52 protein-coding genes are annotated in these 55306 nt (G+C 70.4%); 30 read left to right on the forward strand and 22 right to left on the reverse strand.

Annotated features, from left to right (window positions below; translation table 11 throughout):
• Positions 1-66 precede the first annotated feature (66 nt).
• Together ACLVWQ_RS16395 and ACLVWQ_RS16400 are read left to right on the forward strand one after the other, a co-directional pair.
• Positions 67-666: a PadR family transcriptional regulator gene (locus ACLVWQ_RS16395; RefSeq protein WP_414109451.1), complete on the forward strand. Its 600-nt coding sequence runs from the start codon at positions 67-69 to the stop codon at positions 664-666.
• Positions 667-752: 86 nt separating this feature from the next.
• Positions 753-1295: a bacterial proteasome activator family protein gene (locus ACLVWQ_RS16400; RefSeq protein ID WP_414109452.1), complete on the forward strand. Its 543-nt coding sequence runs from the start codon at positions 753-755 to the stop codon at positions 1293-1295.
• A gap of 110 nt (positions 1296-1405) precedes the next feature.
• Here the strand turns inward: ACLVWQ_RS16400 and ACLVWQ_RS16405 are convergent, their stop codons facing one another.
• Positions 1406-3058, reverse strand: a complete 1653-nt coding sequence (locus tag ACLVWQ_RS16405; protein ID WP_414109453.1) for a protein kinase domain-containing protein — start codon at positions 3056-3058, stop codon at positions 1406-1408.
• A 353-nt stretch (positions 3059-3411) separates the two neighbouring features.
• Between ACLVWQ_RS16405 and ACLVWQ_RS16410 the strand changes: the two genes are divergently transcribed.
• Positions 3412-4965: a protein kinase domain-containing protein gene (locus ACLVWQ_RS16410; protein WP_414109455.1), complete on the forward strand. Its 1554-nt coding sequence runs from the start codon at positions 3412-3414 to the stop codon at positions 4963-4965.
• 70 nt (positions 4966-5035) lie between these two features.
• Here ACLVWQ_RS16410 and ACLVWQ_RS16415 read toward each other — a convergent pair whose 3' ends face one another.
• The gene (locus ACLVWQ_RS16415) at positions 5036-5446 is read right to left on the reverse strand and encodes a pyridoxamine 5'-phosphate oxidase family protein (RefSeq protein ID WP_414109456.1); all 411 of its coding nucleotides are present in this window, start codon (positions 5444-5446) and stop codon (positions 5036-5038) included.
• Positions 5447-5912: 466 nt separating this feature from the next.
• A complete protein-coding gene (locus ACLVWQ_RS16420) occupies positions 5913-6575 on the reverse strand; it encodes a response regulator (protein WP_414109457.1) in 663 nt (220 codons plus the stop codon).
• Between the two features lie 407 nt (positions 6576-6982).
• On the opposite strand from ACLVWQ_RS16420, the gene pdhA reads away from it, so the two are divergent.
• The 3 genes from pdhA to ACLVWQ_RS16435 are packed head-to-tail and all read left to right on the forward strand — an operon-like array spanning position 6983 to position 10663.
• The gene (gene pdhA, locus ACLVWQ_RS16425; protein ID WP_414109458.1) at positions 6983-8149 is read left to right on the forward strand and encodes a pyruvate dehydrogenase (acetyl-transferring) E1 component subunit alpha; all 1167 of its coding nucleotides are present in this window, start codon (positions 6983-6985) and stop codon (positions 8147-8149) included.
• A 2-nt stretch (positions 8150-8151) separates the two neighbouring features.
• A complete protein-coding gene (locus ACLVWQ_RS16430) occupies positions 8152-9132 on the forward strand; it encodes an alpha-ketoacid dehydrogenase subunit beta (protein WP_414109460.1) in 981 nt (326 codons plus the stop codon).
• Between the two features lie 10 nt (positions 9133-9142).
• Positions 9143-10663 carry a dihydrolipoamide acetyltransferase family protein gene (locus tag ACLVWQ_RS16435; protein ID WP_414109462.1) on the forward strand — a complete coding sequence of 507 codons (1521 nt, stop codon included), beginning with the start codon at positions 9143-9145 and terminating at the stop codon, positions 10661-10663.
• A 130-nt stretch (positions 10664-10793) separates the two neighbouring features.
• Here the strand turns inward: ACLVWQ_RS16435 and ACLVWQ_RS16440 are convergent, their stop codons facing one another.
• A complete protein-coding gene (locus ACLVWQ_RS16440; RefSeq protein ID WP_414109463.1) occupies positions 10794-11690 on the reverse strand; it encodes a D-alanyl-D-alanine carboxypeptidase family protein in 897 nt (298 codons plus the stop codon).
• A gap of 253 nt (positions 11691-11943) precedes the next feature.
• Between ACLVWQ_RS16440 and ACLVWQ_RS16445 the strand changes: the two genes are divergently transcribed.
• Entirely contained in the window at positions 11944-12651 is a 708-nt protein-coding gene (locus ACLVWQ_RS16445) for a GntR family transcriptional regulator (RefSeq protein WP_414109465.1), read from the forward strand.
• On the forward strand, positions 12648-13994 hold the full coding sequence (locus tag ACLVWQ_RS16450; RefSeq protein WP_414109466.1) for an MFS transporter: 1347 nt from the start codon (positions 12648-12650) through the stop codon (positions 13992-13994). The genes ACLVWQ_RS16445 and ACLVWQ_RS16450 overlap by 4 nt, the downstream gene beginning before the upstream one ends.
• Before the next feature lie 171 nt (positions 13995-14165).
• Here ACLVWQ_RS16450 and ACLVWQ_RS16455 read toward each other — a convergent pair whose 3' ends face one another.
• The gene (locus ACLVWQ_RS16455) at positions 14166-14990 is read right to left on the reverse strand and encodes a maleylpyruvate isomerase family mycothiol-dependent enzyme (RefSeq protein WP_414109467.1); all 825 of its coding nucleotides are present in this window, start codon (positions 14988-14990) and stop codon (positions 14166-14168) included.
• 154 nt (positions 14991-15144) lie between these two features.
• Between ACLVWQ_RS16455 and ACLVWQ_RS16460 the strand changes: the two genes are divergently transcribed.
• Positions 15145-15939, forward strand: coding sequence for a carbon-nitrogen family hydrolase (locus ACLVWQ_RS16460; protein WP_414109469.1), 795 nt, complete (start codon positions 15145-15147; stop codon positions 15937-15939).
• 181 nt (positions 15940-16120) lie between these two features.
• On the opposite strand, the gene ACLVWQ_RS16465 is transcribed toward ACLVWQ_RS16460, so the two are convergent.
• Together ACLVWQ_RS16465 and ACLVWQ_RS16470 are read right to left on the reverse strand one after the other, a co-directional pair.
• Complete coding sequence (locus ACLVWQ_RS16465; RefSeq protein WP_414109470.1) at positions 16121-16615, reverse strand: LURP-one-related/scramblase family protein; 495 nt, start codon at positions 16613-16615, stop codon at positions 16121-16123.
• A complete protein-coding gene (locus ACLVWQ_RS16470) occupies positions 16612-17601 on the reverse strand; it encodes a helix-turn-helix domain-containing protein (RefSeq protein WP_414109471.1) in 990 nt (329 codons plus the stop codon). The genes ACLVWQ_RS16465 and ACLVWQ_RS16470 overlap by 4 nt, the downstream gene beginning before the upstream one ends.
• A 53-nt stretch (positions 17602-17654) precedes the next feature.
• On the opposite strand from ACLVWQ_RS16470, the gene ACLVWQ_RS16475 reads away from it, so the two are divergent.
• On the forward strand, positions 17655-18065 hold the full coding sequence (locus tag ACLVWQ_RS16475) for a cupin domain-containing protein (RefSeq protein ID WP_414109473.1): 411 nt from the start codon (positions 17655-17657) through the stop codon (positions 18063-18065).
• 4 nt (positions 18066-18069) lie between these two features.
• Here ACLVWQ_RS16475 and ACLVWQ_RS16480 read toward each other — a convergent pair whose 3' ends face one another.
• From ACLVWQ_RS16480 to ACLVWQ_RS16490, 3 genes are all read right to left on the reverse strand, one after another.
• A complete protein-coding gene (locus tag ACLVWQ_RS16480) occupies positions 18070-18255 on the reverse strand; it encodes a DUF397 domain-containing protein (RefSeq protein WP_414109474.1) in 186 nt (61 codons plus the stop codon).
• Between the two features lie 121 nt (positions 18256-18376).
• A complete protein-coding gene (locus ACLVWQ_RS16485; RefSeq protein ID WP_414109475.1) occupies positions 18377-18577 on the reverse strand; it encodes a DUF397 domain-containing protein in 201 nt (66 codons plus the stop codon).
• A gap of 10 nt (positions 18578-18587) precedes the next feature.
• Positions 18588-19433, reverse strand: coding sequence for a helix-turn-helix domain-containing protein (locus tag ACLVWQ_RS16490; RefSeq protein WP_414109476.1), 846 nt, complete (start codon positions 19431-19433; stop codon positions 18588-18590).
• A 237-nt stretch (positions 19434-19670) separates the two neighbouring features.
• On the opposite strand from ACLVWQ_RS16490, the gene ACLVWQ_RS16495 reads away from it, so the two are divergent.
• Positions 19671-20099: an ATP-binding protein gene (locus ACLVWQ_RS16495; RefSeq protein ID WP_414109477.1), complete on the forward strand. Its 429-nt coding sequence runs from the start codon at positions 19671-19673 to the stop codon at positions 20097-20099.
• Positions 20100-20126: 27 nt separating this feature from the next.
• Here ACLVWQ_RS16495 and ACLVWQ_RS16500 read toward each other — a convergent pair whose 3' ends face one another.
• The 3 genes from ACLVWQ_RS16500 to ACLVWQ_RS16510 all read right to left on the reverse strand — a co-directional run bounded on the left by ACLVWQ_RS16500 (position 20127) and on the right by ACLVWQ_RS16510 (position 24013).
• A complete protein-coding gene (locus ACLVWQ_RS16500) occupies positions 20127-20375 on the reverse strand; it encodes a DUF6458 family protein (RefSeq protein ID WP_414109478.1) in 249 nt (82 codons plus the stop codon).
• Between the two features lie 114 nt (positions 20376-20489).
• A complete protein-coding gene (locus tag ACLVWQ_RS16505; protein ID WP_414109479.1) occupies positions 20490-21788 on the reverse strand; it encodes a M18 family aminopeptidase in 1299 nt (432 codons plus the stop codon).
• A gap of 383 nt (positions 21789-22171) precedes the next feature.
• On the reverse strand, positions 22172-24013 hold the full coding sequence (locus tag ACLVWQ_RS16510; RefSeq protein WP_414109481.1) for an acyl-CoA dehydrogenase: 1842 nt from the start codon (positions 24011-24013) through the stop codon (positions 22172-22174).
• 307 nt (positions 24014-24320) lie between these two features.
• On the opposite strand from ACLVWQ_RS16510, the gene ACLVWQ_RS16515 reads away from it, so the two are divergent.
• Positions 24321-24809, forward strand: coding sequence for an SseB family protein (locus tag ACLVWQ_RS16515; RefSeq protein ID WP_414109482.1), 489 nt, complete (start codon positions 24321-24323; stop codon positions 24807-24809).
• Between the two features lie 370 nt (positions 24810-25179).
• Positions 25180-26151 (forward strand): pirin family protein, encoded by a 972-nt coding sequence (locus ACLVWQ_RS16520; RefSeq protein WP_414109484.1) that lies wholly within the window; start codon positions 25180-25182, stop codon positions 26149-26151.
• A gap of 65 nt (positions 26152-26216) precedes the next feature.
• Here the strand turns inward: ACLVWQ_RS16520 and ACLVWQ_RS16525 are convergent, their stop codons facing one another.
• Entirely contained in the window at positions 26217-28403 is a 2187-nt protein-coding gene (locus ACLVWQ_RS16525; protein WP_414109486.1) for a SpoIIE family protein phosphatase, read from the reverse strand.
• Positions 28404-28582: 179 nt separating this feature from the next.
• On the opposite strand from ACLVWQ_RS16525, the gene aspS reads away from it, so the two are divergent.
• On the forward strand, positions 28583-30352 hold the full coding sequence (gene aspS / locus ACLVWQ_RS16530; protein WP_414109487.1) for an aspartate--tRNA ligase: 1770 nt from the start codon (positions 28583-28585) through the stop codon (positions 30350-30352).
• A 113-nt stretch (positions 30353-30465) separates the two neighbouring features.
• Here aspS and ACLVWQ_RS16535 read toward each other — a convergent pair whose 3' ends face one another.
• Entirely contained in the window at positions 30466-30810 is a 345-nt protein-coding gene (locus ACLVWQ_RS16535) for a hypothetical protein (RefSeq protein WP_414109489.1), read from the reverse strand.
• A 370-nt stretch (positions 30811-31180) separates the two neighbouring features.
• On the opposite strand from ACLVWQ_RS16535, the gene ACLVWQ_RS16540 reads away from it, so the two are divergent.
• The 9 genes from ACLVWQ_RS16540 (at position 31181) to ACLVWQ_RS16580 (ending at position 40157) form a co-directional block, all read left to right on the forward strand.
• On the forward strand, positions 31181-31351 hold the full coding sequence (locus ACLVWQ_RS16540) for a hypothetical protein (protein WP_414109490.1): 171 nt from the start codon (positions 31181-31183) through the stop codon (positions 31349-31351).
• 76 nt (positions 31352-31427) lie between these two features.
• A complete protein-coding gene (locus ACLVWQ_RS16545) occupies positions 31428-31754 on the forward strand; it encodes a hypothetical protein (RefSeq protein WP_414109492.1) in 327 nt (108 codons plus the stop codon).
• A gap of 1 nt (position 31755) precedes the next feature.
• A complete protein-coding gene (locus ACLVWQ_RS16550) occupies positions 31756-33441 on the forward strand; it encodes a B12-binding domain-containing radical SAM protein (RefSeq protein WP_414109493.1) in 1686 nt (561 codons plus the stop codon).
• Between the two features lie 111 nt (positions 33442-33552).
• The gene (locus ACLVWQ_RS16555; RefSeq protein ID WP_414109495.1) at positions 33553-34446 is read left to right on the forward strand and encodes a DUF692 family multinuclear iron-containing protein; all 894 of its coding nucleotides are present in this window, start codon (positions 33553-33555) and stop codon (positions 34444-34446) included.
• On the forward strand, positions 34443-35264 hold the full coding sequence (locus ACLVWQ_RS16560) for a hypothetical protein (RefSeq protein ID WP_414109496.1): 822 nt from the start codon (positions 34443-34445) through the stop codon (positions 35262-35264). Before ACLVWQ_RS16555 ends, ACLVWQ_RS16560 begins: the two co-directional genes overlap by 4 nt.
• Positions 35261-36610 carry an MFS transporter gene (locus ACLVWQ_RS16565; RefSeq protein ID WP_414109498.1) on the forward strand — a complete coding sequence of 450 codons (1350 nt, stop codon included), beginning with the start codon at positions 35261-35263 and terminating at the stop codon, positions 36608-36610. The genes ACLVWQ_RS16560 and ACLVWQ_RS16565 overlap by 4 nt, the downstream gene beginning before the upstream one ends.
• On the forward strand, positions 36607-38019 hold the full coding sequence (locus tag ACLVWQ_RS16570) for a hypothetical protein (RefSeq protein WP_414109499.1): 1413 nt from the start codon (positions 36607-36609) through the stop codon (positions 38017-38019). Before ACLVWQ_RS16565 ends, ACLVWQ_RS16570 begins: the two co-directional genes overlap by 4 nt.
• 28 nt (positions 38020-38047) lie before the next feature.
• A complete protein-coding gene (locus tag ACLVWQ_RS16575) occupies positions 38048-38983 on the forward strand; it encodes a JmjC domain-containing protein (RefSeq protein WP_414109500.1) in 936 nt (311 codons plus the stop codon).
• A gap of 112 nt (positions 38984-39095) precedes the next feature.
• Complete coding sequence (locus ACLVWQ_RS16580) at positions 39096-40157, forward strand: dioxygenase (protein ID WP_414109501.1); 1062 nt, start codon at positions 39096-39098, stop codon at positions 40155-40157.
• Between the two features lie 41 nt (positions 40158-40198).
• Here ACLVWQ_RS16580 and ACLVWQ_RS16585 read toward each other — a convergent pair whose 3' ends face one another.
• Positions 40199-40675: a hypothetical protein gene (locus tag ACLVWQ_RS16585; protein WP_414109502.1), complete on the reverse strand. Its 477-nt coding sequence runs from the start codon at positions 40673-40675 to the stop codon at positions 40199-40201.
• Between the two features lie 218 nt (positions 40676-40893).
• Between ACLVWQ_RS16585 and ACLVWQ_RS16590 the strand changes: the two genes are divergently transcribed.
• The 4 genes from ACLVWQ_RS16590 (at position 40894) to ACLVWQ_RS16605 (ending at position 44293) form a co-directional block, all read left to right on the forward strand.
• Positions 40894-41805 carry a DUF3152 domain-containing protein gene (locus ACLVWQ_RS16590; RefSeq protein WP_414109503.1) on the forward strand — a complete coding sequence of 304 codons (912 nt, stop codon included), beginning with the start codon at positions 40894-40896 and terminating at the stop codon, positions 41803-41805.
• A 263-nt stretch (positions 41806-42068) separates the two neighbouring features.
• Positions 42069-43082, forward strand: coding sequence for an NADPH:quinone reductase (locus ACLVWQ_RS16595; protein ID WP_414109504.1), 1014 nt, complete (start codon positions 42069-42071; stop codon positions 43080-43082).
• Between the two features lie 96 nt (positions 43083-43178).
• Positions 43179-43655, forward strand: coding sequence for a hypothetical protein (locus tag ACLVWQ_RS16600; RefSeq protein ID WP_414109506.1), 477 nt, complete (start codon positions 43179-43181; stop codon positions 43653-43655).
• Positions 43656-43714: 59 nt separating this feature from the next.
• Positions 43715-44293 (forward strand): DUF4126 family protein, encoded by a 579-nt coding sequence (locus ACLVWQ_RS16605; RefSeq protein WP_414109507.1) that lies wholly within the window; start codon positions 43715-43717, stop codon positions 44291-44293.
• Here the strand turns inward: ACLVWQ_RS16605 and ACLVWQ_RS16610 are convergent.
• Positions 44230-44646, reverse strand: coding sequence for a VOC family protein (locus ACLVWQ_RS16610; RefSeq protein WP_414109508.1), 417 nt, complete (start codon positions 44644-44646; stop codon positions 44230-44232). The two genes, ACLVWQ_RS16605 and ACLVWQ_RS16610, sit on opposite strands and share 64 nt — an antisense overlap.
• A 161-nt stretch (positions 44647-44807) precedes the next feature.
• On the opposite strand from ACLVWQ_RS16610, the gene ACLVWQ_RS16615 reads away from it, so the two are divergent.
• Positions 44808-45089 carry an NUDIX domain-containing protein gene (locus tag ACLVWQ_RS16615; RefSeq protein ID WP_414109509.1) on the forward strand — a complete coding sequence of 94 codons (282 nt, stop codon included), beginning with the start codon at positions 44808-44810 and terminating at the stop codon, positions 45087-45089.
• 88 nt (positions 45090-45177) lie between these two features.
• Here ACLVWQ_RS16615 and metG read toward each other — a convergent pair whose 3' ends face one another.
• Together metG and ACLVWQ_RS16625 are read right to left on the reverse strand one after the other, a co-directional pair.
• Positions 45178-46908 carry a methionine--tRNA ligase gene (gene metG / locus ACLVWQ_RS16620; protein ID WP_414109511.1) on the reverse strand — a complete coding sequence of 577 codons (1731 nt, stop codon included), beginning with the start codon at positions 46906-46908 and terminating at the stop codon, positions 45178-45180.
• Between the two features lie 174 nt (positions 46909-47082).
• The gene (locus ACLVWQ_RS16625; protein ID WP_414109512.1) at positions 47083-48681 is read right to left on the reverse strand and encodes a VWA domain-containing protein; all 1599 of its coding nucleotides are present in this window, start codon (positions 48679-48681) and stop codon (positions 47083-47085) included.
• A 237-nt stretch (positions 48682-48918) separates the two neighbouring features.
• Here ACLVWQ_RS16625 and ACLVWQ_RS16630 point away from each other — a divergent pair, with 237 nt between their 5' ends.
• Positions 48919-51024, forward strand: a complete 2106-nt coding sequence (locus ACLVWQ_RS16630) for a PhoX family protein (RefSeq protein WP_414109513.1) — start codon at positions 48919-48921, stop codon at positions 51022-51024.
• 67 nt (positions 51025-51091) lie between these two features.
• On the opposite strand, the gene ACLVWQ_RS16635 is transcribed toward ACLVWQ_RS16630, so the two are convergent.
• The gene (locus ACLVWQ_RS16635; RefSeq protein WP_414109514.1) at positions 51092-52015 is read right to left on the reverse strand and encodes a LysR family transcriptional regulator; all 924 of its coding nucleotides are present in this window, start codon (positions 52013-52015) and stop codon (positions 51092-51094) included.
• A gap of 186 nt (positions 52016-52201) precedes the next feature.
• Here ACLVWQ_RS16635 and snpA point away from each other — a divergent pair, with 186 nt between their 5' ends.
• Positions 52202-52864 (forward strand): snapalysin, encoded by a 663-nt coding sequence (gene snpA, locus ACLVWQ_RS16640; RefSeq protein WP_414109515.1) that lies wholly within the window; start codon positions 52202-52204, stop codon positions 52862-52864.
• 207 nt (positions 52865-53071) lie between these two features.
• Here snpA and ACLVWQ_RS16645 read toward each other — a convergent pair whose 3' ends face one another.
• Both ACLVWQ_RS16645 and ACLVWQ_RS16650 read right to left on the reverse strand, forming a co-directional pair.
• Positions 53072-54163: an endonuclease/exonuclease/phosphatase family protein gene (locus ACLVWQ_RS16645; RefSeq protein ID WP_414109517.1), complete on the reverse strand. Its 1092-nt coding sequence runs from the start codon at positions 54161-54163 to the stop codon at positions 53072-53074.
• A 326-nt stretch (positions 54164-54489) separates the two neighbouring features.
• The gene (locus ACLVWQ_RS16650; RefSeq protein ID WP_414109518.1) at positions 54490-55266 is read right to left on the reverse strand and encodes an alpha/beta fold hydrolase; all 777 of its coding nucleotides are present in this window, start codon (positions 55264-55266) and stop codon (positions 54490-54492) included.
• Positions 55267-55306 lie beyond the last annotated feature (40 nt).

A 55306-nucleotide genomic window follows, 5' to 3' on the forward strand; every position in this document is an offset into this window, starting at 1 on the left:
AAGGCGTTCCGTCACCCTCCGTGATCTTCCGTGGCGTACACAGGTGCACGGGGTACAGATTCGGCTATGTCGATACGTCATGGTCTGCTGGCGCTTCTGGAGCGCGGCCCTCGCTACGGTTCGCGGCTGCGCACCGAGTTCGAGGCGCGCACCGGCTCGGCCTGGCCGCTGAACATAGGGCAGGTCTACACGACCCTCGCCCGGCTGGAACGGGACGGCCTGGTCGTCCAGCAGGGCACGGACGACGCGGGACACGTGCTGTACGCGCTGACGGACGACGGCAGGACCGAGCTGCGGACCTGGCTGATCCGTCCCGTGGAGCGCTCGAACCCGCCGCGTGACGAACTGGCCATCAAGCTGGCCATGGCGGTCGGGGTGCCAGGGGCCGACGTACGGGCGATCGTGGAGGCGCAGCGGCGGTACCTGGCGGAGGCCGTGCACACGTACACGCGGCTCAGGGCGCGGGCGCTCGCGGCGGGGCCCGCGCATCGGGACGAGGTGGCCCAGCTGCTCGTCCTGGAGCATCTGATCTTCCGTACGGAGGCCGAGATCCGCTGGCTGGACCACTGCGAGGCCCGGCTGCTGCGGCTCGCGCAGGCCGCGGCGACGGAGCCGCCGCCTCCGTCCGTCCCGCCCTCCGCCTCGCCGGGACCGCCGTCCGGCTGACGCCGGGGCCCGGTTCGTACACGGTGGATCACGTTCAGGAGGGGGCACCACGGTGGTGACGTGTGTGAGTGCGAGAGAATGGCGGCATGGAGATGCCGAGGAACGAAAGGTCGCCGGAGAACCCTCAGATCCTGGTCGTAGGCCAGGACGGGATGGCTCTCGGCGGCGGTGGAGACGAGGACTCCCGTGAGGTCCCGGTGACGGAGATGGTGGAACAGCCCGCCAAGGTCATGCGCATCGGGAGCATGATCAAGCAGTTGCTCGAGGAGGTGCGTGCGGCACCCTTGGACGAAGCGAGCCGGGTACGGCTCAAGGAGATCCATGCCAGCTCCGTGAAGGAACTGGAGGACGGGCTCGCAGCCGATCTCGTCGACGAACTGGAGCGGCTCTCCCTGCCGTTCACGGACGACGGTATCCCCTCGGACGCCGAGCTGCGGATCGCGCAGGCTCAGCTCGTCGGGTGGCTGGAGGGTCTCTTCCACGGGATCCAGACCACTCTGTTCGCGCAGCAGATGGCGGCCAGGGCCCAGTTGGAGCAGATGCGACGGGCGTTGCCGCCGGGTGCCGGTGGCGAGGAGGAGCTGGTGGACCCGCGAGCGGGCGGCCGCTCGGGCGGCCCGTACCTGTAGGCACCCGCTTCAGTCATCTGCTGGGGCCCGGCATTCCTGCCGGGCCCCTTCCGTTCGATCAGCTGTGATTCAGCTGTGCTTCAGGTGTTGCCAGACCGGGTCAGACGGGGTCAGGCGGGGTCGCCCGTCGACACATAGAGCTGGATCTTGGGCATGCTGTCGGGGTCGACGTCCGTGTCCGCCTCGGGGATCTGGGTCATCACCGTGCCCTCGCCGTAGGCGTTCTCGTCCACCGTCTTGGACTCGTACTGCCAGCCCGCCGCCTGGAAGCACGCCTTCACGGAGTCGATGTTCTTGAACTTGAAGTTCGGGACCTTGATCTTGTCGGCGTCGTTGTACGACTCGTCGGGCTCCGTGCACTCGGTCTTCTCGATCTTCTTCGTGGTGTCGGGTCCCTTGTGCCCCGACACCTCCTCGGAAGCCGACGCGCGGGCGCTCTCGGCGTCGTACGGCTTCTTGTCGTCGTCCCCACCCAACGTCAGCGCGGCGATCAGCCCGCCGATGACGACGAGCGCGACGACGATCGAGCCGAGGATCACCGGCATGTTGCTCTTGCCGCCGCCGCCCGGGGACCCCGACTGCTGAACGGTCTGCGGCGACATCGTGTACGGCGGCGGGGTCGGCAGGCCCTGCTGCGGCGCGTACGCGGAGCCCTGGTGCGGTGTCGGGTAGCCGCCCTGCTGCGGGTAGCCGTACGAAGGAGCGGGCGTGTGCGCGGGGGTGTGCGCCGGCGTCGGCGGGCCGTAGGGGCCGGGCTGGTACGGCGTCTGTACGTTGCCCTGCGGTGCCTGGGCCGACTGGTCGACCGGCGGGAACACCGCGGAGCCCACACCGGCCCCGCTGGACGTCTGCACGCCCGGCACGATGCTCGGGGGCGCCGCCTGGAAGGACTGGGCCACGCGCAGGCACTCGTCCCGCATCGACTCGGCGCTGACGAAGCGCTCGTTCGGGTTCTTCTTCAGCGCGCGGGTGATCAGCGCGTCCACGGCGGGCGGCAGCGAGCGGTTGATCGAGGAGGCCTGGACGGGCGTCTCCTGGACGTGCGCGTACGCGATCGCCAGCGGCGAGTCCGCCTCGAACGGCAGCCGCCCGGTGACCAGTTGGAACAGCATGATGCCGACGGAGTACAGGTCGGAGCGGGCGTCGACGCCGCGGCCCAGGGCCTGCTCCGGGGAGAGGTACTGCGGGGTGCCGACGACCATGCCGGTCTGGGTCATCGACGTCACACCGGACTGCATGGCGCGGGCGATGCCGAAGTCCATCACCTTGACCACGCCGCGCTTCGTCATCATGACGTTGCCCGGCTTGATGTCGCGGTGGACCAGGCCCATCTCGTGGCTGATCTCCAGTGCGGCCAGCACATCCGCGGTGATCTTGAGCGCCTTGTCGGCGGGCATGGCGCCGAACTGCGTGACGTCCTGGTCGAGGACCGAGCCGAGCGGGCGGCCCTCGACGTACTCCATGACGATGTACGGGGTCGTCACCCCGTCCAGGTCGTCCTCGCCGGTGTCGAAGACCGAGACGATGTTCGTGTGCGTGAGTTTGGCCACCGACTGGGCCTCACGGCGGAAGCGCTCACGGAACGCCTGCTCACGCCCGAGATCGGTGTGCAGTGTCTTGATCGCGACCTGTCGGTCGAGCACCGAGTCGTACGCGAGATGCACCGAGGCCATGCCGCCTTCGCCGAGCAAGTCGCGCAGCTGGTAGCGCCCGCCGGCGACCGCGCGCCCCACATACCGGCCCTGTGCGCCGTCCTGGCTCATCTTTCTGCGTCCCCCATCGGCCATGCGCCGCACGCGGGCGAAAGCTGCTGGTGTGGCTCCCGCGGTCGGTGATCTCTGGTGTTATTCCGGCCAAGTCTGCCGGAGGGCACTGACACGTCAAGCTCGGTGCCCGTTCCGTGACCGTACGCGACAGAAGAGTCGCGGAAGCGTTACAGGTGCCGTACTACCGGTACACACCATGTGCACCCCGCGGACCGGCCGCGGGCTGCGGCGGCCGGGTCCATCACGGACCGGCGGTTCGCGTGGAGGCTGTAGCGTGGCCCGACGGAGACCGTAACAACCACCGCGCGTACTACGTCGACCGGTGTGGACAGAAACGACGGCGAGGACTGATGGCACAGCAGCAGCGCGCTCAGGGCCCGTCCGACCCCGAGGCGACTGGCGGCGGTATGTCAGATGCGCCGGAGTTGTGGGGTAACGGCGGGCTGGTCGGGGACGGTCGGTACCGACTGACCCACAGACTCGGCCGGGGCGGCATGGCCGAGGTGTTCGCGGCGGAGGATGTCCGTCTGGGGCGGACAGTGGCGGTCAAACTGCTCCGTTCCGACCTGGCCGAGGACCCCGTCTCGAAGGCCCGCTTCACCCGCGAGGCCCAGTCGGTGGCCGGTCTCAACCACCATGCGGTGGTGGCGGTTTACGACTCCGGCGAGGACGTCCTCGCCCACCAGACCGTCCCGTACATCGTGATGGAGCTCGTCGAGGGTCACACGATCCGCGAGCTTCTCCTCAGCGCCGAGGCGCCGGGCCCCGAACAGGCGCTCATCATCGTCTCCGGTGTGCTGGAGGCGCTCGCTTATTCACACCAGCACGGCATCGTTCACAGGGACATCAAGCCCGCGAACGTGATCATCACCAACACCGGTGCGGTGAAGGTGATGGACTTCGGCATCGCGCGCGCCCTGCACGGCGCCCAGTCGACGATGACCCAGACCGGCATGGTCATGGGCACGCCCCAGTACCTCTCCCCGGAGCAGGCGCTCGGCAAGGCGGTCGACCACCGCAGCGACCTGTACGCGACGGGCTGTCTGCTCTACGAACTCCTCGCGCTGCGGCCTCCGTTCACCGGCGAGACCCCGCTGTCGGTGGTCTACCAGCACGTCCAGGACATCCCGGTGCCGCCGTCCGAGGTCTCGGACGGGACGCCGCCGGAGCTCGACGGGCTGGTCATGCGGTCGCTCGCGAAGGAGCCCGACGACCGGTTCCAGACCGCGGAGGAGATGCGCGGACTGGTCCAGTACGGGCTGCAGATGCTGTACGACCAGGGCGGTCACACGGGCACCTGGAACACCGGCCCGGTGGACGCGCACGACGGTCCGAACACTCCGGCGATGGGGATGGGCGCGGCGGGGCTGCCGCACCCCGGCGACCAGGGCACCACCCAGATCCCGTCACCGATCCTGCCCCCGGGGCGGGGCGGAGGCGACGACGGCGGTTTCGAGGGCAACGGCAACCGGGGCGGCGGCCGCGGCAAGATGTGGATCCTCGCGGTCTTCGCGGTGATCGCGATCGCGGCGGGAGTGGCGCTGGCGCTGAACGGCGGCGGCGACGGTGGCGGCGGGACCGGCCCGAAGACGTCGCCGACGGCCTCGGAGACCGAGAAGGACGCCACGCCGACCGAGACCGAGAGCGACGAGCCGACGGACGAGGAGACGGAAGAGGACACGAGCTCGGGCGGTTCCTCGGACTACACGCCGGACTACACGCCGACGCCGAGTTACGAGCCCTCGCCCACCGAGAGCGAGCCCTCGGACCGGCCCACGTCCAAGGACCCGGTGACGTCGGAGCCGCCGGACGAGGAGACGACGCCGACGAACGAGGAGCCCCCTCCGCCGGAGTCGCCGGCCGCCAACGGTGGCGCGAACGGGGATCCGGGCACCGAGGACTGACCCGTACGGCAGCTTCTCTCATGAACGTCACGCGCGCGTGGAGCCCGGAAACGGGGTCCACGCGCGCGTGTCATGTGCCGCGGGTACCGGTGCCCATGGGGTGCACGGTCGCCAGACGGGGTGTGATCCCCAGGTAGACGGGTTCGAAGGGGCGGCCGTCCACGCGCAGCGGACCGGGACCGAAGTGTTCGAGCTCGGCGGCGGTCGGTTCGACGCTCTCGCACACCCCGACGATCTGTACGGACCACCGCTCGACGCCCGGGAGGGCGGAGCCGAGGTTGTCCGCGCCGTACGCCACGACCTGTCCCGCGCACGCCTGGTGGTGCCCGTGGCCCCTGTGCATGCGCAGCAGGACGCGGTCGTCCGCGGCGACGATGTGGCGGGCGGGCGCCAGGAAGGGCAGTGCGCGCACGCTGGCCGCCACCCGGCCGTACTCGACGCGGCCGAGCAGGCCGGCGGCGATGTGCTGGTCGGTCGGCATGCCCCCAAATCTGCGGCATCCCGGGGAGCCGGGAACAGGGGCACGGGGCCCCTCGGCACAGGCCGTAGGTCCCGAATAAGTGACCTCTACGTAGTACCGACCGACCTCTGGGTAGCTGCTTCCAGCTCCACGGACCACCGCGCCCGCCGCCCTGCGACTGCACGCCCGCCCGGCTGCCGGCCCACGACTGGCCGCCCGCTGATTGCCCGCTCGGCCGCCCGCCCGTTCGCCCCAGCGCCCCGGCCGCCCGGCTGCCCGCCGGTCCGTCCGGCCGCTCGGGGCTCGACTGCCCCGGCGCCACCGGCACCCGCGCGCCCGGCCGCCCGCGCGTCAGGCCGCCTGCCGGTTCGTCCGCTGTCCGACTGCTCGCGGTTCGACCGTCCCGGCGTCCGACTGGCCGCCCGTCCGCCAGCGCGCCAGACCGCCCACGCCCCCGCCCCCGTCGGCGGGCTCCGCTCCGCTCGGGTCAGTGTTGTTTCTCCGCCTGCATCCGGGCCACATAGGCGGCCGCCTGCGCACGTCGCTCCATGCCCAGTTTGGCCAGCAGGCTGGAGACGTAGTTCTTGATCGTCTTCTCGGCGAGGTGCAGTCGCTCGCCGATCACGCGGTTGGTGAGCCCCTCGCCGATCAGGTCGAGGATCCTGCGCTCCTGGTCGGTGAGCTTCGCCAGCCTGGAGTCGCCCTTGGGGCCGCCCCCGTCGCGCAGCCGCTCCAGGACACGGGCGGTCGCCTCGGGGTCCAGCAGGGACTTGCCGGCCGCGACGTCACGGATCGCCGAGAGCAGTTCGTCGCCCCGGATCGCCTTGAGGGCGTAACCCGAGGCGCCCGCCATGATCGCGTCGAAGAGGGCCTCGTCGTCGGCGTACGAGGTCAGCATGAGGCATTTGATCGACTCGTCCCCGGAGCGGATCTCCCGGCAGACCTCGACGCCGCTGCCGTCCGGCAGGCGTACGTCCAGGACCGCGACATCGGGGTGCGTGGCTGGAATTCGCGCCAGCGCGTCGGCCGCCGTGCCGGCCTCGCCGACCACCTCGATGTCGTCCTCCATCGACAGCAGCTCGTGCACTCCCCGGCGGACCACCTCGTGGTCGTCGAGAAGGAATACGGTGATTTTTCCTTCTTCGGGCACGGGGTCAGTCTCACACACGATCTTTCCGCTCGCGCCAGTGGAACTCTTCCCGTCCCCGGGGTGAGCGGGATAACGTGCCGGTGTTCCGGCCCCCTGCGAGGCTGTGACCAGTGCTGTGACCAGCGACTGTTCCCGACAACTGCGAAGCACCTGGAAGTCCGAGTGGAAAGTACTTGGAAATCCGATCAAAAACGCAGGTCAGGAGGGGTTTCACAGAAATGTGGAGCACTGGGTAACGTGCTTGTTGCAGGGCGCTCGCCGGGCACCTGTCACGCCTGTTCCCGGCCGAGGGCACCCACCCCGTGCACGGGTACGGAGACCAGGCGAGCCGCTCCCCCGGCTCTCGACGAGCAGGGGGAACCCCAGTTCCCGGCAACCCCGGGGGCCGGACCGACGGAGGAGCACACGTGACCGTGGAGAGCACTGCCGCGCGCAAGCCGCGACGCAGCGCCGGCAGCAAGCGCGCCGCTGCGAAGAAGCCGCCGGGCGCCCAGCCCGACCTCGTACAGCTGCTGACCCCCGAGGGGAAGCGCGTCAAGAATGGCGAATATGACGCGTACGTAGCCGACATCACCCCTGAAGATCTCCGCGGCCTGTACCGCGACATGGTGCTCACCCGGCGCTTCGACGCCGAGGCCACCGCTCTGCAGCGCCAGGGCGAGCTGGGCCTGTGGGCCTCGCTGCTCGGCCAGGAGGCGGCCCAGATCGGCTCCGGGCGGGCCACCCGCGAGGACGACTACGTCTTCCCGACCTACCGTGAGCACGGCGTGGCCTGGTGCCGCGGCGTCGACCCGGCCAACCTGCTCGGCATGTTCCGCGGGGTGAACAACGGCGGCTGGGACCCGAACAGCAACAACTTCCACCTGTACACGATCGTCATCGGCTCGCAGACGCTGCACGCCACCGGTTACGCCATGGGCGTGGCCAAGGACGGCGCCGACTCGGCCGTGATCGCGTACTTCGGGGACGGCGCCTCCAGCCAGGGCGACGTCGCCGAATCGTTCACCTTCTCATCGGTCTACAACGCGCCTGTCGTGTTCTTCTGCCAGAACAACCAGTGGGCCATCTCCGAGCCCACCGAGCGCCAGACCCGCGTCCCGCTCTACCAGCGGGCGCAGGGGTACGGCTTCCCGGGCGTCCGCGTCGACGGCAACGACGTCCTCGCCTGCCTCGCCGTCACGAAGTGGGCCCTGGAGCGGGCCCGCCGGGGCGAGGGGCCGACCCTCGTCGAGGCGTACACGTACCGCATGGGCGCCCACACCACCTCCGACGACCCGACCAAGTACCGGGCCGACGAGGAGCGCGAGGCGTGGGAGGCGAAGGATCCGATCCTGCGCCTGCGCGCGCATCTCGAGGCCTCAAACCACGCGGACGAGGGATTCTTCGCGGAACTGGAAGCCGAGAGCGAGACGTTGGGCAAACGAGTACGCGAAGTCGTCCGTTCCATGCCGGACCCGGACCGCTTCGCCATCTTCGAGAACGTGTACGCGGACGGACACGCGCTCGTGGACGAGGAGCGGGCCCAGTTCGCCGCCTACCAGGCGTCGTTCGCCGATGAAGGGGAGGGCAAGTAGCGATGACAGCGGAAAAGATGGCGCTGGCCAAGGCGATCAACGAATCGCTGCGCACCGCCCTCGACTCGGACCCCAAGGTCCTGATCATGGGCGAGGACGTCGGCAAGCTCGGCGGTGTGTTCCGGGTGACGGACGGACTGCAGAAGGACTTCGGCGAGGAGCGGGTCATCGACACCCCGCTCGCCGAGTCGGGCATCGTCGGCACGGCGATCGGGCTCGCGCTGCGCGGCTACCGCCCGGTGGTGGAGATCCAGTTCGACGGTTTCGTCTTCCCGGCGTACGACCAGATCGTCACGCAGCTCGCGAAGATGCACGCGCGAGCGCTCGGCAAGATCAAGCTCCCCGTCGTCATCCGCATTCCGTACGGTGGCGGCATCGGCGCGGTCGAGCACCACTCCGAGTCCCCCGAGGCGCTCTTCGCGCACGTGGCGGGCCTGAAGGTGGTCTCCCCTTCGAACGCGAGCGACGCCTACTGGATGATGCAGCAGGCCATCCACAGCGACGACCCGGTGATCTTCTTCGAGCCGAAGCGCCGCTACTGGGACAAGTCCGAGGTCAACCGCGAGGCGATCCCCGGGCCGCTGCACAAGGCGCGCGTGGTCCGCGAGGGCAGTGATCTGACGCTGGCCGCGTACGGGCCGATGGTGAAGGTCTGCCAGGAGGCCGCGGCGGCCGCCGAGGAGGAGGGCAAGTCCCTCGAAGTGGTGGACCTGCGCTCGATGTCCCCGATCGACTTCGACTCCCTCCAGACCTCGGTCGAGAAGACCCGCCGGCTGGTCGTGGTGCACGAGGCGCCGGTGTTCCTGGGGACGGGCGCGGAGATCGCGGCCCGGATCACGGAGCGGTGCTTCTACCACCTGGAGGCACCGGTGCTGAGGGTCGGCGGCTACCACGCCCCGTATCCGCCGGCCCGCCTGGAGGACGAGTACCTGCCGGGCCTGGACCGGGTGCTCGACGCCGTCGACCGCTCGCTGGCGTACTGAGGAGAAGGTCGTGACGACGATGACTGAAACGGCCTCGGGGCTGCGTGAGTTCAAGATGCCCGACGTGGGCGAGGGACTGACCGAGGCGGAGATCCTCAAGTGGTACGTCAAGGTCGGTGACACGGTCACCGACGGGCAGGTGGTGTGCGAGGTCGAGACCGCCAAGGCCGCCGTCGAGCTGCCGATCCCCTACGACGGGGTGGTGCACGAGCTGCGCTTCCCCGAGGGGACCACGGTGGACGTCGGCCAGGTGATCATCGCGGTGGCCGTGGGCGGCGGAGCCGCTCCGGCCGCCCCGCCCGCGGCACCGGCACCGGACGCGTCGGTGGCGGCTCCGGCCGAGCAGGCGGCGGCTCCTTCCGGGGAGTCCGACGCGGCCCCCGCGGAGCCCGAGCCGGAGGGCCGCAAGCCGGTCCTCGTCGGGTACGGGGTCGCGGTGTCCTCCACGAAGCGCCGCCCGCGCCGGGGTGTCCCGGTCCCGCAGCCGGAGGTGCCGGGGGTGCCGGAGGCGCCGGAAGTGGCCGCGGCGGTCCAGGCGGTCCAGGCCGAGCTGAACGGACACGCGGCACCCGCCGCATCCGCGCTCGCGACACCCGCTCCGGCGGCCCGTCCGCTGGCCAAGCCTCCGGTGCGCAAGCTGGCCAAGGACCTCGGGGTCGACCTGACGGCGGTCACGCCCTCGGGTCCTGACGGCATCATCACCCGCGAGGACGTGCACGCGGCGGTGGCCCCGGCCGCCGTCCAGGAGCCCGTGGCCACCCCGGTCACCGCGGCGCCCTCGGCTCCCGCCGGCGCTCCGGCCGCGGCACAGCTCGCCTCGTACGACGGTGTGCGGGAGACGCGTGTCCCGGTCAAGGGCGTCCGCAGGGCGACGGCGGCGGCGATGGTCGGCTCGGCGTTCACCGCGCCGCACGTCACCGAGTTCGTCACGGTCGACGTGACGCGCACGATGAAGCTGGTCGAGGAGCTCAAGCAGGACAAGGACATGCAGGGGCTGCGGGTGAACCCGCTGCTGCTGATCTCCAAGGCCCTGCTGGTCGCCATCAAGCGCAACCCCGACGTCAACGCCTCATGGGACGAGGCCAACCAGGAGATCGTCCAGAAGCACTATGTGAACCTGGGCATCGCGGCGGCCACGCCTCGCGGTCTGATCGTCCCGAACATCAAGGACGCCCACGCCAAGTCGCTGCCCCAGCTCGCCGAGGCCCTCGGACAGCTGGTCGCCACCGCCCGGGAGGGCCGGACCTCACCGGCGGCCATGCAGGGCGGCACGGTGACGATCACCAACGTCGGCGTGTTCGGCGTCGACACCGGCACGCCGATTCTCAACCCCGGTGAGTCGGCGATCCTCGCCGTCGGATCCATCAAGCTCCAGCCGTGGGTCCACAAGGGCAAGGTCAAGCCCCGGCAGGTCACCACGCTGGCGCTGTCCTTCGACCACCGGCTGGTCGACGGGGAGCTGGGCTCGAAGGTACTGGCGGACGTGGCGGCCGTTCTGGAACGGCCCAAGCGGTTGATCACCTGGGGGTAGGTGGCCCCCAAAAGATTGCGCCGCTCCCCGCGAGCCCCCCAACCGGGGGCGCGGGGAACGGCGCAATCTCTTGCTCGTCGCTCTTGCTCGTCGCTCTTGCTCGTCGCTCTTGCTCGTCGCTTTTGCTCGGCTACTTGGCGAAGCCGTAGTTCATGAGCTTCTTCGCGTCCGACTCGCGGGCGGCGATGGACGTCGAGGCGAGAACCGTCCCGACGACCGTCTTGCCGTTGCGCGTGGCGGCGAAGACCAGGCAGTACTTGGCCTCGGGGCCGGAGCCGGTCTTCACACCGATGGCACCGGAGTAGCTGCTGAGCAGACCGTTGGTGTTGGTCCACGCCGCCATCGTGCGCGTGCTGCCGGTCTTCGTCACGGTCTTCGCCGTGTACTTCTTGGTCTTCACGATCGCGCGGAAGTTGGCGCTCTTCATCGCGCTGCTGGTGATCTTCGTCAGATCGCGCGGCGTCGAGTAGTTCGAGCCCTTGCCGATGCCGTCGAACGAGTCGAACTTCGTGTTCGTGAGGCCGAGGTCCTTGGCCTGCTTGTTCATCTTGCCGATGAACGACTTCACCCGGGCGGCGCGCGTCGAGCCGGAGCCGAACTTGTCGGCGAGCGCGTACGCGGCATCGCAGCCGGACGGCAGCATCAGGCCGTACAGGAGCTGACGGACGGTGACCTTGTCGCCGACGATCAGACGGGCCGACGAGGCGGTGTTGGCGACGATGTAGTCGCTGTACGCCTTCTGGATGGTGACCTTGGTGTCCAGGTTCAGGTTCGGCTGGGCCAGGACGACCTTCGCCGTCATGATCTTCGTCGTGGAGCCGGTGGAGCGGCGGGTGTCCGCCGCCTTGGTGTAGAGCGACGTGCCCGAACCGTTGTTCATCACGAAGCCGCCCTTGGCGGCGATGGTGGGCTTCGTGAGGGCCTGTGCGGGTGCCGTGCTGAGGGCTCCGGTCGCGAGCACGGCTCCGGTGGTGAAGACCACTGCGGCAGCTCTGCGGACTCGCATACCCTTAATGCCGGTTATCAAGTCGATTACCCCGATTACGTTGAAAGCGCCGAAACGGTGCCAAATACCCCAAGGGAGCGGCCACTTGGGAGTGGCGCTTTCTCTTGAGACACGTAAGTAGAACAAAAGGATGTGCGACCGCTGAACCGGGGTTGGTCTATTTCTCCGGTCCGCTTGATCCGTGCGTCGGCCGGTCCGCTCGTCAGGTCCGCCCGTTAGGTCCACATCCTGGACCGTTCCCGGCATGCGTACGTGTTGTATCTATGCTGTGCGCATGCCTTCAGCCCCGTCCCCCGCCGCCGCACCCGACCGCCAGACCGTCCAGCAGACCGAAGGGCGGGCCGTAAAGCAGCCGCCGGCCGCCGAGCGCGTCTACACGCATGTGAAGCAGGCCGTACTGGACCGCCGTTACGAGGGCGGGACGCTGCTCACCGAGGGCGAGTTGGCCGACGCCGTCGGTGTCTCCCGGACACCGGTGCGCGAGGCGCTGCTCAAGCTGGAGGTCGAGGGCCTGATCCGGCTCTACCCGAAGAAGGGCGCCCTCGTGCTGCCCGTCTCCGTGCAGGAGATCGCGGACGTGGTGGAGACCCGGCAGCTCGTCGAGGCCCACGCGATCCGCAAGGCGGTCCCGGCCTCGCCCGCGCTGATCGAGCGCCTCACCGAACTCCTGGCGAAGCAGAAGGAGCAGGCCGCCGCCGGGGACCGGGCCGGAGCCGCCGTCACCGACCGCTGTTTCCACGCCGAGATCGTCCGCAGCGGGGGCAACGAGATCCTCTCCCGCCTCTACGACCAGCTGCGCGACCGGCAGCTGAGGATGGGCGTCGCCGTGATGAACGCCCACCCGGACCGGATCACCAAGACGCTCGCCGAGCACCAGGAGATGCTCGACGCGCTGCGCTCCGGTGACGCCGAGGCGGCGGTCGCCCTGGTCCACCGCCACGTCAGCTGGTTCTCCAACCTGGCCCGCGGTGACGTCCGATGAGCTCACCCTCGTCGTCATCGTCCTCCTCCTCGTCCTCCTCTTCTTCGTCGTCCTCGCTGTCGCTTCCCGGTGATCCGCCCGGTGGCCGCCGCGCCGTCACGGTCTGGTCCGTCGGCGTCTCCGTCTACTTCGTCGCGGTCATCTTCCGTACGTCGCTGGGGGTGGCCGGCCTCGACGCCGCCGACCGCTTCCACGTCAACGCCTCCGCGCTCTCGACCTTCTCGATCCTCCAGCTCCTCGTCTACGCGGGCATGCAGATACCCGTCGGCCTGATGGTCGACCGGCTGGGCACGAAGAAGGTGCTGACCTTCGGCGTCGTCCTGTTCACGATCGGGCAGCTGGGCTTCGCGTTCTCGCCCACGTACGGCACGGCCCTCGCCTCGCGGGCGCTGCTCGGCTGCGGCGACGCGATGACGTTCATCAGCGTGCTGCGCCTGGGCACGCGCTGGTTCCCGGCCCGCCGCGGGCCGATGGTCGCGCAGCTCGCCGGTCTGGTGGGCATGGCCGGCAACCTCGTCTCCACGCTCGTGCTGGCCCGGCTGCTGCACGGCGTCGGCTGGACGGCCGCGTTCGCGGGCAGCTCTCTCGCCGGTGTCGTCGTCCTCGTCCTGATGCTGGTGTTCCTGAAGGACCACCCCGAGGGGCATGAGCCGGAGCCGTTCCCGCACCAGGGAGCCGCGTACGTACGCCGTCAGATCGCGGCGTCCTGGCGGGAGCCCGGGACCCGGCTCGGGCTGTGGGTGCACTTCACGACGCAGTTCCCGGCGATGGTGTTCCTGCTGCTGTGGGGGCTGCCGTTCCTCGTCGAGGCGCAGGGCCTGTCACGGGCGACGGCCGGGGAACTACTCACCCTCGTCGTGCTCTCCAACATGCTGGTGGGCCTGGTGTACGGGCAGATCGTCGCCCGGCACCATGCGGCGCGGCTGCCGTTGGCGCTCGGCACGGTGGTGTCGACGGCCGTCGTGTGGGCGGCCACGCTCGCGTATCCCGCCGACCGGGCGCCCATGTGGATGCTGGTGGTGCTGTGCGTGGTGCTCGGTGCCTGCGGGCCCGCGTCGATGATCGGCTTCGACTTCGCGCGCCCCGCGAATCCGCCCGAGCGGCAGGGGACCGCCTCCGGCATCACCAACATGGGTGGGTTCGTCGCGTCCATGACCACGTTGCTCGCGGTCGGGGTGCTGTTGGACGCCACCGGGGGCAGCTACACCGTCGCGTTCTCCTCGGTGTTCGTGCTGCAGGCGCTTGGGCTCAGTCAGATTCTGCGGTTGCGGAAGCCGGCGGCTCGGCGGGAGCGGGAGCGGTTGGTTGCGAGCCGGGTGGAGACGGTGCATGTGCCGGTGTAGCGGTTCGGGGGGTGGGGCGGGGGTGGGGGCCGGGTTTTTCGCCCCCGCCGCCCCTTCCCGTCCCGTCCCTGGGGGCTGCGCCCCCAGACCCCCGCTGTCGGCCTGAACGGCCTCGTCCTCAAACGCCGGACGGGCTGAAAACCACGACCGCCGGGCGGGCTGAAAGGTCTGCTACTGCGTGACCGTGAAGTTTCTCAGGATCGCCGCTGTCAGTTCCGGGTCGCCCTCTGTCTTCAGGCGGTCCGCGACCGCCTCCGGGGTCACCCGGCCGCAGGCCAGGCGGAAGTACGTCTCCCAGTCGAGGGTGAGCGTGGCGGCCGGGCCGAGGGACGGGGCGCCGTCTATCGAACCGACGCCGTCCGCGTCGACGCGGACCGTGCGCAGGAACTCGACGGGTCCGTGGATGTCGAAGACGATCGCGGAGTTCGGCGGTGCGCCCGCGTCCTTGGCGATGACCTTGGGGAGCCGGCTGAGCAGTACGTCACGGGCGATGTGCGCACCCGGGGAGTCGAGGTCGCCGGGCCGGCCGAGTGAGGTGCGCAGATCCTGCTCGTGCACCCAGAGGTCGAACGCCCGGTAGCGCATGGACTCTTCGAGAGTGACCTCGGTGCCGAGCGGGCCGCGCACCAGCGCGTCGGGCTGCCTCGACTCGTTGCGCAGCTGACGGTTGCGGCGGATGATCGTGTACTCCAGCTCGGAGGTCATCTCCGGAGCGGTGTGGTGCCGGCGGACGTCGACCTGCATCTCCATGTACCGCTGGTGCTCGTTCGTCACGTGGTACAGGTCGCGGGGGAGCGTGTGGATCGGCCGGGGATCGCCCAGCATCTCGCAGTCGAGGCCGATCACATGGGAGACGATGTCGCGTACCGACCAGCCTGGGCAGGGCGTCCGCCGGTTCCATTCTCCCTCCACCAACGGCGACACCAGATCGGATATCGCGTCGATGGAGTGGGTCCAGGCGTCGGCGTAGGACTGAAGGCTGGGATGCAGACTCACGGAACGGGACCCCTCGGGCGGTTGGGCGCGGGCAGTGCACAGGCAGCGGGTGTCTTGGGACGCTAAGTTACGCTGCTGTGAGGCACCCCGGCAGTGCTTTGGTGTGACGATCGTAGGCCCGTATCAACGGCTCGAATGCCAGGACGGTGGTACTGTGCGCGCCTCTCTCCTTCAGATCGCCGTCGACGAGGGCGAATCGGTCGACGTCCGCAGGCAGCGAGTCGCCTCGCTGGTCCGGCGGCAAGCCGGGTCCGACCTGGTGATCCTGCCCGAACTCTGGACGACCGGCGCCTTCGCCTTCGAGTCGTTCGACGCCGAGGCCGAGCCGCTCGAAGGGCCCACGTACGAGGTGATGGCCAAGGCGGCGAGCGACGCGGGCGTGTGGCTGCACGCCGGCTCGATTCCCGAGCGGGTGGATTCCGGGGCTCTCTACAACACCTCTCTCGTCTTCTCTCCTTCCGGCGAACTGGCCGCCACCTATCGCAAGATCCATCGCTTCGGGTTCGACAAGGGGGAGGCCGTGCTGATGGGCGCGGGCTCCGAGCTGGCCACCGTCGAGCTGCCGCAGACCACGCTCGGTCTCGCCACGTGCTACGACCTCCGATTCCCCGAGTTGTTCCGTGGGCTTGTCGACGCCGGGGCCGAGACGGTCGTCGTCCCGGCGGGGTGGCCGGAGCGGCGGCGCTCGCACTGGACGCTGTTGGCGCGGGCGCGGGCTGTCGAGGACCAGGTGTTCGTGCTCGCTTGTGGAACGGCTGGGGGGCATGCGGGGGTTCCGCAGGCGGGTCACTCGATCGTGGTGGATCCGTGGGGGGAGGTTCTCGCGGAGGCGGGGAGCGCGGAGGAGGTCCTCCACGTGGAGTTCGATCCCGGGAAGGTCGGGGTCACGCGGGGGCAGTTTCCGGTGTTGCGGGATCGGGTGCTGGGGGTTGAGCCGCCTCGGCGGTGAGCCGTCCCGGCGGGCCGTTGGCCGCGGGGTGGGGGTGGGGGCCAGGGTTTCGCCCCCGCCGCCCCTACCCTTCCCGTCCCTTCCGGGGGCTGCGGCCCCCAGACCCCCGCTGTCGGCCTGAACGGCCTCGTCCTCAAACGCCGGACGGGCTGGCAGGCCGGGCCGGGCCGCACGAGTGGGTTCAGTCCTCGTCGCGTTCCTTCTCCGCCAGGTGGATGACGCAGACCGCCACCGCGATCAGCAGCGTCGGGTCCGCGTCGTCCCGTACGATCTCGACGCCGTACGTCTCCCTCACCCGCAGCCAGCGGCGCGAGATGTGGGCCAGCAGCTCACCGTCGTACTCGACGACGAACTCCCGGTCGAGGATCTTGCCGCTGACGTCGAGCTCGGTGTCGTCGGCGAGGGCGACGCGGTAGTGGTTGCGCAGCAGCGACAGCCGTTTCCTGCGGATGGTCGCCAGGGGTTCGCCGTCCCGCTCGACGACCATCGTGTCCCGCAGGGCGAGCATCTTCTTGTGGATGTCGATCAGCACACGCCCCTGTGGGTCCTTCAGCTCGAAGGTGTCCCGCAGCCGCATGGCCTTGCCGTCGACGAGGAACGCCTTGCGGCCGTGCTCGTCCTCGATCCAGTAGTCGTCGCCGATACCCAGGAGCCGGTCGCGTACGAGGAATTTCATACCTCTACCGCTTCCCCGGTGACGGGTCCGAAACGCCGCCGGTAGGCCGACGGACTGAGTCCCGTCTCACGCCGCAGCCGTGCGCGCAGGTTGGCGGCGCTGCCCAGACCGCTGCGCCGCGCCACGATGTCGAGCCGTTCCTCACCGCGCTCGATGAGCCGGCAGGCCAGCGCCACCCGCTCGCCCGTCAGCCACGCCAGCGGTGTCGTACCGAGCTGGGCGCGGAAGCGGCGGTGCAGCGTGGCCGGGCTGACCGTCGCCCGCGCCGCGAGGTCCGCGACCGTCAGGGGCTCGGCGACGCGTGCCCCGGCCCAGGCGAGCAGCGGCGCCAGCGACTCGTCGGGTACGTCGGGCACCGGCCGCTCGACGAACTGCCGCTGCCCGCCGTCGCGATGGGCGGCGAAGACGAGCCGCCTGGACACGGAGTTAGCGATCTCGGCGCCGTGGTCGCGCCGCACGATGTACAGGCCGAGGTCGAGGGCGGCCGCGCTGCCCGCCGCGGTCAGCACGTCCCCCTCGTCCACGAAGAGCACGTCCGGCTCCAGGACGACCTTCGGATGCAGCTCCCTGAAGAGGTCGGCCCAGCGCCAGTGGGTGGTGGCCCGGCGCCCGTCGAGCACCCCGGCCTCGGCGAGCGCGAAGCTGCCGGTGCACAGGCTCATGACACGGGCGCCCCGCGCATGGGTGCGCCGGACGGCGTCGAGCACGGCCTCGCCGCGCGGTACGACGTTGTCGGGGCGGCCGGGGACGACGAGGGTGTCCGCGCTGTCCACGGCGTCGAGCCCGGAGACTCCGCTCAGCGTGAAGAAGCCGTGGTTCATCCGCACCTCGGGAGTGGGCGCGCACAGCGTGAGCTCGTACAGCGGTCGCGCGAGCCCGAGTTCGGGGCGGGGCAGCCCGAACAGCTCGGTCGCGACCCCGACCTCGAAGGGGTTGGTGCCTTCGTCGACGATCACGGCGACACGGTGCGAGGATCCTTGCGGCATGTGCGATTCCTAGCACTCGTCCGAGCCGGGCGCCATCGCCGACGATGATCGGTATGAGTGCACCCACGGAACCACCCACGGAACCCGTCGCCCTGTCCGCCGCCCTGGCCTCGTTCACCCAGCGGTGGAGTCCTCGTATCGTCACCGCCGTCAACGACTACGACGTGCGCGTGGCCAAGGTCGAGGGTGAACACCTCTGGCACGTCCACGACCACACCGACGAGTTCTTCCTGGTCCTGAGCGGCGAGCTGCACATCGCGCTGCGCGAGGCGGCCGGCGAGCGCACGGTCGTCCTGCCCAGGGGCAGCGTCTTCACGGTCCCGCGCGGCACCGAGCACAAGCCGTACGCCCCCGCGCCCACCGAGATCCTCATGCTCGAACCGACCGGCACGTCCACGGTCGGCGACCGCCACGGCGAGGTACCGGACCATGTGGACGCGACGACGGGTCACGCGTTGCGCTGAGCCGTCACCGGGCGGACTTCACTGCCGTGAGCAGGGCGGTCAGGGCGGTGGGGGCGGGGGTGATGACGGTGGCCGGGGTGTCGCTCTCGCGGAGGTGGAGAGTGGTGAAGACGGCTGCTATCTCCAGGCAGTCCTCGTCGCCACCGCCCCCGGAGAACGACGACTTCTGCCAGTGGACATCGGGAGACATAGGGGGCCTTTCAGAGGTCGGCGACCGCCACGACGAGGTCACGGACCACGTGGATACGACGACGGGGCATGCGTTGTGCTGAGCCGTCACCGACGGGAGGCTGTGGCGCCGCCCGGTTCCTTCACGCGGAGGGGCTGGGCGCGGTGTGTTTCACTGCCGTGAGCAGGGCGTTCAGGGCGGTGGGGGTGGGCGAAAGGACGGCGGCCGGGGTGTCGCTCTCGCGGAGGTGGAGGGTGGTGGGGGTGGCGGATATCTCCAGGCAGTCGTTGTCCACGTCGCCTGCGGAGTACGACGACTTCTGCCAGCGGAAGGTTTGAGACACCGGAGACCTTTCAAAGTTCCTGTGCGATACGGCGGATGAGGCCGAGGGAAGCGTCCTCCGCGAGCGCCACACTGTCAACGTGTTGGAGTTTGGTCCGGTACCGATGCAACTGAGCGGGCGCGTCGACGAATTCGGCACCGTGCGGCGTATCGATCTGCACCGTGTCCAATTGCGATACGACTCCCCCGAGGTACTGCACGGCAAGGCTCGCGCCTGCGAAGTCCTCTGTGGCGAAGGGGATGACACGGAGGGTGAGTGAGTCCCTCTCGGCTGCCTTGAGGAGGTGTTCGAGTTGACCTCGGGTGACTTTGGAGCCGCCGACGAGCATCCGTAGTGCGGCTTCGTGGACGATCACGTCGTACGGCGTCCCCGACTCAAGGACCTGCTGACGGCGCATCCGGAACGAGATGCGCATCTCGCGGTCCTCCTCAGGGAGGGTCGGGTTCACGAAGAGCGAGGCGGCGCGTACGTGGTCCTCGGTCTGGAGTACGCCGGGGATGTGGGCCACCTGGAAAGCGCGCACGTACGCCGCGTGGTGCTCCAGTTCGGCGAGGTCGAGCGCCGGAGGAGGCAGTACGCCCCGGTACTCCTCCCACCAGCCCTTGCGGCGCTGCACGGTCATCTCGGCCAGGGATTCCGCGAGTTGGTTGTCGTGGCACTCGTAGAGCCCGGTCAGGCGACGCAGCCGCTGCTCGCTGATGCCGAACCGGCCGGATTCGATGTGGCTGATCTGGGTCTGGTTCACGCCGAGGAAGGCGGCCGCTTCCCGCGACTCGATGCCTGCCGCCTCGCGCAGTTTGCGCAGTTCGGTGCCGAGCCTCTCTTGGCGTGCCGTGGGATTGACCCTCGGCGGCATGGCGTTCTCCTCGGTTGTCGTACTTTTCGGGACCAGTTGATACGTATCAGGCTGAGCCGATACCGTTGCAACGTACCTCACGGAGAGTGCCCAAGTGGTCACTAATCCGCAACTCCCGCACGCCCACCTCCGTTGGAAGCGCCACCCCTGGAATTCGCCGGTCGACCCCGGGGGCGCCGGACAGCAACGCGGCCGGGCTCGCGCGAACCCCCCTCACTTCACCGGAGTCGATGCCCCATGCCCTCGTACACCCTCATCTGCCCACCTCGCGACACCTCCCCCCACATCGCCCGCGAGTTCGTCGCCACCGTCCCGCGCACCATGGAACTGGACCGCGCCCTCGTGGACGACGCGATCCTCTGCACCTCCGAACTCGTCACCAACGCCTGCGTGCACGCCAAAGGCGACGGCACCGTGCTGTGGCTGGCGGTGGAGGAGGGGAAGCTGCGGGTGGTGGTGTACGACGGGGACGAGAACCCGCCGGTGATGAGGGAACTGTCGACCGAGACGTGGGAGCGCGGCGGCGGCCGGGGGCTGTGCCTGGTGGACAGTCTCACGGAGGGCCGCTGGGGCCACGGCCCGGACATCCCGTACGAGGGGCAGACCCACCCCGAGGGCAAGGCGGTCTGGTTCGCCCTGCCCGTACCGCGTCCGGCGGCACCATGACCGCGAGGGATCATCCGGCCGCCGCGGTCAGCCGCCGTAACCGTCGCTGTAGCCGCCGCGGTTGTGGTGGTGCGGGTCCTCGACCACCTGTGTGGTCGGCGGTACCACGACCCGGCGCCGCCTGGCGATGCTGCTGAACGTGGCCACGCCGATCAGGCCGACGATCATGAAGATGACGCCGACCAGGTTGACGTCGACCCCCTGCATGTCCCAGTCGGTCGCGAACGTGAGGATCGCTCCTACGGCGATCAGAATGATGCATCCGCCCAGGCCCATGGATGTCGCCTCCTGTTGCACACGGTGTCGTGCCGGGCCCGGGAACCGTACGGTCCCCGGGCCCGGTCCGGGTACCCGGAACAGGTGCCTCCATGCAGGGGGTTGACGGGGTGTCTAGCCCTCCAGGAACGCCACCAGCGCGTTCGCCAGGAGGAACGGGTCGTCCGCGCCGCACAGTTCGCGGGCGCTGTGCATCGACAGGATGGCCACGCCGATGTCGACCGTCTTGATGCCGTGGCGGGCCGCGGTGATGGGCCCGATGGTCGTGCCGCAGGGCATCGAGTTGTTGGAGACGAAGGTCTGGAAGGGCACACCGGCCTTCTCGCAGGCCGCGGCGAAGACCGCGCGGCCCGAACCGTCCGTGGCGTACCGGTTGTTGACGTTGACCTTGAGGATCGGGCCCTTGCCGGCGCGCGGGTGGTGCGTCGGGTCGTGCCGTTCCGCGTAGTTCGGGTGCACGGCGTGGCCCGTGTCGGAGGAGAGGCAGACCGTGCCCGCGAAGGCGCGCGCCCGGTCCTCGAACGACCCGCCGCGGGCGAAGACCGAGCGTTCCAGCACACTGCCGAGCAGCGGGCCGTCCGCTCCCGTGTCCGACTGCGAACCGTTCTCCTCGTGGTCGAACGCCGCGAGCACCGGGATGTACGGCAGGGGCGTCTCGGCGGTCGCCACGGCTGTCAGCGCCGACGTGCCGGCGTGCACCGACAGGAGGTTGTCCATGCGCGGACCCGCGACGAGTTCGTTGTCACGGCCCAGGTAGGCGGGCGGTTCGATGGAGTGGACCATCAGGTCCCAGCCGGTGGTCTCGCCCTCGTCGACGCCGCACTCCTGCTCCAGGAAGCGGATCAGATCGCCGTCGCGCACGTCGTCGCCCAGGCCCCAGACGGGCTGCAGGTGCCGCTGCTTGTCGAGCTTGAGGCCCTCGGCGGTGACGGTGCGGTCCAGGTGGATGGCGAGCTGCGGTACGCGCAGCAGGGCGCGGTCGATGTTCACGAGCCGGGTCGAGCCGTCCCGCAGGGACAACCGTCCGGCCAGGCCGAGGTCCCGGTCGAGCCAGGAGTTGAGCAGCGGGCCGCCGTAGACCTCGACGGCGACCTGTCTCCAGCCGTGGCCGCCGTTGTCGGGGCGGGGCTTCACCCGCAGGTTGGGGGAGTCGGTGTGCGCCCCGACGATGCGGAACGCGGTGTGCGGCTCGGCGCCCTCCGGCACGTACCAGGCCACGATCGCGCCGCCGCGCAGCACGTACTTCCCGCCGCTGGTCCCGTCCCACGCGTCGGTCTCCGAGACCTGGCGGAAGCCCGCCTTCTCCAGCCGCTCGGCGGCGTTCGCCACCGCGTGGTACGGGGACGGGCTCGCCCCCAGGAAGGACATGAGGTCGTCGGTGTGTCCGCGGTCGAAGCGGGGCGGTGTGCGCATGGGTTCACCTTAACGACGTAAGAAGACCCGCCCCCGGGGACGGGAACGGGCCCTGCTGAGCGGTGTGCGCGGACCGGATCGGACACGACCGGACACAGATCAACACGCCTGGACACGGCTGGACACGGCTGGACACGACCGGACCGGCGGGAGGGGCGGGGACGGGGTGGACGGGCCCTCGCGCGGACCTGTTCGGTGGGCCTCGCGATGCCCGACCGCTTCGCGAGGCCCACCGGGCAGGGAGCCCCGTGCGGTGCGTGGCGCGCTGTGCGCGTCCGCGTGCCGCGCGGGGCTCCGCGGTGGCCTTACGGCTTGCCCAGTGCCCCAGTGCCCCAGTGCCCCCAGGCACCCAGTGCCCATCCGCCCCTGTCAGCCGGAGTCGGTCAGAACGCCGCCTCGTCCAGGTCCATCAGGTCCAGCTCCACGGCCTCGGCGAGCTTGCGGGCGCCGGTGACGTCCGGCAGGACGTTGGCGGCGAAGAACTTGGCCGCCGCGATCTTGCCGGTGTAGAAGGCGGCATCCTTCGCGGACACGGCCTTGGTCGAGGCCGCCTCCAGCTTCTCGGCGGCGACGGCCGCGCCCTTCAGGAGCAGGTAGCCGACGACGACGTCACCGGAGGCCAGCAGCAGGCGGGTGGTGTTCAGCCCGACCTTGTAGATGTTCTTGACGTCCTGCTCGGTCGCCGCGAGGTCCGTGAGCATCAGGCCCACGATGGCCTCCAGCTCGACGGCGGCCTCGGCCAGGTGCTCGCGCGCGCCGGACAGCTCCTCGCCGCCGGTGCCGAGCGCCAGGAACTTCTTGATGTCCTCGGCGAGCGAGTTCAGCGCGGCGCCCTGGTTGCGGACGATCTTCCGGAAGAAGAAGTCCTGGCCCTGGATCGCGGTCGTGCCCTCGTACAGCGTGTCGATCTTGGCGTCGCGGATGTACTGCTCGATCGGGTACTCCTGCAGGAAGCCGGAGCCGCCGAAGGTCTGCAGCGACTGGGCGAGCTGCTCGTAGCCCTTCTCCGAGCCGTAGCCCTTCACGATCGGCAGGAGCAGGTCGTTGAGCGCTTCGAGGGCGGAGGCGTCCTCGCCCTCGGCCTGCTTGACCTGGATGTCGTCCTGGACCGCGGCGGTGTGCAGCACCAGCGCGCGCATGCCCTCCGCGTACGCCTTCTGCGTCATCAGCGAGCGGCGTACGTCCGGGTGGTGCGTGATGGTGACCTTGGGCGCGGTCTTGTCCATGAACTGCGCGAGGTCGGGGCCCTGGACGCGCTCCTTGGCGTACTCCAGCGCGTTCAGGTAGCCCGTCGACAGGGTGGAGATCGCCTTCGTGCCGACCATCATGCGGGCGAACTCGATGATGCGGAACATCTGGCGGATGCCCTCGTGCTTGTCGCCGACGAGCCAGCCCTTGGCGGGGTGGCGGTCGCCGAACGTCATCTCGCAGGTGTTGGAGGCCTTGAGGCCCATCTTGTGCTCGACGTTCGTCGCGTAGGCGCCGTTGCGCTCGCCCAGCTCACCGGTCTCGAAGTCGAACTCGTACTTCGGGACGAGGAAGAGGGAGAGGCCCTTGGTGCCGGGGCCGGCGCCCTCGGGGCGGGCCAGCACGTAGTGGAGGATGTTCTCCGACATGTCGTGCTCACCGGACGTGATGAAGCGCTTCACGCCCTCGATGTGCCAGGAGCCGTCGTCCTGCTGGACCGCCTTCGTGCGGCCGGCGCCGACGTCCGAGCCGGCGTCCGGCTCGGTGAGCACCATGGTGGAGCCCCACTGCCGGTCGACGGCGATCTTCGCGATGCGCTTCTGGACCTCGTTGCCCTCTTCGAAGAGGATGCCCGCGAACGCGGGGCCCGAGGAGTACATCCAGACCGCCGGGTTCGCGCCGAGCACCAGCTCCGCGTACGCCCAGATCAGGGAGCGGGGCGCGGTGGTGCCGCCGATCTCCTCGGGCAGGCCCAGGCGCCAGTACTCGGAGTCCATGTAGGCCTGGTAGGACTTCTTGAAGGACGCCGGTACGGGCGCGGTGTTGGTCTCCGGGTCGAAGACCGGCGGGTTGCGGTCGGCGTCCGCGAAGGACTCCGCCAGCTCGTTCTCCGAGAGGCGGGTCAGCTCTTCGAGGATGCTCTTGGCGGTCTCTGTGTCCATCTCCGCGAACGGGCCGGTGCCGTACAGCTTGTCGCGCCCGAGCACCTCGAAGAGGTTGAACTCGATGTCGCGGAGATTCGACTTGTAGTGCCCCATGGCGACGGCTCCGTTAAGGGATCGGGGAGGTGGTGAGTCCTCGTACCTGGTTCGAGTCTACGTTCGATTATGGTGCGCATCCGTGACATATCCGGTTCGCGTACCAACTAGTAGCCACGATGATGCTACCCGTCGGTAATAAGAAGCAACCCCTGACTGCCCAAGTGTGAGCAGGGTCTACATTCGGGTGCGAGTCGGCGGGGCCGCCACCCGTTCCGTGAAATCGGACTGTTCGAGGAAAAACCGCTGTTCGAGGAAATCCGCCATGAGCGTCCTCGGGCCCCCTGCCCTCGGTACTCTTGCCCCCATGTACGGCTACGACCAGAACGTGGGACCGGGGCAGCAGCAGTACGCGCAGCCCCAGCCGCCGCCGCAGCAGCAGATGCCCGGCGGGGTCGGCGGGTACGGCCAGCAGCCGCCGCTCTACCCCGAACCGTCGCCGCCGTCGCTCGCGGACGCGGTGCGCGCGTTCACCACGGGGTCGCTGACCCCCGAGGACTTCCAGCAGGTCTTCGCCACGTCCAAGGTCTACTGCCCGCGCGGTGACAACCCCGGATTCCTGGCGCTGCACAACACCCAGCAGCCCGTGATCCCGATGTTCACCTCGCTCAAGGAGCTGCGCCGGTACGCCGGCAAGGAGTCCAAGTACTTCGTGATCACCGGTGCCGAGGTGATCGACCTGCTCCCCACCGGCTACGGCTTCGTCCTCGACATGGAGGGGGAGCACCGCATCGTCTTCGACGCGAAGGCGGTCGAGCAGATGGTGGACTTCGCGATGCGCCGGATGTACGGCTGACCGACCGCCCTGCACGCCGGACTGTTCTGCATGACCGGCCGCCCTGCGCGCCGGACTGGCCTGCGCGACCGGCCGCCCTGCGCGGTCGGTCGGCCCGCATGTCCGGCTGCCGTGCGTGACTGGCCGCCCAGCGCGCACGACCGGTCGGCCCGCACAGTGGCCGCCCAAGCGTGACCGGCCAGCCCTGCGCGCCGGACTGGCCTGCGCGACCGGCCGCCCAGCGCGCACGACCGACCGGCCCGCACGGCCGGCGCGGCCCGCGACCGGCGCTACCCACGACGCCCGGAGGGAATTCCCTCCGGGCGTTCCGTGTTCCGGGTGGCAGGAAGTTCTACATTCAACTAAACTTCGAGCACAAGGAGGTACCGACATGCCTGCAGTGACCGTCGAGAACCCGCTGACCCTGCCCCGTGTGGCGGCGTCGGCCGAGGCCGTCGCCCGCCCCGTGCTCACCGTGACGACCGCACCGAGCGGTTTCGAGGGCGAGGGCTTCCCGGTCCGTCGCGCGTTCGCCGGGATCAACTACCGCCACCTCGACCCGTTCATCATGATGGACCAGATGGGTGAGGTGGAGTACGCGCCGGGAGAGCCGAAGGGCACCCCCTGGCACCCCCACCGCGGCTTCGAGACCGTGACCTACATCGTCGACGGCGTCTTCGACCACCAGGACTCCAACGGTGGCGGGGGCACCATCACCAACGGCGACACCCAGTGGATGACGGCGGGCTCGGGCCTGCTGCACATCGAGGCCCCGCCGGAGTCGCTCGTCCTGTCGGGCGGTCTCTTCCACGGGCTCCAGCTCTGGGTGAACCTGCCGGCCGCGGACAAGATGATGGCGCCGCGCTACCAGGACATCCGCGGTGGCTCGGTCCAGCTGCTCTCCACCCCCGACGGCGGCGCGCTCCTGCGGGTCATCGCCGGTGAGCTGGACGGTCACGAGGGCCCCGGCATCACGCACACGCCGATCACCATGATCCACGCGACCGTGGCGCCCGGCGCCGAGCTGACCCTCCCGTGGCGCGAGGACTTCAACGCCCTCGCGTACGTGATGGCGGGCCGCGGCAGTGCCGGTACGGAGCGCAGGCCGGTCCACACCGGCCAGACGACCGTCTTCGGCGCGGGTTCCTCGCTCACCGTCCGCGCGGACGAGCAGCAGGACGCGAACACCCCGGACCTGGAGGTCGTCATCCTGGGCGGTCGCCCGATCCGTGAGCCGATGGCCCACTACGGCCCGTTCGTGATGAACACCCAGGCCGAAGTCCAGCAGGCCTTCGAGGACTTCCAGAAGGGCCGCCTGGGCACGGTCCCGGCGGTCCACGGGATGTCGGAGGGTGGCCTGTAGGCCGGCCGCCGCAGCTCAACGGTGTGAGGGTCCCCGTCCGTGCCGGACGGGGACCCTCACACCGTTCACCCCGAAACCGAACCCGAAATCGAACCCGAACCGGCCTCGGCCCCGCCCCCGGACTCCTCCTCGTACAGCTCGAACCAGATGCTCTTGCCCTCGCCCTGCGGGTCCACCCCCCACGCGTCGGCGAGCAGCTCCGTGAGGACCAGGCCCCGTCCGGAGGACGCCAGTTCGCCGGGGTGGCGCTTGTGGGGCAGGTCGTCGCTGCCGTCCGTCACCTGGATCCGTATCCGGCGGGCGCCCGCCGGTCCGGCCACCTCGGCGACCAGCAGCGCGTCCCCGTCCGTGTGGACGAGCACGTTCGTGATCATCTCGGAGACCAGCAGGACCGCCGAGTCGACCTGGTCGGCGGAGGTCCAGTCGTGCAGGAACTCCCGCAGCTGCTGCCGGGCCGTCGCGACCTTCCGCGGTTCGGCCTGGGCGACGGTCAGCGCGGTCCGCCGTACGGGGCGCCGCGCGGTCGCCGAGGCGTCGGGGTCGCAGCCCTCGTCCCCCGCCCGGCACAGCAGCAGCACCGCGATGTCGTCCTCGCGGCGGTCCGCGAGCGGCCCGGTCATGTGGTGCGAGGAGGGTCCGTGCACGGCCTGGACCAGCGCGTCGGCCAGCACCTCCATGTCGCCGTCGTGGCTCTCCAGGATCTTGCGGATCCTGAGCCAGCCGGTGTCCAGGTCGTGCCCGCCGGTCTCGATCAGCCCGTCCGTGCAGATCAGCATGGTCTCGCCGGGCTCCAGCACGAGCCGCGTCGTCGGATAGTCGGCGTCCGGGTCGATGCCCAGCGGCAGCCCGCCCGCGGTGGGCCGGGTCAGCACGGTCCCGTCCGCCATGCGTATCGCCGGGTCGGGATGGCCGGCCCTGGCCATCTCCAGCAGGCCGCTCTCCGGGTCCACCTCCACGTACAGGCAGGTCGCGAAGCGCAGGTCCGCGAGGTCGTCGTCGGACGTGATCCCGTACAGGAAGCGGGAGGCGCGCGAGAGGACCGCGTCCGGGCGGTGCCCCTCCGAGGCGTACGCCCGCAGCGCTATCCGGAGCTGGCCCATCAGCCCCGCGGCGCGTACGTCATGGCCCTGGACGTCGCCGATGACCAGCGCGAAGCGGCCGCCCCCGGGGCTCCGCGAGGTGCCGCCGGGCAGCGGGATCATGTCGTACCAGTCGCCGCCCACCTGGAGACCGCCGCCCGTGGGCACATAGCGGGCCGCGACGCTCATCCCGGGGATCTTCGGCCCCAGGGTGGGCAGCATCGACCGCTGGAGGCCGTCCGTGAGCTCCCGCTCGGACTCGGCGACCCCCGCCCGCGAGAGGGCCTGCGCCAGCATCCGCGCCACCGTCGTCAGCACGGACCGCTCGTCGGGCGTGAACATCACCGGGTACGTGAAGGCCGCCATCCACGCGCCCATCGTGCGCCCCGCCACCGTGAGCGGCAGGAACGCCCAGGACTGGCGGCCGAAGTGCTGGGCGAGCGGCCAGGAGGCCGGATAGCGGCTGCGGTAGGCCTCCGGGGAGGAGAGATAGACGGCGCGGCCGGTACGGACGACCTCCGCGGCCGGGTAGTCCGTGTCCAGCGGCATGTGGGAGAACGGGCCCTCGTCCCCCGGCTGCTGCCCGTGATGGCCGACGACGGTGAGCCGGTCGGCCTCCGCGCCGAAGACCGCGAGCCCGTCCGGTGAGAACCCGGGCATCGACAGGCCGGCCGCGACCCGCAGCACCTCCTCCGTGGACCGTGCCTCGGCCAGCGCCCGCCCCGCGTCCAGCAGGAACGCCTCGCGTGAGCGCCGCCAGTCACCCGTCACGGGCGTACGGGCCGCGGCGCCCGGCGGCGGCTCGGTGACCTCCTGGAGGGTGCCGATCAGGTGGTACTCCCCGATGCGCGGCGGGGTCGGTGACTTGGAACGGCTGCGCACGGTACGGAGCACATGGCCCTGCTCGTCCATCACCCGCAGCCGGAGCTCGGCGAGCGTGTCCTCGGTGGCCGCCAGCTGGACGACCCCGCTGACCTCGTTCCAGTCGACGGGGTTGAAACGGGCTCGTATTCCTGCCTCCGTCAGCGAGGTCGGCTCGGCGGGCAGCCCGAGAAGCCGGGAGGCCTCGGCGTCGAGAGTGACCTTCCCGGCGTTCTTGTCCCACCCCCACAGGCCGGTGGCGAGGGTGGCGAGGACGTCCCCCACGGAGAAAAGGGGATCACCGATGCGCATTGACCCACTGTATGAACAGGTGAACGAAGCGTGCCACTGAGGCAGGTGGGGCGGGGGTGGGCGGCAGGGGCCGTACTGCCCTGGGAACTATTGCGAACGGCGATCACGAGGCGGCCGGTACGCTTGCCTGTGTTTCACGTGAAACACACCCCCGATCGCGAAGACTGGATGAAACGACGATGCATCGGTACAGGTCCCACACCTGCGGCGAGCTCCGCGCCTCTGACGTCGGCAGCGACGTCCGGCTGAGCGGCTGGCTGCACAATCGCCGAGACCTGGGTGGCATCCTCTTCATCGATCTGCGCGATCACTACGGCATCACGCAGCTCGTGGCCCGCCCCGGCACTCCCGCGTACGAGGCTCTCGACAAGGTCTCCAAGGAGTCCACCGTCCGTGTCGACGGCAAGGTCGTCTCGCGTGGCACGGAGAACGTGAACACGGAGCTGCCCACCGGCGAGATCGAGGTCGAGGTGGGCGAGGTCGAGCTGCTCGGCGCCGCCGCCCCGCTGCCCTTCACGATCAACGCCGAGGACGGTGTGAACGAGGAGCGGCGTCTGGAGTACCGCTTCCTCGACCTGCGCCGCGAGCGGATGCACCGCAACATCCTGCTGCGTACGTCGGTCATCTCGGCGATCCGCCACAAGATGACGGCCCTGGGCTTCAACGAGATGGCGACCCCGATCCTCAGCGCCACCTCCCCGGAGGGCGCACGTGACTTCGTCGTCCCGTCCCGGCTGAACCCGGGCCGGTTCTACGCCCTGCCGCAGGCTCCGCAGCAGTTCAAGCAGCTGCTGATGATCTCGGGCTTCGACCGGTACTTCCAGATCGCGCCCTGTTTCCGTGACGAGGACGCGCGCGCCGACCGTTCGCCGGGCGAGTTCTACCAGCTCGACGTGGAGATGTCCTTCGTCGAGCAGGAGGACGTGTTCCAGCCGATCGAGAAGCTCATGACCGAGCTGTTCGAGGAGTTCGGCAAGGGCCGTCCTGTGACGTCGCCCTTCCCGCGCATCCCGTTCCGCGAGGCGATGCTGAAGTACGGCTCCGACAAGCCGGACCTGCGGGCCCAGCTGGAGCTCACCGACATCACCGACATCTTCGAGGGCTCGGAGTTCAAGGCCTTCGCTGGCAAGCACGTACGGGCGCTGGCGGTGCCGGACGTGTCCGCGCAGCCCCGGAAGTTCTTCGACCAGCTCGGTGACTTCGCGGTCTCGCAGGGCGCGAAGGGTCTCGCCTGGGTGCGGGTGACCGAGGACGGCTCGCTGACCGGCCCGATCGCCAAGTTCCTCACCGAGGAGAACGTCGCCGAGCTGACGAAGCGCCTGTCGCTGGCGGCCGGCCACGCGGTGTTCTTCGGCGCGGGCGAGTTCGACGAGGTCTCCAAGATCATGGGCGCGGTGCGGGTCGAGACCGCCAAGCGTGCCGGGCACTTCGAGGAGAACGTCTTCCGGTTCTGCTGGATCGTCGACTTCCCGATGTACGAGAAGGACGAGGAGACCGGCAAGATCGACTTCTCGCACAACCCGTTCTCGATGCCGCAGGGCGGTCTGGAGGCCCTGGAGACCCAGGACCCGCTGGACGTCCTGGGCTGGCAGTACGACATCGTCTGCAACGGCGTCGAGCTGTCCTCCGGTGCCATCCGGAACCACGAGCCGGAGATCATGCTCAAGGCCTTCGAGATCGCGGGCTACGACCGGGACACGGTCGAGGAGCAGTTCGCGGGCATGCTGCGCGCGTTGCGTTTCGGCGCCCCGCCGCACGGTGGCATCGCCCCCGGGGTCGACCGCATCGTCATGCTCCTCGCCGACGAGCCGAACATCCGGGAGACCATCGCGTTCCCGCTGAACGGCAACGCGCAGGACCTGATGATGGGCGCGCCGACCGAACTGGACGAGACGCGGCTGCGTGAGCTGCACCTCTCGGTACGCAAGCCGGCGAGTTCGGCGAAGTAGGCCGCCGACGGCAGCCGACGGTATGTGACTGTGGGGCGGTGCCACCCTCGATGAGGGTGGCACCGCCCCACAGTCGTTCGCCCTCGTTCGCCCTCGTTCGCCCTCGGCTGTCCTCAGGGCGTATCGCGGTCGTCCTCGTCCGGGAGCGGCGGGAGCCGTAGATCGGCCAGATCGCCCGGGAGCGGTCCCTCGTCGTGGCTGCGGGCGTAGCGGTGCACGCGCACGTCGAGGTTCATACGCCGGGACTCCCTGCTGAGGCGGCGTCGCTCGCGTCGCCCGGCCTCGTCGTCGTCCAGCTCGTTGTACCGGCGGCGGGTCTCCCAGAAGGACCGCTCCCGGGCCGCCGCCGCCTCTCCGGGCGTGGGCGCGCCCCGGCCTCCGGTGACGTCTTCATCGAGGTCTTCGCCGAAGTCTTCGCCGAGGTCTTCGTCGCGGCTTCCGTCGAGTTCGTCTGCCATGGGCACACAGTGGCACAAACCGGCGAGGACGAGGAGTAGATCCCCGCGTACCCCCTTACGAGTGATAAAGGTTTTGCCCGGAACATCACAATCAAGCCAGTGCGTTCCCATTGTTGAGGGTGAGTCCTCTGCGCGCGGTGGGACTCCGTCTCGGTCCGCGTGGCCGTACGGCGCCTGTCCCCGTGGCTGTCGCGCCCCCTCGTGCGCTCCTCCGACGCTTCGCCGCACGACCTCACTTACCGGCCATGGACCTCGTTGACCGTGCGGCGTTCCTCCCCACACGCTCCTCCAGCATGTGGTCACCCCGCTTCCCGGGGCGACCTCGGACGGGCCCCGGGCTGCCCGGGGCCGGATGAGAGGAAGGCCGACGATGACCCGTAACGCGGAGAACCAGCACAAGCCGGTCCGCAAGTCGCTGACCGAGCGCACCCAGGACGAACTCGAGATCGCAGGGTTCGACGAGGTCGAGACACCGGAGGCGGACATCGTCAGCCTCGGTGGCGCCAGCTACACCAAGATGCTCGGCAAGATCTACGCCTGACCGTCTCCTCGGGGCTCCGGCGTGCGAGACGCCGGGGCCCCGGGATCCGTCGTGCCGGACCCCGGAGAGGCCGCCGATGCAGCGCATCACCTCGGAACTGCCCTACTTGGACCAGGCAGGCCATGTCTACGTGCCGCTCGCCGGACCGGCACGGTCCTGTCTGAAACTCAACCGTCACGCGTCCCGGGTCTGGCGCGAGGCGCTGCGCGGCCCCGTGGACCTCGACGCCCTGTCCGGACCGGACCGCGACTTCCTGCTCGGCCTCACCCGGCGCGGTGTCCTGCGGACCGCGCTCACACCCGGACACACGCCGGCGCCCACATCCACGCCCACACCAGTGCCCACGTCCACGTCCACGTCAACGTCTATGCCCACGTCCACGTCCACGTCGGAGGGAGTGTGAGATGGAGACGCTGACACGGCCGGCCATCGCCTTCGTCAACCCCTCGGTCGGCTTCTCCGACCGCCGTAAGTCCAAGCCCATCGGGCTGGCCTACATCATGGCCTACCTGGAGAAATCCGGATTCCCCAGCTCGGGCTTCGACTTCGGGGACTCCGAGGACGACGCCGTCGAACTGGCCGCGCTCTACGGCCTCGACCGCTTCGACGTCGTCGGATTCTCCGTCTACAACGAGTCGTTCCGCGCGGCCGTCGCCATGGCCGAGTGGATCAAGAGCCGTCGCCCGGAGTGCCTGATCGTGCTCGGCGGCCCGCACGCCACCGCCGTGCACGAGCACATCCTGCGCCGCCATCTCTGCGTCGACGTCGTGGTCCGGCGCGAGGGGGAGGAGGCGATGCTCGATCTCGTACGCGGTCTGGACGACCGGGCCGGGCTGACCGGGATCAGGGGCACCACCTGGCGTGCCTCCGACGGCAGCGGGCTCGTGGTCAACAAGGACCGGGACTTCGTACCCGACCTGGACCTGATCCCGTTCCCCGACGCCGAGTTCACCTCGCACTCCGGGTACCCCGACCTCACGTACTTCGACGAGGTGCAGGGCCGGCTGAAGGCCGCGCTGACGATCTGCAGCAGCCGCAGCTGCCCGTACAACTGCTCCTTCTGCGGTGTGCTCACCATCGGCCGCAAGTACCGGTCGCGCGAGGCGGAGCGGGTCGTCGCCGAACTGCTCCACTTCCGTGAGCGGCACGGCGTCAACTACGAGCACGTGTACTTCAGCGACGCCAACTTCTTCGTCTCGCCGACCCGTGCCCTGGAGGTCGCCGAGGCGCTGTACGAGGCCGATCCGCAGGTCACCTTCAGTTTCGGCACCCGGGTCAACCAGATCCTCAAGGCCGCCGAGGTGCTGCCCCGCCTCAAGGAACGCGGGCTGCGATTCATCGAGCTGGGCATCGAGTCCGCCTCGGAACCGGTCCTGGAGCGGCTCGCCAAGCATGTGAAACCCGAGGTCAACGTGGCGGCCGTACGCCTGCTGAAACGCCTCGGCATCGAGATCTCGCTCGACTTCATCATGCTGGACCCGGCCACCACCCTGGCCGACATCCGCGCCAACATGGAGTTCCTGCGCGAGGCCGGGTTCTACGACTACGTGCCGCACGACCACCTCTACACCGCGCTCGTGCTCTACGAGGGCACACCGATCCGCGACTTCTACGCCCAGCGGTTCGGCGTGGTCTTCGACCCCGACGACCTGCCCAGCCCGTTCACGCTCTTCGAACTGCCCGAGGTGCAGCGGTTCAGCGACACGCTGCGGGCCTTCCGCAAGCACTGGCAGGACCGGATCGACGGCGCCCTGGCACAGGGAGAACTCGCGCTCGCCTCCATCGGGGACGGCACCGTCGGGGACGGTTCCACGGGGGGTGGCCTGGACTTCCCCCGCGTGGCCCACGCCCGGCTGCAGCTCGACGTGGTGTCGCTGCGGCACGCGCCCAACCTCCTGACGGAGCGCCTGCTGGAGGACGCCGAAAACGGGTTTCCCCTGCTGGACGGGGGCGGACTCGACGCGCTGCTGCCCCTCCTCGGACACGACCGCGTCCCGCTGCACGACCTGGTCGAGCGCACCGAGGCCATGGCACGGGAGGCGGGTTTCGCGCAGGCCCCGGGCGCCGTGAGCCCCCATGGGAGGGACTAGAGGGACGACCCAGGGACGACCCAGGGACGACCCAGGGACGACCCAGGGACGACTCAGGGACGAGCGGAACAAGCGGATGAGAGATACGAGCTCTTGAGAGGGAGTGACCACATGGCCACAGCCGTCGGTACAGCGTCTCCGATCCCCGAACTGGGCCCGCCCGGTGTCCACGGGATCTGTTTCAGCTGCGACTCGATCAAGGACATGGACATCGCGGAGGAGACGGCCACCCGGCTCGGCTCCACCGCCACCTGGTACAGCGTCGGCATCCTCGCCACGGACCAGGAACTCGCCCTGAAGTGCGCCGAGTTCTGCCGTCGGCACGGACTGCACGCGCTGTTCCACCCGCTCGACCTGGACGTGTGCGGCACCGGCCCGCTCGACGACCGGCTGCTGCGCCTGCTCGGGAAGCGCGCCGACGAACTGGACTCGCCCTGGCTCAACATCGACCTCGCGATGTGGGTCCGCGAGGGGGAGACCCTCCTTGAGTCCCTGGTGCCCATGGCGCTCGTCGACGAGGCCGTCGACTGGGCGGTGGACCGGATCAAGCACGCCCAGGACGTCATCGGCCGCCCGCTGACCATCGAGAACGCCCCCTATCCGTACGTGGTCGGCGACGGGGACATCCTCACCCTGATGACGCGGATCGCGGAGCGGGCCGACTGCCTGATGACCATCGACGTAGGACACCTCTACGGACTGCGGGTGCAGCAGGGGCTGCCCCCGGTGCTGCCGAGCGACGACGACATCGCCTGGGACCGGGTCGTCGAGGCGCACATGAGCGGTACGTTCGTCCGCCGCTTCGAGGGCGGGGTGCGCCTGGTCGACGACAAGCACGACTGGCCGGTCAGCGACGAGGTGTGGGAACTCGCCGACGCGCTGCTCCCCCGCGCCCCGCAGCTGCGGTCGGTGATGGCGGAGGCGGAGGGCATGAGCGCCGACGAACTGACCGACAGCGTGCGGCGCTTCGCCCGCCGGGCCGACCACTGGTGGAGTGCCTCATGACCCCCGACACGACCCGGTCCTCCGCATCCGGTGCCGTTCTCGACTACGCCAGGCTGACCGACACGACCTGGCGCATCCTCAACGCGACCCCCGGACGCCGGACCGAACTGCTCGACACGCTGCCCCCGGCCGAGCGCGCCGTCGTCGCCGAGGGCACCCGCGGACCGGGTTTCGACATGGAACAGGCCCGGCGTCGCAAGACCGTCGCCAACGTCCTGACCGTGACCTTCCCGGTCACCTTCTTCGCGTACTACGGGCGGGCCGGCGCGGAAGGTCTGCACACCTTCCTGGACAGCGAGTTCTGGCAGCGCAGGCCCGCACAGCCCGGGTCGGTCTTCCCGCCCTCGGCCACCGCGTCGGCCGCCTTCGCCGGGTTTCTGCGCGACTGCGACTGGATCTCCCGGCAGGAGGACTGGGTCGGCGAGGCCTTCGCCTTCGAGGACGCCCATCTCTTCGGCGCCGCGGCGCCCGACCCGCGCCCGTACCCCGCGGGGCGCCCCCGGCTGGTGCCCGGGGCCTGGACGGCGGAGGCCACGTTCGACGTCCCCGCGTACGGCGGGCTGCTGCGCGAGCGGGGCGCCGTCGATCCGTGGACCGAGGCGCTGCTGCTGGTCAAGCGCCGTCCCGAGCCGCTCGCCGTCATCTCGGTCCCGGCCGGCGAACGTATCCGGCGGGTACGCCTCACCGGTGACACCGTCGCCGCACTGCGCTGGCTGTGGGACGCCGACGTGCCGGTGCCCGAGGAGGCCGCTGGGACGCCCGTCTACGCCAAGGCGGTCGGCGCCGGCCTGGTGGCGGTGGACGGGATCACGCAGTGACCCCTCGGGGCCCGGAGGACGGTGGCGGCAAGGATCTGGACCGCCGGGTCCGCCGGGTCCGTCAGGTCCGCCGCGGTTATCTGCTGGTGTCGGGTGTCGACTACTTCGCGGACATGCTCCTCACCGTGACCTCGGTCCTGCTGCTGCAGTCCCTCGGCATGGGTTCGGGCGCCGTGTTCGCCCTGATCGCCGCGGTGTGGATCGTCGAAGGCGTCTCCGAGATCCCCACCGGCGTCCTGGCCGACCTGCTCGGCCGCCGCGCCTCGGTCGCGATCAGCTTCGTCCTGCGGGCGATCGGCTACGGCGCCCTGTTCTTCAGCGGCAACGTGTACGTCGCCGCCGCCGGGGTCCTCCTCGCGGCGCTGGGCGGAACCTTCGCGTCCGGTGCCCTGGAGGCCTGGGCCGTGGACGAGACCGGCTCCACGGACCCGCGCGGCCTGGACCGGCTCTTCGCCCAGGGAAAGATCGCCGAGAACGCCGGCCTCGTCCTGGGCACCCTGACCGGCGCCGCCCTCGGCACCCTGGACCTGGCACTGCCCCAGATCGTCGCGGGCGTCTCCTGCGCACTGGCGGCCGTACTGTCGCTGCGGCTGATGACCGGCCCGTCGGCATCGAGCCGTCCCGGTGAGGCGGCCGGCCCCCGGGCGGCGTTCGGGCCGAGGCTGCGGGAGTCGTTCGGCGAGGTCATGACGGGGACGCGGCTCACCCTGCGGGGCGACAAGGTGCTGATCGCCCTGATCGTCGCCACCGCACTGCTGTGGCTGTTCCGGGGCATCCCCGGAGTGCAGTGGACCGTCGTGTACGAGGGACTCGTCGGCGGCGATCTGCTGGTGCTCGGCGCGATGCGCAGCGTCGGTTCCCTGCTGGAGATCCCGTTGCTCGGCTGGACCCTGCGCCTGCAGAAACGCAGGGCTTCCGCGCGCCGGACCGTCATCGTCACCGCGGCCACGGCCGGCGCCATCGCCCTGGTCTGCGCCGCCGCGGTGAAGGAACCGGCCGTCTCCATCGTCTGTTACGTGTGTTTCTCGACGGCGTTCGGCCTGTGCATGCCCGGTGTGCGGGCGGCCATGAACGAACGGATCGACAGCGGGCACCGCGCCACGGTGCTGTCCGTGGCCTCGCTGTTCAACAGCGTGTTCACCGGTGGCGGCCTGATACTGACCGGACTGGCCGTCGGCGACCTCGGCAGCGCCGCCGTGGCCTGGCCGCTCGCCGCGGCGGGCTTCGGCGTCGCGGGCCTGTGGGTGGCCTCCCTGGCCGTACGCCAGGAGACGGCACCGCCGCCCACGGAACCGGCCCAGCCGACCAGCCCCACGACGGGGTCTCAGGAGGTGCCCGCGCCATGACCGCCGCCGTGCCCGCGACATCGTCCGTGACGTCGTCCGCGACGTCGTCGTACGTCGAGGATCTGCTCGCCGACCTCCAGCTGGAGCGCGCCGGGCTGCCCGGCGGGGACCCGGCGCCCGTGGCCCTGCGCGCCCGGCGGGCCGCCGGTGAACTGGCCGGCCTGGGTCTTTCCCGGTTCGTCGCCGAGCTCCTGGGCGAGACGGCGTCCGTGCCCGTCCCGACGGCCGTACTCGACCTGGAGGCCGACGAGGACGGCCGGCGGGCCTCGTACGAGGTCTGGTGCGCGGAGGCCCGCGAGCTGACCGGCGAGGTCTGGCGGTGGCTGGCCGAGCGGCATCGCGCGGCCGGTGAACTCCCTTGGTGGTGCGGTGAGTCGGCACTCGTGCTGCCCCGCGACTCGGTACGGCGGCTCGCCGCGGTGACGGCTCCGGTGCCGGACCTCTCGGAGACCGCCGAGGCCTGGGCGGGCCGCGCCGGGCTGTGTGACGGGGCCACCGCCGAGTACAACTGGCGCTGGCTGCTGCTGGGCAAGGGCGTGCTTCCGTCGGCCCCATCGGCCCCATCGGCCCCATCGGCCTCGTCGTCCTCGGTGCTGCCGCCGCTGAACGAGCTGATCACGCTGCTCGTCGGGGAGGTACGGCGCCGCGGGCTGCTGCCGCTCGCCCACCGGGTGAAGGTGCTGCGGCGTCCGAACACCCCGTCCATGGTCATGCCCGTACGGCTGCCCGGCTCCTCGCTGCTCTCCCTGCCGACCGCGGTCACTCCGGTGACGCTCCAGTACCTGCAGCACGAGCTGGCCCATCTCGCCGAGCACGCGCTGCGTCCGGCGGACGCCCCGCTCGCCGAACGGTGGACCTTCGACCCGCTGCGCTCGGAGGGCTGGGCCCTGCTGCTGGAGCAGTTGGCCGGGTCGACCGCGTTTCTCGCCCGGCTGGGGATCGACGAGGAGAGCGCCGCGGCCCTCGCCCGGTTCTTCGCCGAGGAGGAGCACTTCAGCCGCGGCCTGATGGCGGCCGACCTGGCACTCGACGCGGACCTGGTGAACTGCCGCACCTCGGCCCAGGCGCTGGACGCCGCGTCGGCCGTGGCCGCCCGCACCGGTCTGCGCTGGGCTCCGGAACTGCTCCTGCTGCGGCAGACCCGCGTGCTGCACTGGCGCTCGTATCTCGCGGGGTACGCCTGGCGGGACGAGGTCGGCGCCGGACTCGGCGCACGCTTCGGCGCCGGCTGGGCGGACCGGGAGGAGGCCTGGGCGCTGTTGCGGGGCGCGCTGGCCCGTACCGGCACGGCGGGTTCGGCCGCCGGATTCCTGCACGCGCTGGGCGTTCCCGGGCCGCCGACGCCGACGCCGACGCCGTACATGCCGTACACGCCTGAGGCACCTGACGCACCTGACGCACGCACCTGACACACGCCCGATCCCATGAGGAGGTCAGATGATGCATGAGACGACGAGAGGGACGACAGGGGAGACGGCGACGGGTGGTGGGGGCGGGCCGTGGGACGGGCTGCGGTGGCTCTGCCGTGAGCCGGGCGTCGCGAAAGGGGTGCCGTGGGGCGAGGCGCACGCCGTCTTCGACGCCTCGCAGGACACCGCCGGGATCGTCACCCGGCAGGACCTGGAGGACTGGCTGGACTGCGGCCTGCTCCACTACCCGGTGCTGAACGCGATGCGGGGCGGTGTCCCGGTGCCGCCCGAGGAGCTGACGCGGGTCATGTACGTGTCCGGCGACGCCCGGGGCGGCTACGTGGACGGGGCCAAGGTCCGTGCCCAGCTGGCGGCCGGGGCGACCGTGGTCGTGCAGAACCTGCACGAGTGGCACCGCCCCGCACAACTGCTGTGCCGGCGCCTGGCACAGCTGTTCTCGGCCAAGGCCGGGGCAGTGGTGTTCTGGACGAAGGCGGGGGAGGACGGGCTGCGGGTCCACCGTGACGACGGCCATCTGTTCGTCGTGCAGATCGCCGGGGCCAAGCGCTGGCATCTGTACGACACCCCGCGCGAGGCGGCCGACTGGAGCCCCGGGTACGTACAGGACCTGGCGGCGGCGGCCGTGACCGTCGATCTGCGGCCCGGCCAGGTGCTGTATCTGCCGGAGGGCACGGCGCACCACACGCGTGCCCTCGACACGGAGTCCGTGCACGTCACGGTCGCCGTCCGGGAGCCCCGGCTGCGGGACACGGCCGAACTCGCCGTACGTGCCTGCCTCGCGCGCATCCCGGACCACGCCGTCCTGTCCGGGACGGCCGCCGCGCGCGAACGGGTCGCCGACGACCTGCTGGTCCGGCTGGCCGACGCGCTCGGACGCGTGGACAGAGCCGCTCTGGTCCGTGAGCTGTCGCGCCGGACCGCCGAGACACGCGGAAGCCGCTGAGCGGTGGGTGAGCGCCGGCCGGCGCGAGGTTCAGGCCATGTTCTGCACGCGAACCGCAATCCACAGTCGGTGCCCACGTTGTTGACAGCCTTCTTGCCTAGTTTCCTCGCTCATGACAGGAAACCAGGCAGAGAACCAGGCAGAGAACGAGACCGGGAGCCAGGCAGGGAACCAGTCGGCCCAAGGGCCGAAACACAAGCGGAACGTGACGCGTCGCAAGATCGTCGTGGCAGGTGGCGCGGCGGTCGCCGCGGTGGGCGCGGGCGGCGTGATCGCCGCGACCGCGAACGCCGGCCAGGCGACGAAGGGCACGTCGCCGACCGCCGACTCGACTTCGGCTTCGGCTTCGGCCTCGACTTCGGACTCGGCGGAGGCGTGCTACAAGCTCACCTCGGAGACCACCGAGGGGCCGTACTACATCGATGCCGACAAGCTGCGGCAGGACATCACCGAGGACAGAGAGGGCATCCCGCTGACCCTCCGGCTCAAGGTGATCGACGACGAGACCTGCAAGCCCGTCAAGAACGCCGCCGTGGACATCTGGCACTGTGACGCGCTGGGCATCTACTCCGGGTACGAGGACTCCAGCGGTGGGGGCGGCGGCACACCGCCCAGCGGAACGCCCACCGATGTGCCCACGGACGTACCCACCGATACGCCGACCGGCACACCGACCGGTCCCCCGCCCGGTGGCGGCGGTGGCCACCAGGAGCCCACCGACGACGAGCGCTACCTGCGCGGCACGTGGAAGACGGACAAGCAGGGCTTCGTCACCTTCAAGACGGTCTTCCCGGGCTGGTACCGGGGCCGTTGTGTCCACGTCCATGTGAAGGTGCACGTCGGCGGCACCTGGACGGACGCCGGCTACGAGGGCGGCAACACCTGTCACACCGGCCAGTTCTTCTTCGCCGAGGAGTCGGTGCTGGCCTCGGCGGAGGTCGAGCCGTACTCCACGTCGACGACCGAGCGCACGACGCTCACCGAGGACACCATCTACGACCAGTCCGGCACGACCGGCGGCCTGCTCAAGCTTAAGTACAAGAAGAACGCCATCGCGAAGGGTGTCCTGGGCACCATCACGATGGGCGTGGACCCGGACGCCACCCATGAGGGCACGGACGACGCGGTGCAGCCGGGAGCGACGGCGACGGCGACGGCTTCGGCGACCAGTTGACGAGTGGGTGACCGCCGGCCCAGTGAGAGGGAGCGGGGTGGTCAGGTGTCGTACGTGCCGTCCCAGGGCGGGCCGAAGCCCAGGCGGTCCGGGTAGAGCTCGGCCCATGGCTCGCCGTCGTCCTCGCCGGTCAGCAGGCCGAACAGCACACCGTCGCGGGTGAGTCGGAAGGGCTGGACCGCGATGCCCGCGTAGCGGCGGCGCGGGAGGCTGCGGAGGAGTTTCGCGAGGTGGGCCTGGGCCTGGGAGAGGACCGAGTCCGGGCCCTGCGGGGCGCGTTGCTGTTCGGCCCAGGTGCCGGCGCACCAGATCTCCGAGTCGAGGTGACGGCCCGCCGTGTCGAAGGTGTGGAGCACCGTGAAGAGGCGTTTGTGCTCTTCCCAGCCGTCGGCGGGGCGGAAGTCCTCGGGGAAGGCGTAGGTGACCGACCCCAGGAATTGCCCCTCCGCGAAGTGCCCGATGGCATCGGTGCGGTGGTGTGGCTCGTACGCGATCGGGATGACCTGGGGAACTGCCATGACGAAACCATACGGATGAAACGTGCACATGCCAGGAGCGGGGTGCCGTAACCGGAGCGCATGTACGGATGTGGACGATCAACCGTTATGGTCTCGTTGTCTTCTGAGCCAGAACCGATCACCTCACGTACCCAGTCTTGATGTTCATGACCGTGATCACTCGCAGTGCGAACTCCACTCTCTCGGCCGCGCGATCCCGGCGCCGTCGCAGAGGCTCCGTGAACGCGAGCGAGGGAGGGGGTGGGGGCGACGGCGGGAGAGGCAAGGGCAAGGGGCCCTCGCGGTGGGGCCTGGCAGCGCTGGCGGTGTTAGCCGCGGGGGCCCTGGTGGTGACGGGAACGGTACTGGCCTCCTCCGACTCCGACTCCGGCGCGGACTCCGACAACGAGCCGGACGCGGCGGCGGATCCGTCGGGCCGGGCGCCGCAGACCCCGGGGGAAGACGGCACCCCGTCGGCATCGGCGTCGGTGTCGGCGACGGTGGAGGACGACGGAGAACTCGGCGGCAAGGGGAAGGGCGGGGGCAAGGGGGACGAGTCACCGGACTCCTCCTCGCTCTCCATACCGTCGACGGGCCCCGGTACGTTCACCACGGCGGGTGGCCGGAGCGGGACCGTGGGGAAGGGGGCCCGTGTGCTGCGCTACAAGGTCGTCGTCGAGGACGGCCTCGCGCAGTCGGCCGAGGACGTGGCCCGGCAGGTGGAGGGTGTACTGGCCGACCCGCGTGGCTGGACGGCCGACGGCGATTCCGGTTTCCGGCGCGTCTCCAGCGGCACGTCCGACTTCGTCGTACGGCTCGCGACGCCGGGAACGGTGGACGAGATCTGCGGCCGCTACGGCCTGAACACCCGCGGCGAGGTCAACTGCAACGTCGGCCAGGACGTCGTGGTCAACCTCAAGCGCTGGCTCCTGGCGACCCCGGTCTACGCCCAAGACGTGGACGCCTACCGGGCCCTGATCATCAATCACGAGGTCGGCCACTTCCTGGGCTACGGCCACGTGACATGCCCCGGCAAGGGCAAGCCGGCCCCGGCGATGATGCAGCAGATCAAGGGTATGCACGGCTGCGAGCCGAACGTCTGGCCGTACGACACGAAGGGCAAGCTGATCACGGGGCCCGCTGTGCCGTGACGGAGGCGGGGCCGCGGGACGGGTGACTCGCAGAAGGACCTGGGACGGGGCGCGTCGGTGTGCCCGGGGTGGAGGGTCGGTGTCCGGCTGTTGGGAACAGCCCGTCGGTGGTGGTGGTTTGTGATGGGGACCGCTTCCCGGATCTGACGCCCTGGCGAAGTCGAGACCGCGCCGGGAAATCCCTCCCCAGCCCTCCATTCCTCAGCGCCCATTCCTCAGCGCCCAGTCCTCAGCCCTCAGCCCCCAGCCATCAAGGACGGATCATGAAGGCCATCATCTACAGCGAGAACGGCGGACCCGACGTTCTCCAGTTCGTCGACCGGGACCTGCCCACGCCAGGTCCCGGTGAGGTTCGTGTCCGGATCGCCGTGTCCGGGGTCAATCCGACCGACTGGAAGTCCCGCTCCGGCAATCCCCTCTCCTTCGCGGAGGTCACCCCGCACCACGACGGCGCCGGCACGATCGACGCCGTCGGTGAGGGGGTCGACCAGGGCCGGGTCGGTCAGCGGGTCTGGCTGTTCATGGCTACCGCCGGACGGCCCACCGGTACCGCCGCCGAGTTCACCGTCGTGCCCGCCGCGTTGACCGTGCCCCTGCCCGACGAGGCCGGTTTCGACGTCGGCGCCTCACTCGGCGTACCCGCGCTCACCGCTCACCGCGCGCTCACCGTCGCCGAGGACGGGCCCCGCCGGCTGCGGCCCGGAGCGCTCGACGGCAAGGTGGTGCTCGCCGCGGGCGGCGCCGGGGCGGTCGGACACGCGGTGATCCAGCTCGCCCGATGGGCCGGTGCCACCGTGATCAGCACGATCAGCGGCCCGGAGAAGGCCCGGCTGGCCACCGCCGCTGGGGCCCACCACGTGATCAACTACCGCGAGGCCGACACGGCCGACGAGGTCCGCAAGCTCGCCCCCGACGGCGTCGACATCGTCGCCGAGGTGGCGCTGGGCGCGAACCTCGCGGTGGACCTGGCCGTGCTGCGGACCCGCGGCGTGATCTCGACGTACGCCAACGACGGTGCCGAGCCGGTCGAGCTGGACGTGCGGCAGAACATGTTCCTGAACGCACGCCTCCAGTTTCTGGTCCTCTACACGGTCGGCCTGGAAGCGCTCACCGAGGGCGCCGAGGACGTCGCCGCCGCGGTGCGTGACGGTGCGCTGCCCGTCGGCGAGGAGCACGGCCTGCCGCTGGTCCGCTTCCCGCTCGACCGCACCGCCGACGCGCACCGGGCGGTGGAGAACGGCGCGGTGGGCAAGGTGGTCGTGGACGTCGCGCCGTGACCGGGCCGGAATCGGTCCGGTCCAGTCCGGTACGCGTGCCCTTTTAGACGCTTTTGGCGCCGTTTGTGTATCGGTACGCGTGGAACCCGGCCCGGCATGATCACAAGCATCGTTCGCGGCTGTGCTGCGGGAGCGGCCGGTACCACCGCACTGAACGCCGTCACCTACGCGGACATGGCCCTGCGGGGCCGGCCGGCCAGCTCCGCCCCGGAAACCGTGGTCGACCGGATCGCCACGCGCCTCGGGCGTCCGGTCCCTGCCCCTGCCACCCACTCGGGTGACAGGGGCAACCGGCTCACCGGTCTGGGTGCGCTGTCGGGCATCGCGGTCGGTACGGGTACGGGTGCCGCCGTGTCGCTGTTGCACCGGGCCGGGGTCCGGCCGCCCGTGTGGCTGGGCGGCGTGCTCACCGGGGCGTTGGCGATGGCACTCTCCGACGCGCCCATGGCCTGCCTCGGCGTCAGCGACCCCCGCACCTGGTCGGCCCGCGACTGGGCTGCCGACGCCGTCCCGCATCTCGTCCACGGCCTGGTCACCTACGGCATCGTCGCTGCCGCCGAGCAACGCCGATGACGGTCGGCACAGGCACAGGCACAGACACAGTCGCTGGCGTCGGCGTCGGCACGGGTGTCGTGATCCCGGCCTGCCTGATCGGCGCGGCCACCGGGCTGCGCAGCACGTGGGGTCTGGCAGCACTGTCCTGGGCGGCACGGGACGGGGCCCTGACGGGCGCCGCGGCCCCCCTCAGCCGGCCATGGGTCAGGATCGCCACGCTGGCCGGTGCGGCGGGTGAGTTCGTCGCCGACAAGTCACCGAGCACCGCGAACCGGCTCTCCGCCGCCGGTCTCGCACCACGCCTGCTGCTCGGCGCCCTGACCGGCGCGACCCTCTCCGACCCACGTACCCGTACCCGCAACGCTCCTCCCGCCCTCGGCGCGGCGGCCGGCGCGGCTGCGTCGCTCCTGGCGGCCTTCGCCGGACAACGCTGGCGCACCACGGACCGACACGGTGTGAGCACCGCCCCGGTGGCGGCAGCAACGGAGGACCTCGCCGCCGCCACCCTGGCCACGGCGGCCTGCGCCTTGGCAATCAGAGCCCGGCGCCGCCGGACCCCGGAGGAGACGGCGCCAGGTCGGGACGACGCAGGTCAGGAAGCGGGCGCGAAGAGCTCCAGGGCGATGTTGTCGGGGTCACGGAACTCCAGGATGTAGCCCACGCCGATGTCCTTGATGCCCTCGTGGGCGATGCCGCGGTCCTCCAGGACGCTCAGCGCCGCGACCAGGTCCTGCCTGCCGCTCACCGCCAGGCTGACGTGGTCCAGACCCACCCGGTCCTCGTCGAAACGGTCCGTGGCGACCGGGCGCAGTCCGAGCAGGGAGTCGCCGAGCTGGTAGATGACGCCGCCGAAGAGGAAGGACAGTTCCTCGCGTGTCTCGGCGTCCGCGTCCGGAGGCAGCTCGAACGCGACGGGCAGACCGAAGAGATCTTCGTAGAAGGCGCGCGAACGGTCGATGTCGGTGACGGTGAGGCGGACGTGCGCGAAGGCACGCGGGGTGATCTGCATGCGGCCATCATGCGACCGGAGCGCCGGAAGGGCCGTGAACCGCGCGGGCGCGCAGCCGAACCTCTCCTTGCCCGTCTCCCGGTCTCGTTCGTGATTTTGGCATCCAGCCCGGCCGCAGCCGGTTCTCTATGGCTGGTGACAGCCGTTTCAGTACGGTGTCGATGGCTACGATCCACGGGGAGCGGGAGGTCCAGGAAGAATTAACGCTCGAACCCCAGCTCCTGGCCGAGGTCGCCATCATCGACTCATGGGTGTACGAGATCTTTCCGTACCGGCATGTGTTCATCGTCAGCTATGGGGCCGAGTACACCGGTACGAGGGACCCGAAGCTGTCGCACGAGCACAAGGAACTCGGCCTCTTCACCTATGAGGAGGTAGCTCAACTCACCATGCCCGAGGCGTACAAGAGGACGATCGACGCGTGGCGTGTCAAACGCCGATGAGTCCCGGGTCGGCTCGGCGACGCCGCAGGCCGGGCGCCGTACCGCTGTGGCGCCCAGCCACCCCCGTCGCGTCACTGTCCGTCGCCGGTCACTGCTGCTCCGGTGCTCCGCCGAACTGCTCCTTGTACGTGGCCAGGTCCTCGTCCGTGATCTTGGCGAAGAGGACCGGGGGGACCGTGAAGGGGGTGCCGACGGGGAGGAAGTCCAGGGACTTCGCCTCCTCCTGGGTCACCCAGGCCGCCGTGTCGTCCGGCAGGGCGAAGGCCGCGCGCATGGCCTTGGACGAGGCCGGGATGAACGGTTCCGAGACCACCGCGTACAGGTGGATCAGGTTCATCGCCGTGCGGAGGGTGAGGGCCGCGCCCTCCGGGTTGGTCTTGATCTCCAGCCAGGGGGCCTTCTCCTCCAGGTAGGAGTTGCCCGCCGACCACAGGGCGCGCAGCGCGGTCGCCGCCTTGCGGAACTGGAGCGCCTCCATCTGGGTCTCGTACTCGGCCAGGAGCGACGCGATCTCCTCGCCCAGCTTCGCCTCCGGGGCGCCCGCCTCCGTGCCCGCCGGGACCTCCTCGCCGAAGCGCTTCTTCGAGAAGGACAGGACCCGGTTGACGAAGTTGCCGAGGGTGTCGGCCAGGTCCTTGTTCACCGTCGCCGTGAAGTGCTCCCACGTGAACGACGAGTCGTCCGACTCGGGGGCGTTGGCGATCAGGAAGTAGCGCCAGTAGTCCGCGGGCAGGATGGCGAGGGCCTGGTCGGTGAAGACGCCCCGCTTCTGCGACGTGGAGAACTTCCCGCCGTAGTACGTCAGCCAGTTGAACGCCTTCAGCTGGTCGACCTTCTTCCACGGCTCCCGTACGCCCATCTCCGTGGCCGGGAACATCACGCTGTGGAAGGGGACGTTGTCCTTCGCCATGAACTCCGTGTAGCGCACGTCCGACGCGCCCGCCGGCTCGTACCACCACGACTTCCAGTCGCGGTTCTCCTCCGGGGCCGCGTCCGCCCACTCCTTCGTCGCGCCGATGTACTCGATCGGCGCGTCGAACCAGACGTAGAAGACCTTGCCCTCGGCGGCCAGCGTCGGCCAGGTGTCGGCCGGGATCGGCACGCCCCAGTCCAGGTCACGGGTGATCGCACGGTCGTGCAGGCCCTCGGTCAGCCACTTGCGGGCGATCGAGGAGGCGAGCTGCGGCCACTCGTCCGCGACCTCGTCGATCCACGTCTCCACCTCGCCCTGCAGCTTCGACTGGAGGAGGAAGAGGTGCGACGTCTCGCGTACTTCGAGTTCGGTCGAACCGGAGATCGCCGAGCGCGGGTCGATCAGGTCCGTGGGGTCCAGGACCCGCGTGCAGTTCTCGCACTGGTCGCCGCGCGCCTTGTCGTAGCCGCAGTGGGGGCACGTGCCCTCCACGTAGCGGTCCGGGAGGAAGCGGCCGTCGGCCGGCGAGTACACCTGCCGGATCGCGCGCTCCTCGATGAAGCCGTTCTCGTTCAGCTTGCGGGCGAAGTGCTGTGTCAGCTCCGCGTTCTGCGGGGAGGAGCTGCGGCCGAAGTAGTCGAACCGCAGCTGGAAGCCGTCGTACACCGACTTCTGCGCGTCGTGCGCCTGGGCGCAGAACTCGTCGACCGGGACGCCCTGCTCCTTCGCCGCCAGTTCGGCCGGGGTGCCGTGCTCGTCCGTCGCGCAGATGTAGAGCACGTCGTGGCCTCGCTGGCGGAGGTACCTGGCGTACACGTCCGCCGGGAGCATGGACCCCACCATGTTGCCCAGGTGCTTGATCCCGTTGATGTACGGAAGGGCGCTGGTGATGAGGTGTCGAGCCATTGCGGGCTGCTCCCGAGTCGCTACGTGAGGTGACGGCCGGTCGTACGGTGCTTCGAGTTTCGACCGTCTTACGAACCTTGAAATCGTAGCCGACATGGGTGGGCCGCCCGCTCCTCCTTCAAAAGGGTGGGAAGCGGGCGGCCCGGGTGAGGTCCAGCGAGTGCTAGCGAGTGCTTACGGGCGCCAGTTCGCCAGTACGCCCTCGTAGATCTCCGTGTCCGTGAGCTCGCGCGGCGTCGGGCCCGCGTGGAAGAAGGCCGTGTTGCCCGTCTTCAGCTTGCGGAGGTAGTCGAAGGCCTTGTTGTCCTGCTCACCGAACGCGACGAAGGAGAAGAAGAGCCCGGGGTGGCTCTTCGCCGCCTCCGTGAGGGACTGGGTGGCCGGGGTCTTGGCGTCCGGAGCGCCGTCCGTCTGGAAGACCACGAGACCGGGGGCCGTCGGAGCGCCCGACTTCTCGTGCAGGGCGATCACTTCCTGCACGGCCGCGTGATAGCTCGTACGCCCCATGCGGCCGAGGCCGGCGTGGAGTTCGTCGATCTTGTCGTCGTACGCGGTGAGGGTCAGCTCGCCGGTGCCGTCCAGCTCGGTGGAGAAGAAGACCACCTGCACGGACGCCTCCGGCGAGAGGTGCGCTGCGAGGGCGAGGGTCTGCTCACCGAGGGCCTGCGCGGAGCCGTCCTTGTAGTACGGGCGCATCGAGGAGGAGCGGTCCAGGACGAGGTAGACCCTGGCGTGGGTGCCGGTGAGGCCCTGGTTCGTCAGGGCGGTCGCGGCGGCCTTGTAGGCGCTGAGGAGGCCGGGGGCCTTGGCCTCGACGTCGGCGTCGGCGTCGGCGTTGACGTTGACGGCGATAGTGGCGGGTGTGGCTGTGGTGGCGGGTTCGGGTGCCTCGTCCGGCACCTGCGCCACGGCCTCGGGCTCCGCCTCCGCCTCCGCGGCGGGCGTCTCGGGCTCCGGGACGAGCTGGATGATCAGCTCGGGCTCGGCTTCGGCAGCCACCGGCTCGGGCGTCGGCTCGGGCGTCGGCTCCGGTTCCGGGGTCACCTCGGCGGTGACGGGCTCCGGGGTCGGCTCCGGCTCGGGCGCCACGACGGGCTCCGGTGCCGTCTCGGCGACGGGCTCGGCCGCAGGAGCGACCTCGGTGACCTCGGCCACCGCAGTGACCTCGGCGACGACGGGCTCCGGCTCCGGCGCCGATACCGGCTCCGGCTCGGGCTCCGGTGCCGTCTCCGCGACCGGTTCCGGAGCCGTGACCGGCTCGGGCTCGGCTGCCGCGACCGGCTCCGGCTCCGGCTCCGGCGTCGGCTCGGCCTCCACGACCGGGGCGGCCTCCGCAGTCGGCTTCGGCTCCGTGGCCGGCTCGGCCTCCGGCGCGGTCCCCTGCTTCGGGACCGTCACGTTGTCGAACGCCGCCGAGACCAGATCGTCCACCACGGACGCGTCGGTCCCGGTGCCGTCGCTCCCGGGCTTGGCCCCGGAAGCGGACTCTGAAGCGGACTCGGACTCGGTCTCGGACTCGTCCGTCTTGGAACCGGTCCCTCGACCTGTTTCCGGCTCGGCCGTGTGCGCGGCAGCGGTCGGCTCGGAGGCCGGTGCCGGTGCGGGGACTGAGGCCTCAGGCTCGGCTGCCGCAGGCGTGGGCTCGGGAGCCGTCTCCTGCCGGGCCGCCGGCACGGTCGGTTCGGCGGCGGATGCGGAAGGGGTCGCGGCACCGGCAGCGTCCCCCTTGCGTGACTTTCCGAACGCATTCCGCAGGCGGGTGAGAATGCCCATGTGCGCAACCCTTCGCATGAGTTGGTTCCGTCAATCCCTGGCCAGGACGGACACGTAAGGTTAGCCGCCAGGACCGAAGATCTTTATCAGGCCCAAACATGGAACCGGTTCCCGCACAGATGTCAGGGGCAATGCCCTTTTGGCTGTGCCCAGTTCACTCTCCGTTCACCTCTCGTCCGCGCCCTCGCACGCGTGTGCCCCTAGCGTCTCGCAGACAACAGACATAGGGGAGGGAACGTGCGCAACCTGCTGCCTCTGCTCGGCTCGACCGGCTCACACCCGGGCGGCCGTTCCGAGATGACCTGTCGGTACCGCTGTGGTGACGCCTGCTTCCACCCGGCGCCCAACACCAGCGCCAACGAATACGTCGGTGACGTCATCGCCGGGGCGCTCAGCCGCCGTTCCATGATGCGGGCCGCCGCCGCGGTGACCGTGACCACCGCCGCGGCCGGAAGCGCGGTCGTGGGCCTCGGGGCGACCCCCGCAGCCGCTCAGCCCGCTGCCCAGGCAGCCGGGAGCGCCTCCGCCGGCGCCGCGAAGGGCAAGCACCCCACCAAGGGCAAGGCGGCCCGCGGCCTCCGCTTCACCCCCGTCGCCCCGAACACGCTCGACGCGGTGACCGTCCCCGAGGGCTACGGCCAGAACGTGGTCGTCCGCTGGGGCGAGCCCATCCTGCGCGGCGCCCCCGCCTTCGACCCGGACCGGCAGAGCGCCGCGGCGCAGGCCGGCCAGTTCGGCTACAACTGCGACTTCCTCGCCCTGCTCCCGCTGCCGGGTGAGCGCGGCCGGCAGGTGCTCGTGGCGAACCACGAGTACACCGACGAGATCCTGATGTTCAAGGGCTACGACCCCGCGAACCCGACCCGCGAGCAAGCCGAGATCGCCTGGGCCGCGCACGGTCTGGGCGTCGTCGTGGTCGAGGAGGAGCGCAGGACCGGCAAGCTCACCGTCGTCCCCCGCCACCACCTCAACCGCCGCGTCACCGCGACCACCGAGTTCGAGGTGACCGGGCCCGCGGCCGGCTCGGACCTCCTCAAGACCTCCGCCGACCCGACCGGCAGGAAGGTCCTCGGCACCCTCAACAACTGCGCCGGCGGCGAGACCCCGTGGGGCACCACGCTGCACGGCGAGGAGAACTTCAACCAGTACTTCGCCAACGCGAGCAGCACGACGGACCTGCGGTACGGCATCGGCACCGGGGCCAGCGAGCGCAAGTGGGAGCGGTTCGACAAGCGCTTCGACGTCGCCCAGGAGCCGAACGAGGTGCACCGCTTCGGCTACATCGTCGAACTGGACCCGTACGACCCCACCTCGACGCCCCGCAAGCGCACCGCGCTCGGCCGGTTCAAGCACGAGGGCGCGACCATCCGCCTCACCGACGACGGCCGCCCGGTCGCCTACACCGGTGACGACGAGCGCTTCGACTACATGTACAAGTTCGTCGGCAGCAAGCGGATGCGCCACGGCAACAGCCGCGCCGCCCGCGAGCACAACCTGACCCTCCTCGACGAGGGCACGCTGTACGTCGCCAAGCTCAGCGGCGACTCCCCGGCGATCGAGATCGACGGCACCGGCAAGCTCCCGGCCGACGGCGAGTTCGACGGCAGCGGTACGTGGATCCCGCTGGCCACGGCCACGGCCAAGGGCGCCGTCTCGCACGTCCCGGGGATGACCGCCGAAGAGGTGTACGTCTTCACGCGTCTCGCCGGTGACAAGGTGGGCGCCACGAAGATGGACCGCCCCGAGGACATCCAGCCCTCCCCGCACACCGGCAAGGTGTACGTCGCCCTGACGAACAACACCAACCGCGGTGTCGGCTCCAACGCCAAGGCCGACGAGGCCAACCCGCGCAACGCCAACAAGCACGGGCACATCCTGGAGCTCACCGAGCGCCGCAACCGCGCGGACGCCACCAGCTTCGCCTGGTCGCTGTTCCTCGTCGCGGGCGACCCGAAGGACCCGGCCACGTACTTCGCGGGCTACCCGAAGGACAAGGTCAGCCAGATCTCCTGCCCGGACAACGTGGCCTTCGACCCGCACGGCAACCTGTGGATCTCCACCGACGGCGCCCAGCTCGGCTCCCACGACGGCCTGTTCGGCGTGGCGACCAAGGGGGACCGGCGCGGTGAGCTGAAGCAGTTCCTGACCGTGCCGAAGGGCGCCGAGACCTGCGGCCCGCTCGTCCAGGACCGCCGTGTCCTCGTGGCGGTCCAGCACCCGGGTGAGATCACCGGCGCGACCGTCGAGAACCCGGCGAGCGTCTGGCCCGACGGCCCCGGCAGGATCGTCCGCCCCGCGGTGGTGGCGGTCTGGCGCAAGGACGGCGAGGACGTCGGCGTCTGACCCGGACGACGGCAGAGGGCGCCTTCCAGGCAGGGGGCGCCCTCTCGCCGTTCGCCTCTGTCCTCCCCTACACCCCCACCAGGTCCAGCCACTCCCGGTACCCCGGCGCCTCGCGGGCGACCTCCGCGTACGCCTCCCACAGCTCGGGGAAGACGAAGTCCAACTCCGCCTCCGTACGCGCCGCGAGCAGCAGCCGTACGCCGAGCGGGTCGCCGTGGATCCGCCGCACCGCCATCTCCGGGCGGGGCTGGCACGTCGGCTGGCAGACCGTGACGACCTCGCCGGTGGCGACCAGCGAGGCGGCCGTGTGGTAATCCCCGTGCAGCACCCGGGGCCTGAGCCCCGCGGTCCGCAGCATGCGGTGCACGGCGTCCCATTCACCGTCGACCGTCGGGTCGATCATCCAGCGGTCCCCGGCCAGTTCGGAGAGCTGGACCTCCGGGCGTACGGCCGCCGGATGGTCGGCGGGCAGCGAGACGAACTGCGGTTCGCGTTCGACCAGGACGCGCAGCGCGAGCCCGTCCGGCACCCGCAGCGGACTGCCCTCCACCTCGTGCACGAAGGCCACGTCGAGCCGCCCGTCGGCGAGCGTGCGCAGCAGGGCGTTCGGGGAGACGTCCATCCGCAGGACCGGCTCCCGCTGCCGTGCGCGCAGCCGGCGCAGCCAGCCCGCGAGGGCACGGCTCGCGGTGGAGCCGATCCGCAGCTGGGGTCCGTCGGCGTCGGTCGCGACGGCCCGTGCCTCGGCGACCAGGTCCCGCATCTCGGCCACCAGCGGACGGGCCCGGCCGATGACGACGAGACCGAGCGGAGTGGGCCGGCAGCCGGTGCGTTCGCGGAGGAACAGCGGGCCGCCTAGTTCCTGCTCTATGCGTCTGAGCTGGGTGCTCAGCGAAGGCTGGGCCACGCCGAGCTGCCGGGCGGCCCGATGCAGGCTTCCGGAGTCGGCTATGGCGCACAGCGCGCGGAGGTGCCTCACCTCGAGGTCCATGGCTTCGGAGCCTAAGGCGGAACCACGGCCCGCACCAGACGCACAAACCACATCCAAAACGGGCGGGTTGGACGGTCGCTTCCGCGTCGATAGCTCCGTCCTATCGCCGGTTGGCATCATCACAGCCGCCGCACAGGGGCCGAAACTCACCGTTGACGACTTCACCCCCCACTCAAGGAGTCATCGATGCGACTGTCCACACCCATGCTCTCCGTCGCGGTCGGCCTCGGTCTCACCGCCGCCGCGCTCGGTTCCGTCCCCGCCTCGGCGGCGCAGGCCCCGGAGCCCGCGTCCACCGGTTCGTTCGCCGGCGCGGGCTACAACGGTTCCGGCGAGGAGGCGAAGGCCAACCAGGCCTTCTTCGACGCCGTACTGAAGTCCGTGGCCGAAAAGCGCGCCGCGAACCCGAAGGCCGCCGCCGTCACCGTGGTCTACAACGCCTCGGCCGCGCCGACCTTCAGCGCCCAGATAGCCCGCAGCGCGCAGATCTGGAACAGCTCCGTCTCCAACGTTCAGCTCCAGTCGGGCTCCAGCGCCGACTTCTCGTACCGCGAGGGCAACGACTCGCGTGGCTCGTACGCCTCCACGGACGGGCACGGGAGCGGCTATGTGTTCCTCGACTACGCGCAGAACCAGCAGTACGACTCCACGCGCGTGACCACCCACGAGACCGGGCACGTGCTCGGACTGCCCGACCACTACTCGGGGCCGTGCAGCGAGCTGATGTCGGGCGGCGGTCCCGGCACGTCCTGCACGAACTCGAACCCCGACGCCACGGAGCGGGCGAACGTGGAGCAGCTGTGGGCCAACGGGCTCGCGAAGGCGCTGGCGAAGGTCAACCAGCGCTGAGCCACCCACGCTGAGCTGAGATACACGGTCGTCGTCGGGCCGGCGCGGAGTCGGCGCCGCACCGTTCCGACGGCGACCGGCAGCTCCCTCGCTCTTCCCGCGCGTCTCCCGCCGACGTACTACCCACCCCCCACGGACATGGGCCGCCCTCCTGCACGGGGCGGCCCATGTCGTGCGTTGTGCTCGGTGCTCGGTGCGCTGTGTGTCCTAGAGGTTCTTGTGGAGGGTCAGGTCCACGACCAGTGCCCGGTGGTCGGTGTTCCCGAGGTCCAGGAAGCGCGTCCTGGACGCCGAGAAGCCCCGGGACACGAGGACGTGGTCGATCTGGGCGCCGAAGGTCGGGGCCGTCAGGGCGGGCCAGCTCGGGGTACGGGTGTCGCCGGTGAGGCGGGCGCCGTCCATGAAGCCGGTGTCCAGGATGCGGCGGAAGGCCGCGTGGTCCTGGGTGGCGTTGAAGTCGCCGGCGACGACGGTCGGGCGGCCGATGTTCGCGGCGGCGTAGTCGCGCAGCGCGGACAGCTCCTTGCGCCAGGTGCCCAGGTCGGACGGGAGCGGCGGCATGGGGTGGGCCAGCTGGAGGTGGATCTCCTGGCCGTCCACGTCGGCGACGGCGCCGGGCATGCCCATGGTGGCGGGGATGCCCTTCGTCGGCTTGAGGGGGTGACGGCTGAGGATGACGGATCCGTCGGACCCCTCGGACGTGGCGCTCTCCACGACCTGCCGGTACGGGTAGACGACCTCCCCGTCGTTCTTCTTCTTGGCCTTCCCGCTCGCCTTACCGCTTCCCTTCCCGAAGGCCTGCTCCAGTTTCTTCTCGCAGACGTCCTCGCACTCCTGGACGAAGACGAAGTCGGGACGCTGCTTCGTGACCGCCTCGACCAGGCCGTCGGTCGCCTGGCCGAACTCGACGTTCGCGGTGAGGACACGGACCGTGGCGACCGGGACGCCACCGGCCTCCATCGTCTTTCCGTACGGCTCGATGTACCAGGCGGTCACGCCGAGCGCGGCCACGCCCCAGACGAGTCCGGTGCGCCAGTGGGCGAGCACGGCGAAGAGGAGGGCGACGGCGGTGGGGGCGAGGAGCCAGGGCAGGAAGGCGAGCAGCTGGGGTACGGGGGTGATGGCGTCGGTGTCGGCTATGCGGCAGCCGAGGACGATGCTGACGCCGAGCAGGAGGAGGGCGGCGAGCCAGGCGGTGGCGCGGGTGCTGCCGCGGGGGCGGGGGGTCGGGGTGCCGTTGTCCGCGGTCCACTCGGCAGGCCCTGTCGGTCCTGCGGACCCCGCTGTCGCACTGCGCATGCTCACCTCTTCAGCCCCTCCCACCCCGTCCATCTGCATGGATCCTCTCTCAAAGACGGGGGGAGTGTGTGCGGGGTTGCGCTGCGGGGGGTTGTCTGCGGGTGTGTGGGGGCTTGTCGCGCAGTTCCTCGCGCCCCTGAAAAGCACCGGGCTGAGCTGGGGCGCTGTCTGCGGGTGGGTGGGGGTTGAGCGCGCAGTTCCCCGCGCCCCTAAAGGCATTGGGGGTGAGCGTGCGGTTTTCCGTGTCCCTCGTGGTCGGATCGGGGCGCGGGGAACTGCGCGACAAGCGCCCACCGGGCCGCAGTCGGCGAACGGCCTTCCGGTTCTCAGACGTGGGTCAGCAGGTCCGTCAAGGCCTGGTTGAAGGACTCCGGTTGTTCCAGGTTCGGCATGTGGGCCGCGCCCCGCACCACACACAGCGTCGAACCCGGCACCGCCTCGTGCATCGCCCGCGCCTCCTCCACCGGGGTGTACTCGTCGTCCTCCCCCACCACCACCAGCGTGGGCACCCCGACCCGGGTCAGCAGCTCGCGGTAGTCGGGCCGCTCCGCCCGCCCCCGCAAGGCCGCCGCGGCCCCCTCCACCGGCGTCCCCGTCATCATGCGGAGCACGGTCTCCGCCACCTCCGCACGCGCGTACGGCGCGACCATCTTGAACAGCACCTCCTCCGCGTACCCGCCCATCCCCTCGCGGAGCAGCCGGTCCGCCGTCGCGTTGCGGGACCGCTTCCCCGCAGGGGTCTCCGCCGCCGGGAACGTGTCCGCCAGGACCAGCCCCCGGACCCGCTCCGGGAACAGGGAGCAGAACTCCATGACGATCTGGCCGCCCATCGACAGCCCCCCGAGGACGCATTCGGGTACCCGGAGGTCGTCGAGGAGAGCGGCCACGTCCGTCGCGAAGACGGAGAGCGGGGTGGTTCCGGGGACCACCGGGGACGCGCCGTAGCCGCGCAGGTCCGGCGCGATCACCCGGCGGCCCGGCGAGAAGGCGGCCACCTGGGGAGCCCACATCGTGCGGTCGAAGGGGTGGCCGTGGATGAGGACAAGGGGCAGAGCCGTGGAATTGTGCGCGCCTTTGTCCTCGTATGCGAGGAAGGGGGTCATGCGGCCGACCCTAGATCCCGTCAACTCCTCGGTGCAATAA

The organism is Streptomyces sp. CWNU-52B (genome assembly GCF_047444975.1).
Lineage (GTDB): Bacteria > Actinomycetota > Actinomycetes > Streptomycetales > Streptomycetaceae > Streptomyces.

Excerpts from the sequence above, each read along its gene's own strand:
- ACLVWQ_RS16520 (WP_414109484.1), top strand. The coding sequence starts at position 25,180 with ATGCCTGCAGTGACCGTCGAGAACCCGCTGACCCTGCCCCGTGTGGCG.
- ACLVWQ_RS16650 (WP_414109518.1), bottom strand. The coding sequence starts at position 55,266 with ATGACCCCCTTCCTCGCATACGAGGACAAAGGCGCGCACAATTCCACG.
- ACLVWQ_RS16540 (WP_414109490.1), top strand. The coding sequence starts at position 31,181 with ATGACCCGTAACGCGGAGAACCAGCACAAGCCGGTCCGCAAGTCGCTG.
- aspS (WP_414109487.1), top strand. The coding sequence starts at position 28,583 with ATGCATCGGTACAGGTCCCACACCTGCGGCGAGCTCCGCGCCTCTGAC.
- ACLVWQ_RS16480 (WP_414109474.1), bottom strand. The coding sequence starts at position 18,255 with ATGTCTCCCGATGTCCACTGGCAGAAGTCGTCGTTCTCCGGGGGCGGT.
- ACLVWQ_RS16645 (WP_414109517.1), bottom strand. The coding sequence starts at position 54,163 with ATGCGCAGTGCGACAGCGGGGTCCGCAGGACCGACAGGGCCTGCCGAG.
- ACLVWQ_RS16575 (WP_414109500.1), top strand. The coding sequence starts at position 38,048 with ATGATGCATGAGACGACGAGAGGGACGACAGGGGAGACGGCGACGGGT.
- ACLVWQ_RS16625 (WP_414109512.1), bottom strand. The coding sequence starts at position 48,681 with ATGGGCATTCTCACCCGCCTGCGGAATGCGTTCGGAAAGTCACGCAAG.
- ACLVWQ_RS16510 (WP_414109481.1), bottom strand. The coding sequence starts at position 24,013 with ATGGGGCACTACAAGTCGAATCTCCGCGACATCGAGTTCAACCTCTTC.
- ACLVWQ_RS16415 (WP_414109456.1), bottom strand. The coding sequence starts at position 5,446 with ATGCCGACCGACCAGCACATCGCCGCCGGCCTGCTCGGCCGCGTCGAG.
- ACLVWQ_RS16490 (WP_414109476.1), bottom strand. The coding sequence starts at position 19,433 with ATGCCGCCGAGGGTCAATCCCACGGCACGCCAAGAGAGGCTCGGCACC.
- ACLVWQ_RS16450 (WP_414109466.1), top strand. The coding sequence starts at position 12,648 with ATGAGCTCACCCTCGTCGTCATCGTCCTCCTCCTCGTCCTCCTCTTCT.
- ACLVWQ_RS16555 (WP_414109495.1), top strand. The coding sequence starts at position 33,553 with ATGGCCACAGCCGTCGGTACAGCGTCTCCGATCCCCGAACTGGGCCCG.
- ACLVWQ_RS16405 (WP_414109453.1), bottom strand. The coding sequence starts at position 3,058 with ATGAGCCAGGACGGCGCACAGGGCCGGTATGTGGGGCGCGCGGTCGCC.
- metG (WP_414109511.1), bottom strand. The coding sequence starts at position 46,908 with ATGGCTCGACACCTCATCACCAGCGCCCTTCCGTACATCAACGGGATC.
- ACLVWQ_RS16585 (WP_414109502.1), bottom strand. The coding sequence starts at position 40,675 with ATGGCAGTTCCCCAGGTCATCCCGATCGCGTACGAGCCACACCACCGC.
- ACLVWQ_RS16395 (WP_414109451.1), top strand. The coding sequence starts at position 67 with ATGTCGATACGTCATGGTCTGCTGGCGCTTCTGGAGCGCGGCCCTCGC.
- ACLVWQ_RS16410 (WP_414109455.1), top strand. The coding sequence starts at position 3,412 with ATGGCACAGCAGCAGCGCGCTCAGGGCCCGTCCGACCCCGAGGCGACT.
- ACLVWQ_RS16400 (WP_414109452.1), top strand. The coding sequence starts at position 753 with ATGGAGATGCCGAGGAACGAAAGGTCGCCGGAGAACCCTCAGATCCTG.
- ACLVWQ_RS16535 (WP_414109489.1), bottom strand. The coding sequence starts at position 30,810 with ATGGCAGACGAACTCGACGGAAGCCGCGACGAAGACCTCGGCGAAGAC.
- ACLVWQ_RS16545 (WP_414109492.1), top strand. The coding sequence starts at position 31,428 with ATGCAGCGCATCACCTCGGAACTGCCCTACTTGGACCAGGCAGGCCAT.
- ACLVWQ_RS16475 (WP_414109473.1), top strand. The coding sequence starts at position 17,655 with ATGAGTGCACCCACGGAACCACCCACGGAACCCGTCGCCCTGTCCGCC.
- ACLVWQ_RS16430 (WP_414109460.1), top strand. The coding sequence starts at position 8,152 with ATGACAGCGGAAAAGATGGCGCTGGCCAAGGCGATCAACGAATCGCTG.
- ACLVWQ_RS16500 (WP_414109478.1), bottom strand. The coding sequence starts at position 20,375 with ATGGGCCTGGGCGGATGCATCATTCTGATCGCCGTAGGAGCGATCCTC.
- ACLVWQ_RS16560 (WP_414109496.1), top strand. The coding sequence starts at position 34,443 with ATGACCCCCGACACGACCCGGTCCTCCGCATCCGGTGCCGTTCTCGAC.
- ACLVWQ_RS16635 (WP_414109514.1), bottom strand. The coding sequence starts at position 52,015 with ATGGACCTCGAGGTGAGGCACCTCCGCGCGCTGTGCGCCATAGCCGAC.
- ACLVWQ_RS16580 (WP_414109501.1), top strand. The coding sequence starts at position 39,096 with ATGACAGGAAACCAGGCAGAGAACCAGGCAGAGAACGAGACCGGGAGC.
- ACLVWQ_RS16595 (WP_414109504.1), top strand. The coding sequence starts at position 42,069 with ATGAAGGCCATCATCTACAGCGAGAACGGCGGACCCGACGTTCTCCAG.
- ACLVWQ_RS16570 (WP_414109499.1), top strand. The coding sequence starts at position 36,607 with ATGACCGCCGCCGTGCCCGCGACATCGTCCGTGACGTCGTCCGCGACG.
- ACLVWQ_RS16610 (WP_414109508.1), bottom strand. The coding sequence starts at position 44,646 with ATGCAGATCACCCCGCGTGCCTTCGCGCACGTCCGCCTCACCGTCACC.
- ACLVWQ_RS16505 (WP_414109479.1), bottom strand. The coding sequence starts at position 21,788 with ATGCGCACACCGCCCCGCTTCGACCGCGGACACACCGACGACCTCATG.
- ACLVWQ_RS16495 (WP_414109477.1), top strand. The coding sequence starts at position 19,671 with ATGCCCTCGTACACCCTCATCTGCCCACCTCGCGACACCTCCCCCCAC.
- ACLVWQ_RS16465 (WP_414109470.1), bottom strand. The coding sequence starts at position 16,615 with ATGAAATTCCTCGTACGCGACCGGCTCCTGGGTATCGGCGACGACTAC.
- ACLVWQ_RS16445 (WP_414109465.1), top strand. The coding sequence starts at position 11,944 with ATGCCTTCAGCCCCGTCCCCCGCCGCCGCACCCGACCGCCAGACCGTC.
- ACLVWQ_RS16600 (WP_414109506.1), top strand. The coding sequence starts at position 43,179 with ATGATCACAAGCATCGTTCGCGGCTGTGCTGCGGGAGCGGCCGGTACC.
- snpA (WP_414109515.1), top strand. The coding sequence starts at position 52,202 with ATGCGACTGTCCACACCCATGCTCTCCGTCGCGGTCGGCCTCGGTCTC.
- ACLVWQ_RS16550 (WP_414109493.1), top strand. The coding sequence starts at position 31,756 with ATGGAGACGCTGACACGGCCGGCCATCGCCTTCGTCAACCCCTCGGTC.
- ACLVWQ_RS16615 (WP_414109509.1), top strand. The coding sequence starts at position 44,808 with ATGGCTACGATCCACGGGGAGCGGGAGGTCCAGGAAGAATTAACGCTC.
- ACLVWQ_RS16470 (WP_414109471.1), bottom strand. The coding sequence starts at position 17,601 with ATGCCGCAAGGATCCTCGCACCGTGTCGCCGTGATCGTCGACGAAGGC.
- ACLVWQ_RS16525 (WP_414109486.1), bottom strand. The coding sequence starts at position 28,403 with ATGCGCATCGGTGATCCCCTTTTCTCCGTGGGGGACGTCCTCGCCACC.
- ACLVWQ_RS16515 (WP_414109482.1), top strand. The coding sequence starts at position 24,321 with ATGTACGGCTACGACCAGAACGTGGGACCGGGGCAGCAGCAGTACGCG.